Annotated in this window: 45 protein-coding genes (1 of these 45 running past the window's edge); 21 read left to right on the top strand and 24 right to left on the bottom strand. The window is 62.3% G+C overall.

Annotation, left to right across the window (positions count from 1 at the left end; genetic code table 11):
• Window positions 1–248: 248 nt before the first annotated feature.
• Window positions 249–989, bottom strand: coding sequence for an acetoacetyl-CoA reductase (gene phbB, locus ACNOHI_RS03420; protein WP_420473225.1), 741 nt, complete (start codon window positions 987–989; stop codon window positions 249–251).
• Window positions 990–1,437: 448 nt separating this feature from the next.
• Here phbB and ACNOHI_RS03415 point away from each other — a divergent pair, with 448 nt between their 5' ends.
• The gene (locus tag ACNOHI_RS03415) at window positions 1,438–1,671 is read left to right on the top strand and encodes a hypothetical protein (RefSeq protein ID WP_420473224.1); all 234 of its coding nucleotides are present in this window, start codon (window positions 1,438–1,440) and stop codon (window positions 1,669–1,671) included.
• A gap of 674 nt (window positions 1,672–2,345) precedes the next feature.
• On the opposite strand, the gene ACNOHI_RS03410 is transcribed toward ACNOHI_RS03415, so the two are convergent.
• The 3 genes from ACNOHI_RS03410 to ACNOHI_RS03400 are packed head-to-tail and all read right to left on the bottom strand — an operon-like array spanning window position 2,346 to window position 4,602.
• Window positions 2,346–2,834 (bottom strand): hypothetical protein, encoded by a 489-nt coding sequence (locus tag ACNOHI_RS03410; protein WP_420473223.1) that lies wholly within the window; start codon window positions 2,832–2,834, stop codon window positions 2,346–2,348.
• Between the two features lie 32 nt (window positions 2,835–2,866).
• Window positions 2,867–3,331: a DUF2269 family protein gene (locus ACNOHI_RS03405; RefSeq protein WP_420473222.1), complete on the bottom strand. Its 465-nt coding sequence runs from the start codon at window positions 3,329–3,331 to the stop codon at window positions 2,867–2,869.
• Window positions 3,331–4,602 (bottom strand): NAD(P)H-binding protein, encoded by a 1,272-nt coding sequence (locus ACNOHI_RS03400; protein WP_420473221.1) that lies wholly within the window; start codon window positions 4,600–4,602, stop codon window positions 3,331–3,333. Before ACNOHI_RS03400 ends, ACNOHI_RS03405 begins: the two co-directional genes overlap by 1 nt.
• Window positions 4,603–4,716: 114 nt before the next feature.
• On the opposite strand from ACNOHI_RS03400, the gene ACNOHI_RS03395 reads away from it, so the two are divergent.
• Complete coding sequence (locus ACNOHI_RS03395) at window positions 4,717–5,187, top strand: hypothetical protein (protein ID WP_420473220.1); 471 nt, start codon at window positions 4,717–4,719, stop codon at window positions 5,185–5,187.
• 1 nt (window position 5,188) lies between these two features.
• Here ACNOHI_RS03395 and ACNOHI_RS03390 read toward each other — a convergent pair whose 3' ends face one another.
• Window positions 5,189–8,029, bottom strand: coding sequence for a bifunctional diguanylate cyclase/phosphodiesterase (locus ACNOHI_RS03390; RefSeq protein WP_420473219.1), 2,841 nt, complete (start codon window positions 8,027–8,029; stop codon window positions 5,189–5,191).
• A 206-nt stretch (window positions 8,030–8,235) separates the two neighbouring features.
• Here ACNOHI_RS03390 and ACNOHI_RS03385 point away from each other — a divergent pair, with 206 nt between their 5' ends.
• Together ACNOHI_RS03385 and ACNOHI_RS03380 are read left to right on the top strand one after the other, a co-directional pair.
• Window positions 8,236–8,952, top strand: coding sequence for an intradiol ring-cleavage dioxygenase (locus ACNOHI_RS03385; RefSeq protein WP_420473218.1), 717 nt, complete (start codon window positions 8,236–8,238; stop codon window positions 8,950–8,952).
• Between the two features lie 8 nt (window positions 8,953–8,960).
• Complete coding sequence (locus ACNOHI_RS03380) at window positions 8,961–9,521, top strand: sugar O-acetyltransferase (protein ID WP_420473217.1); 561 nt, start codon at window positions 8,961–8,963, stop codon at window positions 9,519–9,521.
• Between the two features lie 48 nt (window positions 9,522–9,569).
• Here the strand turns inward: ACNOHI_RS03380 and ACNOHI_RS03375 are convergent, their stop codons facing one another.
• Both ACNOHI_RS03375 and ACNOHI_RS03370 read right to left on the bottom strand, forming a co-directional pair.
• Window positions 9,570–11,198 (bottom strand): HAL/PAL/TAL family ammonia-lyase, encoded by a 1,629-nt coding sequence (locus ACNOHI_RS03375; RefSeq protein ID WP_420473216.1) that lies wholly within the window; start codon window positions 11,196–11,198, stop codon window positions 9,570–9,572.
• A gap of 193 nt (window positions 11,199–11,391) precedes the next feature.
• Entirely contained in the window at window positions 11,392–12,600 is a 1,209-nt protein-coding gene (locus ACNOHI_RS03370; protein WP_420473215.1) for a urate hydroxylase PuuD, read from the bottom strand.
• Between the two features lie 247 nt (window positions 12,601–12,847).
• Between ACNOHI_RS03370 and ACNOHI_RS03365 the strand changes: the two genes are divergently transcribed.
• From ACNOHI_RS03365 to ACNOHI_RS03350, 4 genes are all read left to right on the top strand, one after another.
• Entirely contained in the window at window positions 12,848–13,786 is a 939-nt protein-coding gene (locus ACNOHI_RS03365) for a LysR substrate-binding domain-containing protein (protein ID WP_420473214.1), read from the top strand.
• A gap of 221 nt (window positions 13,787–14,007) precedes the next feature.
• Window positions 14,008–14,964 carry an allantoinase PuuE gene (gene puuE / locus ACNOHI_RS03360; RefSeq protein ID WP_420473213.1) on the top strand — a complete coding sequence of 319 codons (957 nt, stop codon included), beginning with the start codon at window positions 14,008–14,010 and terminating at the stop codon, window positions 14,962–14,964.
• Entirely contained in the window at window positions 14,961–16,721 is a 1,761-nt protein-coding gene (locus tag ACNOHI_RS03355) for an allantoate amidohydrolase (RefSeq protein ID WP_420473212.1), read from the top strand. The genes puuE and ACNOHI_RS03355 overlap by 4 nt, the downstream gene beginning before the upstream one ends.
• Window positions 16,722–16,725: 4 nt before the next feature.
• Window positions 16,726–18,081, top strand: coding sequence for an 8-oxoguanine deaminase (locus tag ACNOHI_RS03350; RefSeq protein ID WP_420473211.1), 1,356 nt, complete (start codon window positions 16,726–16,728; stop codon window positions 18,079–18,081).
• Window positions 18,082–18,089: 8 nt separating this feature from the next.
• Here ACNOHI_RS03350 and ACNOHI_RS03345 read toward each other — a convergent pair whose 3' ends face one another.
• From ACNOHI_RS03345 to gcl, 4 genes are all read right to left on the bottom strand, one after another.
• On the bottom strand, window positions 18,090–19,355 hold the full coding sequence (locus ACNOHI_RS03345) for a glycerate kinase type-2 family protein (RefSeq protein WP_420473210.1): 1,266 nt from the start codon (window positions 19,353–19,355) through the stop codon (window positions 18,090–18,092).
• Window positions 19,356–19,385: 30 nt separating this feature from the next.
• The gene (gene glxR, locus ACNOHI_RS03340) at window positions 19,386–20,285 is read right to left on the bottom strand and encodes a 2-hydroxy-3-oxopropionate reductase (RefSeq protein WP_420473209.1); all 900 of its coding nucleotides are present in this window, start codon (window positions 20,283–20,285) and stop codon (window positions 19,386–19,388) included.
• A 183-nt stretch (window positions 20,286–20,468) separates the two neighbouring features.
• Window positions 20,469–21,248: a hydroxypyruvate isomerase gene (gene hyi / locus ACNOHI_RS03335; protein ID WP_420473208.1), complete on the bottom strand. Its 780-nt coding sequence runs from the start codon at window positions 21,246–21,248 to the stop codon at window positions 20,469–20,471.
• Between the two features lie 10 nt (window positions 21,249–21,258).
• Window positions 21,259–23,034, bottom strand: coding sequence for a glyoxylate carboligase (gene gcl, locus ACNOHI_RS03330; protein ID WP_420473207.1), 1,776 nt, complete (start codon window positions 23,032–23,034; stop codon window positions 21,259–21,261).
• Window positions 23,035–23,149: 115 nt separating this feature from the next.
• On the opposite strand from gcl, the gene ACNOHI_RS03325 reads away from it, so the two are divergent.
• Window positions 23,150–24,067 (top strand): LysR family transcriptional regulator, encoded by a 918-nt coding sequence (locus tag ACNOHI_RS03325; protein ID WP_420473206.1) that lies wholly within the window; start codon window positions 23,150–23,152, stop codon window positions 24,065–24,067.
• 57 nt (window positions 24,068–24,124) lie between these two features.
• Here ACNOHI_RS03325 and ACNOHI_RS03320 read toward each other — a convergent pair whose 3' ends face one another.
• Window positions 24,125–24,778 carry a glycine-rich domain-containing protein gene (locus ACNOHI_RS03320; RefSeq protein WP_420473205.1) on the bottom strand — a complete coding sequence of 218 codons (654 nt, stop codon included), beginning with the start codon at window positions 24,776–24,778 and terminating at the stop codon, window positions 24,125–24,127.
• A gap of 339 nt (window positions 24,779–25,117) precedes the next feature.
• Between ACNOHI_RS03320 and ACNOHI_RS03315 the strand changes: the two genes are divergently transcribed.
• Entirely contained in the window at window positions 25,118–27,295 is a 2,178-nt protein-coding gene (locus ACNOHI_RS03315; RefSeq protein ID WP_420473204.1) for a CHASE domain-containing protein, read from the top strand.
• A 4-nt stretch (window positions 27,296–27,299) separates the two neighbouring features.
• Here ACNOHI_RS03315 and ACNOHI_RS03310 read toward each other — a convergent pair whose 3' ends face one another.
• From ACNOHI_RS03310 to ACNOHI_RS03290, 5 genes are all read right to left on the bottom strand, one after another.
• Window positions 27,300–28,490, bottom strand: coding sequence for an iron-containing alcohol dehydrogenase (locus ACNOHI_RS03310; RefSeq protein WP_420473203.1), 1,191 nt, complete (start codon window positions 28,488–28,490; stop codon window positions 27,300–27,302).
• Between the two features lie 91 nt (window positions 28,491–28,581).
• Window positions 28,582–29,106 carry a hypothetical protein gene (locus ACNOHI_RS03305; RefSeq protein WP_420473202.1) on the bottom strand — a complete coding sequence of 175 codons (525 nt, stop codon included), beginning with the start codon at window positions 29,104–29,106 and terminating at the stop codon, window positions 28,582–28,584.
• Window positions 29,107–29,199: 93 nt separating this feature from the next.
• The gene (locus ACNOHI_RS03300; protein ID WP_420473201.1) at window positions 29,200–30,423 is read right to left on the bottom strand and encodes an osmoprotectant NAGGN system M42 family peptidase; all 1,224 of its coding nucleotides are present in this window, start codon (window positions 30,421–30,423) and stop codon (window positions 29,200–29,202) included.
• Window positions 30,423–32,174 carry an N-acetylglutaminylglutamine synthetase gene (ngg, locus tag ACNOHI_RS03295; RefSeq protein ID WP_420473200.1) on the bottom strand — a complete coding sequence of 584 codons (1,752 nt, stop codon included), beginning with the start codon at window positions 32,172–32,174 and terminating at the stop codon, window positions 30,423–30,425. Before ngg ends, ACNOHI_RS03300 begins: the two co-directional genes overlap by 1 nt.
• Window positions 32,175–32,230: 56 nt before the next feature.
• Window positions 32,231–34,012, bottom strand: coding sequence for an N-acetylglutaminylglutamine amidotransferase (locus tag ACNOHI_RS03290; protein WP_420473199.1), 1,782 nt, complete (start codon window positions 34,010–34,012; stop codon window positions 32,231–32,233).
• Between the two features lie 189 nt (window positions 34,013–34,201).
• Here ACNOHI_RS03290 and ACNOHI_RS03285 point away from each other — a divergent pair, with 189 nt between their 5' ends.
• Window positions 34,202–35,257 (top strand): zinc-binding metallopeptidase family protein, encoded by a 1,056-nt coding sequence (locus ACNOHI_RS03285; RefSeq protein ID WP_420473198.1) that lies wholly within the window; start codon window positions 34,202–34,204, stop codon window positions 35,255–35,257.
• A 62-nt stretch (window positions 35,258–35,319) separates the two neighbouring features.
• Window positions 35,320–35,709 carry a hypothetical protein gene (locus tag ACNOHI_RS03280; protein WP_420473197.1) on the top strand — a complete coding sequence of 130 codons (390 nt, stop codon included), beginning with the start codon at window positions 35,320–35,322 and terminating at the stop codon, window positions 35,707–35,709.
• A gap of 151 nt (window positions 35,710–35,860) precedes the next feature.
• Here ACNOHI_RS03280 and ACNOHI_RS03275 read toward each other — a convergent pair whose 3' ends face one another.
• A complete protein-coding gene (locus ACNOHI_RS03275; RefSeq protein ID WP_420473196.1) occupies window positions 35,861–36,388 on the bottom strand; it encodes a hypothetical protein in 528 nt (175 codons plus the stop codon).
• A gap of 266 nt (window positions 36,389–36,654) precedes the next feature.
• Between ACNOHI_RS03275 and ACNOHI_RS03270 the strand changes: the two genes are divergently transcribed.
• On the top strand, window positions 36,655–36,897 hold the full coding sequence (locus ACNOHI_RS03270) for a hypothetical protein (protein WP_420473195.1): 243 nt from the start codon (window positions 36,655–36,657) through the stop codon (window positions 36,895–36,897).
• A gap of 276 nt (window positions 36,898–37,173) precedes the next feature.
• Here the strand turns inward: ACNOHI_RS03270 and ACNOHI_RS03265 are convergent, their stop codons facing one another.
• Window positions 37,174–39,168 carry a helicase-related protein gene (locus ACNOHI_RS03265; RefSeq protein ID WP_420473194.1) on the bottom strand — a complete coding sequence of 665 codons (1,995 nt, stop codon included), beginning with the start codon at window positions 39,166–39,168 and terminating at the stop codon, window positions 37,174–37,176.
• A gap of 85 nt (window positions 39,169–39,253) precedes the next feature.
• Complete coding sequence (locus ACNOHI_RS03260) at window positions 39,254–40,480, bottom strand: MFS transporter (protein ID WP_420473193.1); 1,227 nt, start codon at window positions 40,478–40,480, stop codon at window positions 39,254–39,256.
• Between the two features lie 133 nt (window positions 40,481–40,613).
• Here ACNOHI_RS03260 and ACNOHI_RS03255 point away from each other — a divergent pair, with 133 nt between their 5' ends.
• The 4 genes from ACNOHI_RS03255 to ACNOHI_RS03240 all read left to right on the top strand — a co-directional run bounded on the left by ACNOHI_RS03255 (window position 40,614) and on the right by ACNOHI_RS03240 (window position 44,469).
• Window positions 40,614–41,138 carry a PaaI family thioesterase gene (locus tag ACNOHI_RS03255; RefSeq protein WP_420473192.1) on the top strand — a complete coding sequence of 175 codons (525 nt, stop codon included), beginning with the start codon at window positions 40,614–40,616 and terminating at the stop codon, window positions 41,136–41,138.
• Window positions 41,139–41,331: 193 nt separating this feature from the next.
• Window positions 41,332–41,637 carry a DUF485 domain-containing protein gene (locus tag ACNOHI_RS03250; RefSeq protein WP_420473191.1) on the top strand — a complete coding sequence of 102 codons (306 nt, stop codon included), beginning with the start codon at window positions 41,332–41,334 and terminating at the stop codon, window positions 41,635–41,637.
• A complete protein-coding gene (locus ACNOHI_RS03245) occupies window positions 41,637–43,301 on the top strand; it encodes a cation acetate symporter (protein WP_420473190.1) in 1,665 nt (554 codons plus the stop codon). Before ACNOHI_RS03250 ends, ACNOHI_RS03245 begins: the two co-directional genes overlap by 1 nt.
• 82 nt (window positions 43,302–43,383) lie before the next feature.
• Window positions 43,384–44,469, top strand: coding sequence for a DUF294 nucleotidyltransferase-like domain-containing protein (locus ACNOHI_RS03240; RefSeq protein ID WP_420473189.1), 1,086 nt, complete (start codon window positions 43,384–43,386; stop codon window positions 44,467–44,469).
• Window positions 44,470–44,523: 54 nt separating this feature from the next.
• On the opposite strand, the gene infA is transcribed toward ACNOHI_RS03240, so the two are convergent.
• Window positions 44,524–44,784 (bottom strand): translation initiation factor IF-1, encoded by a 261-nt coding sequence (gene infA, locus ACNOHI_RS03235; protein ID WP_420473188.1) that lies wholly within the window; start codon window positions 44,782–44,784, stop codon window positions 44,524–44,526.
• Between the two features lie 375 nt (window positions 44,785–45,159).
• Complete coding sequence (locus ACNOHI_RS03230) at window positions 45,160–45,435, bottom strand: hypothetical protein (protein ID WP_420473187.1); 276 nt, start codon at window positions 45,433–45,435, stop codon at window positions 45,160–45,162.
• 138 nt (window positions 45,436–45,573) lie between these two features.
• Here ACNOHI_RS03230 and ACNOHI_RS03225 point away from each other — a divergent pair, with 138 nt between their 5' ends.
• The 3 genes from ACNOHI_RS03225 (at window position 45,574) to ACNOHI_RS03215 (ending at window position 46,874) form a co-directional block, all read left to right on the top strand.
• Entirely contained in the window at window positions 45,574–45,846 is a 273-nt protein-coding gene (locus ACNOHI_RS03225) for a hypothetical protein (protein ID WP_420473186.1), read from the top strand.
• A 249-nt stretch (window positions 45,847–46,095) separates the two neighbouring features.
• Window positions 46,096–46,311 carry a cold-shock protein gene (locus ACNOHI_RS03220; RefSeq protein WP_420473185.1) on the top strand — a complete coding sequence of 72 codons (216 nt, stop codon included), beginning with the start codon at window positions 46,096–46,098 and terminating at the stop codon, window positions 46,309–46,311.
• A 287-nt stretch (window positions 46,312–46,598) separates the two neighbouring features.
• Window positions 46,599–46,874, top strand: coding sequence for a hypothetical protein (locus ACNOHI_RS03215; RefSeq protein WP_420473184.1), 276 nt, complete (start codon window positions 46,599–46,601; stop codon window positions 46,872–46,874).
• An 80-nt stretch (window positions 46,875–46,954) separates the two neighbouring features.
• On the opposite strand, the gene ACNOHI_RS03210 is transcribed toward ACNOHI_RS03215, so the two are convergent.
• Window positions 46,955–47,503 (bottom strand): SRPBCC family protein, encoded by a 549-nt coding sequence (locus tag ACNOHI_RS03210; protein ID WP_420473183.1) that lies wholly within the window; start codon window positions 47,501–47,503, stop codon window positions 46,955–46,957.
• Between the two features lie 96 nt (window positions 47,504–47,599).
• Window positions 47,600–47,947, bottom strand: coding sequence for a hypothetical protein (locus ACNOHI_RS03205; protein ID WP_420473182.1), 348 nt, complete (start codon window positions 47,945–47,947; stop codon window positions 47,600–47,602).
• 262 nt (window positions 47,948–48,209) lie between these two features.
• Between ACNOHI_RS03205 and ACNOHI_RS03200 the strand changes: the two genes are divergently transcribed.
• Window positions 48,210–48,395, top strand: partial view of a cytochrome ubiquinol oxidase subunit I gene (locus ACNOHI_RS03200; RefSeq protein WP_420473181.1) — the 5' end (the start) only. It continues 1,236 nt past the right edge of the window; 186 of the gene's 1,422 nt are visible here — the first part of the coding sequence; its start codon is at window positions 48,210–48,212; its stop codon lies off the right edge, out of view.

Raw genomic sequence — 48,395 nt, 5'->3', positions numbered from 1 at the left:
GTGTATTTCGGCCCAATTGCATTGGGCCGATTTGATGAGCGCAAGGGCGGCGAGCGTGGTTACTTGAACCTGAAGGTGTAACCCATGTGATTGAACTTTTTTGTTACCTATGTGGTTGACTCCTACAAGGATCGCCTTTTTGGCCTACCTTTTTGGCGAAGCAAAAAGGTAGGTGGCCCGCCGGGGCCAGTCCCGGCTAGCATCCATGGAGTGACTACCGATCAGGGTCACCGAAGAACTGGACCGCACTAGGACATATGCTGCCCACCATTAATGGCGATATTAGCTCCAGTCAGGAAAGCAGCTTCATCCGAAGCCAGATAAGCAACTAGCCCCGCTACTTCTTCCGGCTTGCCCAACCGCCCCATCGGAATCTGCGGAATGATCTTCGACTCCAGCACTTCGCTCGGGATCGCCATGACCATCTTGGTGCCGATATAGCCCGGGGAGATGGTGTTGACGGTCACGCCCTTGCGCGCGACTTCCAGCGCCAGCGCCTTGGTGAAGCCGTGCATGCCGGCCTTCGCTGCCGAGTAGTTGGTCTGGCCGAACGCGCCCTTCTGGCCATTCACGGAAGAGATGTTGATGATGCGGCCCCAGCCGCGGTCGCTCATGCCGTCGCACACCGGCTTGGTCATGTTGAAGACGGAGTCCAGGTTGGTCCTCATCACCGCATCCCAATCGGTCTTGTCCATCTTCTTGAAGGTCATGTCGCGGGTGATGCCGGCGTTATTGACCAGCACGTCCACCGGGCCCAGGTCCTTCTGGATGGCGCTGACGCATTCGCGCGCCGCGTCGTAATCGCTGACGTCGCAGGGATAGGCGCGGAAGTTGTAACCCTGCTCCTCCATCGAAGCCAACCATGTCTGCGCCTTCAGATTGCCCGGTGAATAGGTCGTCACGACCTTGTATCCCAGCGCCGCCATCTTCATGCAGATGGCTTCTCCCAGTCCGCCCATTCCGCCGGTGATCAGTGCGAGTCTCGTCATTTTTTTTCTTCCTTTCAGTTGTGTGGGATTGAATTGCGCCAGCGCAAGGCCGGCATTCCGGGGCACTCATCATCGGTGAAAGAATGCGGTTTTCATATCAGCGCTCGCTGATTGTGCCGCTAGGGAAAACCGACGTTTTCTAGGACTGTTCTTAAGGTGACAATCTTGGGATGGCACCACGCATCCGCAAATCGCCGGGGCGACCTGCGGCCGGCGCGTCGGTGTTTCTCTTATCCCGGCATGCCATGTCTGTCTTTGTGTCCTGCGCGCTTCGCGGCAGCGAATACCACCGGAAGCAGAGCGTGCTGCCGTCACGATCTCCGGCATGACTGTCAGTATCTGTCTGTAGGGCAATGCCGACGTTACGCGGGGATGTTCGCCGATTGGCGATTCTGCGATGCAGGACTATATTTCACGTCTTGCCATTTCTTCCATGGGATTGCTCAGTATGACTACTCAGACCAGCGTCACGATGAGCGGCAGCGCCGCCGGCTTTTCGAGGTATTGCTTCATCGTCCGGTCCTGCCTCGAACAGGACTTCCAAGAGCCGGCCGACCTGGTTGCCGGGTTCATGGAGCAGAATCGGGACCGCCTCTTCGAGATGTACGCGACGGGCGTTCCTGCGGCGGCGGCCGTCCTTGCATTCGCGATGGAATTCGAGTCGAGCTACTATGCATGGTAAGACGCCAGACAGACACGCCCGCCGGGCTTGCTGTCAAAACGCCGAGGCGCTTGGACGACGGCAGGCGAGCAAGGCCGACTATGCGGCGCGCCGCATGGCGGCCGCCATCAAACGCATGGGCGATACATCGCTCTCTTCACAGGAATGGGAGTCGGCGCTCCGATGGGCAACCGTCTGGGGCATGGCAACGCGCCTTTGCGCTCGTTGCCGACGCAACGAGGTGTGCGCCGACCCCACGCAGCCATGGGGACAGGGCAAGAAAAATGCGCCATTTTCCGGCACATGAACAGACTTTTCCGACATCGCTGTCAGACCATGTCTGTCACTGGCCGTTACCTGCCGTTACGCTGAATTGATCGACCGCAGAGACTGGTTTCTTCGTGCATCACAGTAACTGTCCGTAGTGCAATACTCCGGCTGTCCATTCACGTCATGTTTGAGGAAACCATGCACAACGCATCGACTGAAAGCCATGCGAACACCCGGCACCGCCAGCTCCAGACGCGCACCAACGGAAAAGCGATCTCCGTTTCCGATCATGTGTCCTGCCCGTCGCGATCGGCGCGCAACACCACCTGCACAGCACCTTTTCTCGCCTGCAGCAACAGCATCATGCAAGGCGAGGACGGTGTCGCGCGCTGCAACAGTCCGTTCCTGTATTGCGATCGATACGTCTACCCGGGCGACGCACTCGATGCCGGTTCATCCTCGGCCACGAAGAATCTGAGGGAGTCGATGATCGGAACGAAGTAATCGCGCGACAGCGGGTAATCGGTGCAGGCGTAGTCGTGGAACGATGCCTTCACCACGATGGGCGGGGCGGAGAGGATCTTGCCGATGGAGCGATAGCACTTTTCCGCCGCCAGGCAATCAGTAATCGCGACGCAGGCTGGGCCGTTGGCGCGGTTCACCTGGTTCACGATCTGCCACGCATAACCGTCCATCGCATCCAGCGCCCGCAGGTCGGCTGCCTTGAACGAGCCGGCAACCTCTTCCGCCGTGCGCCGGTCATCGCTCGCCAGGCTCCAGGTGGCGATGTACAGCCCCTTGGTGCCGTCCTTGCATTCGAAATACAGGGACTTGCCGTCGGCCGTCTTGCGCTCTTCCCAGTCGCCCGGCAAGTTCATCTGCCAGATGTCGGTGCGTATCGTGTAGAAGTTCATTGAGCCATTCTAGGTTGCCTTCCTGCAAGAGTCTAGGCTGGTTTCGCGACCATCAGGTAGAACACCATCACGAAGGCAAAGAAGGCCGGCACGCCCAACGCGACCCAGGTCCAGAAGTAGCGCCAGTAGGAAAACGCCAGCGGTTCATTCCTCTCGACGGCTTCGCGCGCGACAGCGCGCAGCCGGATCTGGATCCAGACTACGGGGAGCCAGCAGGCCAGCGCCAGCACGTACAGGATGATCGACCAGCGGATCCAGGTGGCGTGCACCGGAAAGCCGGCAAGCCGGATCAGGTAAAAGCCTGTGAGCGGCTGCAGGATGGCGGTGGTGGTGGTGAACAGCCAGTCGGCCAGCACCACCGTGCGGGTCACGACGGCAATCGCCCGCACGTCGCGGCTGATGGTGGCGAACAGCAGGTAGAAGGCGGAGCCGATGCCGGTGCCGAACAGGAATGTCGACGACAGGATGTGCAGCCACTTCACGGTGACGTAGTCCATCAACGCTCCTCCATTTCCAGCAGCAGCCAGATGGCTGCGAGCATCGGCAGGTTCTTCAGCAGCGGCCCGTAGGGATGCAGCCAGAACTCCGGCAGGCGCCAGCTGATGATCGCGGTGTAGAACACGATCACGGCGATCTGGGCAAGCCACAGAAGGCGGCGCCGTTTCAACAGCAGCGTGGCGATGCCGAACACGAAATCCATCATTGCCGCGCCGTACAGCATCACCGGTGCAAGCCAGCCCGTGATGCCGACCCGCGCGAGCAGCGCGTAGCTTTCTTCGACAGGATACAGGCCGAAGGACACGATGCCGGTGACGATCCAGACCAGTGCGATGGAAACGCGCAGCATGGGCAGCAGCCAGTTGAGCTGGGCCGACTGGCGCATGCAGCGCCGGTCTCCGGATGGAATGAATTGCCCGACGTCGCGCGGCGCGTGGCCGAGGAGGCGTGTTATCGCGCTTGCGTCCGCGGTATTGCCGCGTTCCAGCATATCGAGCGTTTCCCCGTCGAGGATGCTGCCCGGCAGGCGCTGCACAACGGAAGCGGTGACACGCATCAGCGCCATGGGTACCGGGAAGTAGCGGCCCTTCCCCATGCCCATCGCGCGACGCAGTGTCGACAGGAAGGCGCGGAAGTCCATCGCCTCCGGCCCGACCAGTGCCATGCGGCTGCCGCTCGCCGGCGGGCTGTCGAGGATGGCCGTGATGGCGGCAACGACGTCGTCGACGTGCACCGGCTGGATGCGCTGCCGCCCGCCGCCAGGCAATCCCGTCAGCGGCAAGCTGGCCAGCGTCGTGAACAGGCGCGCACTGGTGCCGCCTGGCCCGAATACCAGGGACGGCTGGACGATGACCGAATGCACCGGAAGCTGCGCGAGGAAATCGTCCGCGCGCTTCTTGCTCAGGTGGTAGCGGCTGCTGGCGTCGTCATCCGCCCCCAGCGCGGAGACTTGCACCACCCGCTTCACGCCGGCTTGCGCACAGGCGGCGAACAGTGCGCACGGCGCGCGTTCATGGATCAGCTCGAAAGTCTGCTCGCCCTGCTCGCGGATGATGCCGACCGCGTTGATCACGACGTCCACGCCGGCCAGTCTCGGCTGCCACACGGCAGGCTCGATATCCTTGGTGAAATCGCCGGATACATGGCGCAGTTTCGCGTTGCCACCCTTGGGCCTGCGTGACACGGCGACGACCTCGTGCCCCGCCGCCAGCAAGGCATCGGCCAGATGACTTCCGATGAATCCGCTTGCACCCGTCAGCAATACGACCACGCCGTCTCCTTGTATTGGGGAACCCCAAGCCCGATTCGACATCACAAATTGACAACGTTACGACCCGTTATCGAGACGGCGAGTTCATTCCCCGACTATTTGCATGGAGGAAGCATGAAGACCTGGCCACAAGCCATTCGCGACGGCGCCGTTTCCGGAAGCGTCGCCAGTATTCTGTCCACCGCGGTGCTTGGCAAGCGAGGACAGGAGGAAGCCGGCTCGCCGTTCGCGCCGACCAATGCCGTCAGCCACTGGTTCTGGGGCGACCGTGCCGCCCGGCAGAACGAACCCAGCACGCGCTATACCGCCGTAGGCTATGCGATCCACCACATGTCGGCCACGCTGTGGGCCGTGCTGTACGAGAAATGGTTCGGCGAACGCGCCGAGCGCGGCGAGATCCTGCCCGCTGTTGCCGGCGGCGCGGCGGTCGCGGGACTGGCGTGCTTTGTCGATTACAAGATGACGCCCGAGCGCCTGCAACCGGGATTTGAGAAGCGGCTGTCGACGCCGTCGCTGTTCCTGGTCTATGCCTCGTTCGGCGCGGCATTGGTGGTGCGCGGACTGGCAGCGTCGCGACGTCGCTAGCCTATCCCCGCGGCGCCCAGATCCGCCGGACCCGCTCCCAGCCGGCGTCATCCGGGTGCGGCCCGAGCTTTTCGCGGCACCAGTCAGCGAACTCCGCCGGCGGCAACGGCCGGCTGAACCAGTAGCCCTGCGCCTGGTTGCAGCCGTGCTCTTCCAGGTAATGCAAGGTATCTTCCGACTCGATGCCTTCTCCATGCACGTCCAGCCGCAGGCTGCGCCCGAGCCCGATGATGGCCTCCGTCACCGTGCGGCTCGCCTGGTCGCGCTCGATACGGCGCACAAAGGATTGGTCCACCTTGAGCTTGTCGAGCGGCAGGCTGGTGAGGCTGCTGAGGCTGGAATAGCCGGTGCCGAAGTCGTCGAGCGCTACCTTGACGCCCAGCGACTTGATGCGCGTGAGAATCTCCACCGCGTCGTCGATGTTGTCCATCACCGCGCTCTCCGTCACTTCGATCTCGAGGCAGGCGGGATCCATTCCCGTGTCGGCGATGATGTCGCCGAGTTTCTCGGCGAACGCCCGCTGCCGGAACTGCAGCGGTGAAACATTGATGGCGATGACGACCTTCAAGCCCTGGCTGCACCACGCAGCGTGCTGGCGGCAGGCTTCGGCCGCTACCCACTCGCCGAGTTCCGCGATCAATCCCGCCGACTCGGCGATGGGAATGAACCTGTCCGGACCGACTTCCTCACCGGCATTGTCGGCCAGCCGGACCAGTGCTTCGGCACCCGTAAGCCGCCCGTTGCGCAGGTCGATCACGGGCTGGTAAACCAGTCGCAGGCCATTCTGCCGGATCGCCTTCCTGAGCCGGAGCTCCAGTTGCAATGCCTCGTCGGCCCGCTGGTCGAGCTCCCGGGTATAGAACTGATAATTGGCGCGTCCCAGCTGCTTCGCCTGGTACATCGCGAGATCGGCGTTGTGCATCAAGGTGCTGACATCGGCCGCATGCTCCGGGAAATAGCTGATGCCGATGGACGGCGAAATCGACAGTTCGAGCGTATCGACCAGGAAGGGCCTGCTGATGGTCTCGACCACGTGCCGCGCAACCGCCCCGGCGCGATACCGGCTGGCGTCCAGGTGCGCGAGGACAATCACGAACTCGTCGCCGCCCAGGCGCCCGACCAGGTCTTCGTTTCGCGTGCATTGGGCGAGCCGGCGGCCGACTTCCTGCAGCACGCGGTCGCCGGTCTCGTGCCCGTACAGGTCGTTGATGGGCTTGAAGCGGTCGAGGTCGATGAACAGCAGCGCTCCCTGACCATGTCCCCGCTGCGCAGCGGCGAGCATGCGTTCGCAGAAATCCATCACCAGCGCACGGTTGGGCAGACCGGTCAGCGCGTCGTGCAGGGCAGCGTCGCGCAATCGCTCTTCGGACTCGCGCAACAGGTCGTCGGCCCGCTTGCGCTCGGTGATGTCCTGCACCATGCCGCGCAATGCAACCACATCACCGAGTTCATTGAATACGGCCTCGCCTTTGGCGTTGACCCAGATAAGCTCGCCGCTGGCGTGGATGACCTGTATTTCCAGGTCGTACCCCTTGCCATGGGCCTTGGCATCCTGCAGAGCCGTATCGAGGCGCTCCCAGGATTCCTGGGGCAGCACGGTCCCGCGCATCCCCGCGAAATCGGGTACGTCGCGCCCGTAGACCTCGCGCAAGGAATCCGAAATGCTGACCTCTCCTGTCACCAGGTCCCAGTGCCAGGTACCGAACCGTGCCAGCCGATGGGCTTCCGCCAATTCGTCGGCACGGTCCTGCAGCAGGCGCGCTGCGCGGCCGATGGCGTTGGCCACTTCCGCGGCTTCCTTGAGATGCACATCGGGCACCGGCATCGCCACGCCTGATCCCAGCGCCGTCGCTGGCGCGGTCAGCGCCTGGACCGAGCGCGCGATGCGTCCACCCATGATGCGTGCCATGACAAGGCCGATGCCGAACAACACGGCCACCCCCAGCGCGAACATGGACAAGGTGCCCATCAGGTCCGCCTGGATCTGTGCGCGCGGAATGCCGATCGACACCCTCCAGTTGGTCACCGGCGAGCGGCTGAAAAATGATCTCAGCTTGATGTTCTCCTGCGTGGTGACCTCGACCGATCCTTCTGAATGTTCCGTCATGGCTTGCAGCAGGCGCGGGTTGGCCTTTCGCCCAACGTATTTTTCCGATGCCTGGGTGCGCCCGGCAATCGTTCCCGAGCTGTCGAAAATCCCCGCCACCCAGTCGGGCGGCAAGTTCTGCGCTTTCAGCAAGGCATCGAAGTGGGACGGCAGAATGCCGATCCCCAGCGCATAGACGACCTTGTCGTTGAGTACGACCGGCACATCGACGCTGATGACAGGACGCTTGAGGATGGGGCCGATAAACACCCCGGAAATGGTTGGCCTGCCGAACATGAAGACATCACGCACTTGCTCCGGTGCCATGCCGGCCGGAACCGGCAGGCCGAAATCGACTGCCGTGTTGATGAGTTGCCTGCCAAGTTCGTCACGCAGCACCACGTTGGTGCTCAGGCCGGACAAGGAGAGGGTTTCGCGCGCCACCTGGTGGAAGCGGGAAAAATCCCCGGCGAGCAATGCATCCGAACGGGAAAGCGCCTGGGCGATGGCCTGCACGCGGAGGAGATGGTTGTCCACGGCCTGCACGAGGGCGCGGGCCGTCTGGATCGTGTCCTTTTGCTGCTGGTCGCGGCCGGCCCGGTATTCGTAGAAAAAGAGCGCCACGGCACCGATGACACCGGGCAACAGACAAGCCAGGACAAGCCAGCTCAGGAACGTCCGCACCGACCGGCGGGATGCGGAAGGAGCAGGCGTGGTAATCGACCTGGCGCCGATTGCATCAAGAGGAGATTTCAAGGGTGCCTGCCTTCAAGCTTTCCACTTCGACCCGATCGCACTGCAAAAGATTCCTGCACGGGGACAATATAAAAGCGTCCTCGGCAGGTCCTTCCACAGGCGTTTCCGGATTCCTTGCAGCAAGGTCAAACCATCGGCACGCCGGTTGCTCGAACGGGAGTACACTGGATACAGCACTTCTGTGACTACTGGTCGAGGACATTGCGATGGGTGAACATGCACCACAACCGGATTGCGGCCTGAGCCGCCGGGATGCCTTGCTGATGCTCGGCGCCGCGCTGCTTGCCGGGCCCGCCGCCGCACAGTCGCCTGCGGCAATGCCATCTTGCGTCGTTACGCCGGAACAGACCGAAGGCCCCTATTTTTCTGATTTCATGCTGAACCGCAGCGACATCCGCAGCGACCCGACGGACGGCTCCGTGAAGGCAGGCATTCCGCTCGCGCTGACGCTGCGTGTCCTTGCCGTCGAAGGCAGCCGCTGCGCTCCGCTGCCTGGCGCCATCGTCGACGTCTGGCATTGCGATGCGAGCGGCGCCTACTCCGATTCGATAGACGCCAACTTCGACACGCGCGGCAAGAAGTTCCTGCGAGGCTACCAGGTCAGCGATGCCGACGGTGTGGCGCGCTTTACCAGCATCTTTCCCGGCTCCTATCCGGGACGGGCCGTGCATGTGCACTTCAAGGTGAGAATGAAGGCACGCTCGGGCCGCGACGCCGAGTTCACGTCCCAGCTGTATTTTCCCGACAGGGTCAACGACCGCGTGCTTGCATCCGGCCCATATGCAAGGCCGGGCCGGAACGTATTGAGAAACGAAAACGACGGCCTTTTCCGCCGCGGCGGGCGATCCTTGATGGCCGAGATTGCCGACGCACCGGGCGGCGGATTCCATGCCCGGTTCGACGTCGGCGTTGCCCTCGTTTGAATCCTGCCGTGGCGACGACCGAAAAGGAAAAGATGCTGGCGGGCGAGCTCTACGACCCGCGCGACGCCCACCTCTCCGCCGAGCGGCGCCGGGCGCGATTGCTGCTGAAAGACCTGAACGACACGCGTGACGACGAGGTGGAAGCGCGAACGCAGCTCCTGCACGAGCTGATCCCTTCGCAGGGCGCGGACACCTGGATCGAGCCGCCCTTCTACTGCGATTACGGCACCAACATTGTCCTGGGCGACAAGGTCTTCTTCAATTTCAACTGCGTGGTCCTGGACGTCGCTGCCGTGCGCATCGGCTCGCGCGTCCTGTTCGGTCCTGCGGTGCAGGTCTATGCGGCGACGCATCCGCTCAATGCGGAGGAGCGCCGCACCGGCCTCGAGCTCGGCAAGCCGGTCGAGATCGGGGACGACGTCTGGATCGGCGGCGGAGCCATTGTCTGCCCCGGCGTGAAGATCGGCGATGGCAGCGTCATCGGGGCCGGCAGCGTGGTGACGCAGGATATCCCGGCGGGCGTGTTCGCTGCCGGGAATCCGTGTCGCGTGGTTCGCCCGGTTGCATGAAAAAAAGGCAGGTTGCCCTGCCCCAATCACACTCCTCAAAAAACGTGCTCAGGTGAACTGGCCGATTTTCTTCTCCACCGCCGACCGCACCGACCCGCTGGTAACGAAGGACTGCGCCACCTGGATATCGTTGTGGAACCAGCGGTCACCCTCGAGACAGGCAGGAATCTGCCGGCGCACTTCGTCGTACGCCGCCTGCGTGCCCTGCCCGAGCACGAAGCCCGGAAGAAGCGACTCGGTCATGGTCAGCGCCTGCGCCGCGAGCAGCATCTCCACGCCGACGATGTACTGCGTATTGGCGACGACGGTCGCCGCCTTGCGCGCGCACCAGGTCGAGTTCGAGACGTGGTCTTCGCTGTTGCCCTTGGCGGGGATGCTGTCGACGCTTCCCGGCATGCACAGGGTGCGGTTTTCCATCACCAGCGAACTCATCGAGCATTGCACGACCGGGTAGCCGGTGTTCACGCCGCGAATTCCGGTCATCAGGTTGCGCGGCAAGCCCCAGGACAGCGTCGGATCGATCAGGCGGTTGATGCGGCGTTCGCAGATGCTGCCGAGGTCGGTCACGGCCATCGTCAGCAGGTCCATGGCCTGCGCGAGGTACTGTCCGTGGAAATTGCCGCCCGAGATGATTTCGAAGCCGCCGCCATCCTTGCCGAAGATCAGCGGATTGTCGGTGGCGGAGTTGATTTCGCGGGTGACGATGGTGTCGATGTAGTCCAGCGCATCGAATACCGGACCGTACACCTGCGGCGCGCAACGCAGCGAATACACATCCTGGATGCGAGGCGTGTACGGGATGTCGGTGCGGCGCAGTTCTTCAGGAAACTGGACGGCACGCGCCTCGTGCGTCGTGCGCGTCGATCCCTTCAGCAGGTTGCGCACGATGGCCGCCGTCTTGATCTGTCCGGCATGCGGGCGCGCCTGGTGGATGCGGTCGTCGAAGGCGGACATTTCGGCGCGCATCGCTTCCAACGTCAGCCCGAGCGACAGGCAGGCGTCGGAGAGCAGGTTGCGCGCATCATGCGTGGCGAGAACCGCCACCGCGAGGGACACCGTGCAGCCATTGATGAGCGCGGATGCATCCTTCGCCTTGAGGTCGAACTTCACCGGGCCGACGCCGGATTTCAGGATCGCCTCCGGCGCGCTCATGCGCTTGCCCTGGTACATCACTTCCGCCTCGTCGAAGCCGGCGATGGCGGCGGCGAGATAAGACAGCGGCGCCAGGTCGCCCGATGCGCCGACCGATCCCTTCTGCGGCATGACCGGATGGATGCCGGCATTGATGAAGGCGAGCAGCCGGTCGACCACTTCCACGCGCGGCGCGGAGTAGTTGCTGGCGAAGGCATTCGCGCGCAGCAGCATGGTGGCGCGGCTCACTTCCTCTGAGAACGGCTCGCCCATCCCGGCAGCGTGGGCGCGGATCATCTGTGTCTGGAACAGCTCGACGTGCTCGACCTTGATGCGCGTGTCCTTGAGCAGGCCGACGCCGGTGTTGAAGCTGTACATCATCGGCGCTTCGTCGTGCATCCAGGTGGACTCGATGTAGTCGCGGCTCTGCTTGAGGGCATCGCGCGAGGATTGGGCGAGGCCGACCTTGACCTGCGGATCGCGGGCGATGGCGATGACTTGTTCGGCCGTGAGGGTGAAGCCGTCGATGTGGATGGTGGTTGTCATGTTGCGTCTCTTTCGATTTTTGACACTCGCCGGTAAGGGCGGGTTTGAATATGTATTGTCAATTGCAAGGTGCATCCGTATGCGGGCCGGTGCGGTTGATCTTCCACACCACTTTTCCCGTCATTCCCGCGAAGGCGGGAATGACGGGGGCGAAACAGCGTGAATTCAACCGTCGCCACACGCACGCGTGTATTTACTTCGCCCCCGCCTCATACCACTGCGCAACCAGCGCGCGCTCGTCATCCGTCATGTTGGTCAGGTTCCCGATCGGCATAGCCTTCAGCTGCACCGTCTGCTGATACACGCGCGCCGCATTCTGGCGCAGCAGTTCCGGGGTATGCAGCATGACGCCGGCCGGTGCGGTGGCAAAGCCATTATGGGTCGGCCTGTCCGAATGACAGACCGCGCAGCGCTGCTGGATCACCGGCATGATCTTCGCCATATCGACGGCAGCCATGCCGGCAGCAGGCTTTGCAGCCGGTTTCGGTGCAATCGAGAAGGCGACTACGGCCAGCAAAGCCACGCCTGCCGCCGGATATCCCCACGCAACCTGCCCCTTGTGCTTCAGGTTGAAGAAGTGGCGGATCAGCACGCCCGCAGCCATGATGCCGGCCAGGACCAGCCAGTTGTATGCATGGCTGTACGTCATCGCGTAGTGATTGCTGATCATGATGAACAGCACCGGCAGCGTGAAGTAGTTGTTGTGCACCGAACGCTGCTTGGCGCGCTTGCCGTAGATGGGGTCGGGCGACTTGCCCACCTTCATCGCATCGACCAGCTTGCGCTGGCCGGGAATGATCTGCATGAGCACGTTGCCGACCATAATCGTGCCGATCATCGCGCCGACATGGATGTAGGCGGCACGGCCGCCGAGGAATTTCGACAGCATGTACGCAGCGGCGACGATGAGCGCATACATCACGATGCCGAGCAGCCCGTCACGCTGCCCGAGCGGCGACTTGCACAGCAGGTCGTACACGACCCAGCCCGCCACCAGGGTACCGAGGCCGATCAGCACGGCCTGGGTGCCGGTGATGTCGGCGATCGACTTGTCGACCATCATGGCCGAGGCGTTGAAGTAATAGACGATGAACAGCAGCGCGAAGCCCGACAGCCAGGTGCTGTAGGCTTCCCATTTGAACCAGTGCAGTTCTTCCGGAAGCTGCTTGGGCGCGACGAGGTATTTCTGCGGATTGTAGAAGCCACCGCCGTGCACGGCCCACAGCTCGCCCGCAACGCCGGCTTTCTCCAGGTCGGAGCCTGCCTTGGGCGGCCGGATCGAATTGTCGAGCCAGACGAAGTAAAACGAGGCGCCGATCCACGCGATGCCGGTGATCAGGTGGAGCCAGCGGACCAGCAGGTTGAGCCATTCCACGCCGTAATTGAGCAACAAAGCTTCCATGTATTCCTCATAGACAGAAGCTCGTCTGCCTCCGCGGGCGCTTCAGACGAGGGGGAAAATCCCAAGGTGGTCGCGAACCTTTTAGAGCTCCGCTGCGACCGTGTTGAACTTGCCAATGCGAATTCCGATATACCCGGCATTCGTATTGGGCAATGTGACGCACTGCGTAACAAGATAGACTTTTTTCTACCCCGAAACATCGGGTGTCCAGTATATTTTACATACCTAGATCAATATAGAGGGGACAATGTCGGGCCTGCCGGATCACCTGGATATCCATCTTATACGGATCCTCTATCTGTTGCTGTCCGAGAAGAATGTCTCGCGGGTGGCGCTCAAGCTCAACCAGCCCCAGCCGTCGATCTCGGCCTCGCTGCGCAAGCTGCGCGAACTGACCGGCGACCCGCTGCTGGTGCGCGGCGCGCGCGGCATGGTCCCGACCCAGCACGGCGAGAGCCTGCTCAAGCCGGCCAAGCAGATCCTCGACGAGACCGAGAAGCTGTTCGCCCAGAAGACCGCCTTTGCCCCGCAGCAGGAGGCACGCACCTTCCACATCGCCGCCCCGGACTACCTCGACAGCCAGTTCCTGCCCAACATCGTCGCCAGCGTGCGCCGCGAGTCGCCGAAGAGCCGCGTGGTCATCCACAATATGGGCGCCGACAGCGACTACCTGAAGCTGCTGTCCGACGGCGAACTGGACGTGGTGATCGCCAACTGGGAAGAGCCGCCGGAACACCTGCACATGTCCAAGCTGTTCGAGGACGAGATCGCCTGCATCATGCGCGCCGACTGCGCGTATGCGCTGCGCACCGGGCCCGACGAGATGACGGTGGAAGACTACCTCGCGCTGCCCCACGTGGCGCCGTCGCAGATGATGCCGGGGTACTCGGGCGTCATCGAGTCCTTCCTCGCCAGGCAGAACCTGAACCGCAATGTGGTCGTTGAATCCGCCTATTTCGGACTCATTCCTTACATGCTCACGCGCAGCGACCTGGTGCTGACGACCGGGCGGCAGTTCATGCGCTTCTACGAGAAAAATTTGCCACTGAAGATCTTCACGGTGCCGGTGAAGTTTCCTGCGATGCGGTTCTACCAGCTGTGGCACGAGCGGGTGCACCATGCGCCGGAGCACAAGTGGCTGCGGGAGCTGATTGCGGGGACGGCGAAGGCACTGTTATCAAAATGATCTTAAGCAGTGCTCGAATGCGGGCGCCTGCTCCGTTTTCCACCCTTCCCCCACGCCGTCATTCCCCACGGCACATTTGATGCTTTCCCACTTCCACGCCCATAATCGGTGCAATCGTATATCACCGCGCTGAAGCCGCTTATCAGCCGCGCCATATACTGCCGCCGCACCGGCGATTTACTATCGAGCATCATCAACCCCGACCTCACACAGGGTGAAGCGTGACTGATACCTACAAAAACTACCCCCGCGACCTCGTCGGCTACGGCCGGAACCCGCCCCATGCAAAGTGGCCCGGCGGCGCCCGCATCGCCGTCCAGTTCGTCCTCAACTACGAGGAAGGCGGCGAAAACTGCGTCCTGCATGGCGACAAGGCATCCGAGACCTTCCTCTCCGAGATCATTGGCGCGCAAGCCTTTGAGATGCGCCACATGAGCATGGAATCGATCTACGAGTACGGCTCTCGCGCCGGACTCTGGCGCCTGCTGCGCCTGTTCGAGGAGCGCCGACTGCCGCTGACCATCTTCGGCGTTTCCATGGCACTGAAGCGCCATCCCGAAGCCGTCGCCGCCTTCCGCGAACTCGGCCACGAGATCGCCTGCCACGGGCTGCGCTGGATCAGCTACCAGCACATCGATGAGGCAACCGAGCGCGCGTATCTGCAGGAAGCGGTGCAGATCATCAAGGAGATGACCGGCGAGGTGCCCCTCGGCTGGTACACCGGACGCGATTCTCCCAACACCCGCAGGTTGGTGGTCGAACACGGCGGCTTCGCCTATGACGCGGACTACTACGGCGACGACCTGCCCTTCTGGGAACAGGTTCCCGTCGCCGGTGGCGGCAGCAAGCCGCACCTCGTCGTTCCTTACACGCTGGACGCCAACGACATGCGCTTCGCCGCGATGCAGGGCTTCAACTCCGGCACGCAGTTCTTCGACTACCTGAAGGATGCCTTCGACGTGCTGTACAAGGAAGGCGACCCGAACGGCCTCGACCGCCCGAAGATGATGTCGATCGGCCTGCACTGCCGCCTCGTCGGCCGCCCCGGCCGTGCTGCGGCGCTGGCTCGCTTCCTCGACTACATCCAGTCGCACGAGAAGGTGTGGATCACGCGTCGTATCGACATCGCGAACCACTGGCACGCGACGCACCCCTTTACCGAAACGAAAAGCACATGACTACGACCCTGCAGCAACTGAACGACTGCGCCCCTGCCGAATTCGTCCGCATCCTGTCCGGCATCTACGAGCATTCCCCGTGGATTCCCGAGCGCGCGGCGGCGCAACGGCCCTTCACCAACCTCACCGCGCTCAAGCAGGCCTTGCAGGCAGTCGTCGACAGTGCGCATGAGGAAGAACAGCTCGGCCTGATCCGCGCCCACCCCGAACTCGCGGGCAAGGCAGCCATCGCCGGCGAGCTCACGAAGGAATCGACCGGTGAGCAGGCCAAGGCAGGGCTCAACAATTGCAGCCCGGAAGAATTCGCGACGCTGCAAAAGCTGAATGCGGATTACAACGCGAAGTTCGGCTTTCCGTTCATCCTCGCGGTGAAAGGACCAGACGGCAAAGGCTTCAACCGGCAGCAGATCATCGCCACCTTCACCCGCCGGCTGAAAAACTGCCGGGCAGATGAAATGGCGGAGGACCTGCGCCAGATCCATCGCATCGCCGAACTGCGCCTGAACGACCTGTTCGGCCATGTGCCTGCAATCGGCAACACCGTCATGGAATGGGCCGAAGCCATCGGCGCCTGGAGCGACGACGACGAAGGCCTGACCTGCGCCTACATGACGGTCGCACACCGCAAGACGGCGGTGCAGCTCGCGGACTGGATGCGCGAGGCAGGCATGGAAGTCCATATCGACGCCGTCGGCAACGTGGTCGGCCGTTACCTGTCCGACAAGCCGGATGCACGGACATTGATGACCGGTTCCCACTACGACACCGTCCGCAACGGCGGCAAGTACGACGGGCGCGAAGGCATCCTGCTGCCGATCGCGGTGGTCAGGCACCTGCATGAGCGCGGCGAACGTTTGCCCTTCCATCTCGAGATCGTCGGTTTCTCGGAGGAGGAAGGCGTGCGCTACAAAAGCACTTTCCTCGGCAGCAATGCGATTGCCGGCCGCTTCGACATGACGCTGCTGGACAAGCTGGATGCGGACGGCATTTCCATGCGCTCCGCGCTGCTCGACGCCGGCCACAATCCCGACGAGATCCCGCACATCGCCCGCAAGCGCGAAGACCTGCTCGGCTTCGTCGAAGTGCACATCGAACAGGGTCCGGTACTGCTCGAGCGGGGCCTGCCCGCCGGCGTTGTCACCTCCATCGCCGGCAGCTGCCGCTACCTGGTGGAACTGACCGGCGTCGCGAGCCATGCCGGCACGACGCCCATGCATATGCGCAAGGATGCCGCCGCGGCAGCAGCGGAGATCATCCTGTATGTCGAGAAGCGGTGCGCCCAGGCGCCTTCGCTGGTCGGTACGGTCGGCCAGCTCAATGTGCCGCATGGTTCGGTCAACGTCGTTCCAGGCGCATGCAAGCTCTCGCTCGACATCCGTGCCGCCGACGACGCGACGCGCGACGCTGCCGTTGCCGATATCCTGCGCGAGCTGGAGAGCATCTGCGCACGTCGCAATATCGAGTCGAAAATCGATCTCCTGGTCAGCGCCCCCGCCGTTCCCTGTGCGCCGTGGCTGATGGACCAGCTCGTCGCATCGACTGCGCGCGCTGGCATCGCTCCCTTCAAACTGACCTCCGGAGCCGGCCACGACGCAATGGCGATTGCGGCAGTGACCGATGTCGCGATGCTGTTCACCCGCTGCGGCAACGGCGGCATCAGCCACAATCCGCTGGAAACCATGACAGCGGACGACGCCGAACTATCGGCGCAAATCTTCCTCGACTTCCTGCGGAACTTCACGCCAGCCGGAAAGTGATGCCATGACGAAGACCCTGCTCATCCGCAACGCGCACGTCCTCGTCACCATGGACCACGCGCGGCGCGAAATCGCCGACGGCGCGGTGTTCGTGCGCGGCAATGTCATCGAACAGGTTGGCCGCACCGCGGATTTGCCGCAGGATGCGGATGAAGTCATCGATGCCCGGCACCATGTCGTGCTGCCCGGGCTGGTCAACACGCACCACCACATGTTCCAGAGCCTGACGCGTGCCGTCCCTGCGGCACAGGACGGCGAGCTGTTCAACTGGTTGCAGAATCTTTACCCGATCTGGACGCGCCTGACGCCGGACATGCTGCGCGCGGCCACACTGACGGCGATGACGGAACTGGTGCTCTCCGGTTGCACGACCACGAGCGATCATCTCTACCTGTATCCGAACGGATGCCGTTTGGAAGACAGCATTGAAGCGGCGCAGCAGATCGGCATGCGCTTCCATGCCGCGCGCGGGTCGATGAGCGTGGGTGAATCGAAAGGTGGCCTGCCACCGGACATCCTGGTCGAAGACGAAGATGCAATCCTGAAGGATACGCAGCGACTGATCGAAACCTGGCATGACCCGGACCGCCATGCGATGCTGTGCGTCGTCGTTGCTCCCTGCTCGCCATTCTCTGTCTCTCGCGACCTGATGCGCGAGTCGGCGTCGATGGCGCGCCACTACGGCGTGTCGCTGCACACCCATCTGGCGGAAAGCAAGACCGACATCGACTACAGCCGCGAACAGTTCAACATGACGCCTGCGCAGTATGCGGAAGATTGCGACTGGATCGGGCACGACGTCTGGCATGCGCACTGCGTGCAGCTCGACGAGCACGGCATCCAGCTCTTCGCGCGCACACGGACCGGCGTCGCGCATTGCCCCTGTTCCAACATGCGGCTGGCGTCCGGCATCGCGCCGGTGCGGCGCATGCTCGATGCCGGCGTGCCGGTCGGCCTTGGCGTCGACGGTTCCGCGTCCAATGATTCGGGGCATATGCTGGGAGAAGCGCGGCAAGCGATGCTGCTGCAGCGCGTCGGCCACGGGCCTGCGGCAATGACCGCCAGACAGGCGTTGGAGCTGGCGACACTGGGCGGGGCGAAGGTGCTCAATCGCGACGACATTGGGGCACTTGCGCCGGGCATGTCGGCGGACATCGTCATGTTCGACATCCGGCAAATCGGATTCGCCGGCGCCCTGCACGATCCGGTTGCCGCGCTGGTGTTCTGCATGCCCTCCGGCGTGGCCTGCAGCATCATCAACGGCCGCGTCATCGTCCGCGACGGCCACTGCACGACCGTCGAGACGGCACGCGTCATCGAACAGCAACAACTGCATGCATCGCGAATCATGGGCGGCTGACGCCGCCGTCAGACGATCAGGATCGCCCGGAAATCATTGACGTTGGTCCGGGTCGGCCCCGTCACCACCAGGTCCCCCAGCGCGCTGAAAAATCCGTATCCGTCATTGTTATCGAGCATCGCACGCGCGCGGAGACCGAGCTTTTCCGCGCGCGTGATGGAATCAGGCTGATAGATGGCACCCGCATTGTCTTCCGACCCATCGATCCCGTCCGTGTCGCCGGCAATCGCATGCACGCCCGGCAGCCCTTTCAGGCTCGCAGCAAAGCTGAGCAGGAATTCCGCGTTGCGCCCGCCTCGCCCGTTACCGCGCACCGTGACGGTGGTTTCACCGCCGGAAATCAGCACGCAGGGACGCTGGAAAGGCTGGCCGCGCAATGCCACCTGGCGGGCCAGCGCCGCATGCACCATGCCGACGTCGCGTGCTTCGCCTTCCATGTCGTCGGACAGGATGTACGGGGTCACGCCCGCCTGCCGGGCCGCGTCGGCGGCTGCCTCCAGCGCCTGCTGGGCGGTCGCGATGATGTGATGTGAATTGCGTGCAAAGCGCGCATCGTCGGGCTTCGGCGTTTCTCCGGCGTTGGAAGACAAGTGCCTTTCCATGTTCGCCGGAATGTCGATGCCGTACTTGCGCAGGATTGCCAGTGCATCGCTGCAGGTGGTCGGATCGGGCAGCGTCGGGCCGCTGGCGATCACGCCGGGATCATCACCGGGCACATCGGAAATCAGCAGCGTCACGATGCGTGCCGGCGCGCAGGCGAGCGCAAGCCGCCCACCTTTGATGGCGGAGAAATGCTTGCGCACGCAATTCATCTCGGAAATCGTGGCGCCGCTCTTGAGCAAGGCTTTGTTGACGGCCTGTTTCTGTTCCAGCGTGATGCCATCCGCCGGCAAGGCGAGCAGCGCCGATCCGCCGCCGGAAATGAGGCAGAGCACGAGGTCGTCTTCCGTCAGTCCCTTCACCATGTCCATGATGCGCCCGGCGGCGCGCCGTCCGGCCTCGTCGGGCACCGGATGCGCCGCCTCGACCACTTCGATCCTGCGGCAGTCTGCGCCGTGCCCGTAGCGCGTAACCACGAGCCCGCCGAGATCGCCCTGCCAGTGGTCCTCCACCGCCTTGGCCATCGCCGCAGCGCCCTTCCCCGCACCGATCACCAGGGTACGCCCCATGGGAGGCGCAGGGAGGAAGGCGGGCAGGCATTTGTCGGCGCTTACTGCGGAGGTGGCGCGGGAAAACAGTTCGAGCAGCAACTCTCGGGCTTTGATCGGATGCATGGCGCGTGTCCTTGTGGTGTCCCGGCTATTCTACGCGCTGGCGATTTCATGGTTGGACAGCAGTTCGATCGCGCGGCACAGGGCCGAGTGGTCGAGGCCGCTCATGCCGTTGGCTGCACAGGCATTCATCAGTTCCTGCGCGGTGGCGGTATTCGGCAGGGACACTCCGAGCGCCTTCGCGCCCTGCAGCGCGAGGTTCAGGTCCTTCTGGTGCAGTTCGATGCGGAAGCCGGGATTGAAGGTGCGCTTGACCATGCGCTCGCCGTGGACCTCGAGGATGCGCGACGAAGCGAACCCGCCCATCAGCGCCTGGCGCACGCGTGCCGGATCCGCGCCGGCCTTGGATGCAAACAGCAGCGCTTCGGCCACCGCCTGGATGTTGAGCGCGACGATGATCTGGTTGGCGACCTTGGTCGTCTGGCCGTCGCCGTTGCCGCCCACCAGCGTGACGTTCTTGCCCATCAGCTCGAACAGCGGCCTGACGTCGTTGAACGCGCTCTCGGAGCCGCCGACCATGATCGTGAGCGACGCCGCCTTGGCGCCGACTTCGCCGCCGGACACCGGTGCGTCCAGGTACTCGCAACCGAGCGCATTGATACGCTTCGCAAAGTCCTTCGTCGCGATCGGCGAGATAGAACTCATGTCCACCACGACCTTGCCCTTGTCCAGGCCCTTGGCGACGCCGCGCTCGCCGAACAGCACCGACTCCACGTGCGGCGTGTCCGGCACCATGATGATGACGATGTCCGCGCGCCTGGCGACTTCCTCGCCCGAGGTGCAGACGGTCGCGCCACCTTCGATCAGTTCGAAGGGAGGGTTCTTGTGGTCGTGCAGGTAGAGCTTGTGTCCACCCTTCTGCAGGTGCCCCGCCATGGGTGCGCCCATGATGCCTAATCCGATGAAGCCGATTTTTGCCATTGTGTTCTCCATGTAAATGTTCGCCATTAAGCTGGCGGCTTTCTGCGTTTGATACCGCGTCTATCCTCTCCCCGTCATTCCCGCGAAGGCGGGAATCCATAGGCAGGTAGCTCGAGCAGATTCACTATGGGTTCCCGCCTTCGCGGGAACGACGGGGAAAGGTAAGCGGGCATTCAACTGTCGTCGCCCGCCAACTCAAACCCCGTGCTCTGCCCGCCACCCCAACCCTTCCACCGTCCCCGCGCGCGGCTTGTACTCGCACCCGATCCACCCGTCGTACCCCGCCTCATCCAGCATCCTGAAGAGGTACCGGTAATTGATCTCCCCCGTCCCCGGCTCGAAGCGCCCCGGATTGTCCGCGAGCTGGATGTGCTTAATGATGTCCAGGTTGGCCTTGATCGTATTGGCCAGTTCGCCTTCCATGCGCTGCATGTGATAGATGTCGTACTGCACGTAGATGTTGCCCGAACCGGTTGCCTTGATGAGGTCGATCGCCTGCTGCGTATGCGTCAGGTAAAACCCCGGAATGTCGAAGCCGTTGATCGGCTCGATCAGCAGCCGGATCTTGTGTTCCTGCAGCATATCCGCCGCGTATTTCAGGTTGTTCACCGTGGTCCTATAGACGGTATCGGCATCCCCCTCTTGCGGCGCCTTGCCGATCAGGCAGTTGAGCTGCTTCACCCCGAGCACCTTTGCATAGCGGATCGCCTCGTCCACGCCCTCGCGGAACTCGCTGACGCGATCCGGATGGCAGGCAATACCACGTTCGCCCGCTTCCCAGTTCCCGGCGGGCAGGTTGTGCAGCACCAGGTCGAGCTGGTAGGTGTTGAGCTTGTCGGCAATCTGGTCCGCGTGGAAGGCATACGGGAACAGGAATTCCACGCCGCGGAAGCCCGCGCGGGCCGCCGCTTCGAAGCGGTCCATGAAGGAATGTTCGTTGAAGAGCATCGTCAGGTTGGCTGCGAGTTTGGTCATTTCCCTCTCCTTAATCCAGCAGGGCAATCGCGGTCGGCGCATGGTCCGGCGAGGTTGCCAGTTCTTCGAATTCATTGATGGCGTTGATCTCGGTGCCCATCGCGATATTGGTCACGCGCTCGAGGATGATCTCGACTACGACCGGCACCTTGTATTGACGCATCCATGCGCGTGCCTGGCCGAAGGCGTCCTGGATGTCCTCGGGGCGCCGCACGCGGATCGCCTTGCAGCCCAGCCCTTCGGCGACCGCAACATGGTCTACGCCATAACCTTCGAGTTCCGGCGCATTGATGTTCTCGAACGCCAGCTGCACGCAATAGTCCATGTCGAAACCGCGCTGCGACTGGCGGATCAGCCCGAGGTAGGAGTTGTTCACCACCACGTGCAGGTAAGGCAGCTTGAACTGCGCGCCGACGGCGAGCTCCTCGATCATGAACTGGAAGTCGTAGTCGCCGGAGATGGCGACCACCTGGCGATCCGGATCGGCGGCGCACACGCCGAGCGCAGCCGGCACCGTCCAGCCGAGCGGGCCTGCCTGTCCGCAGTTGATCCAGTGGCGCGCCTTGTACACGTGGAGGAATTGCGCGGCGGCGATCTGCGACAGGCCGATCGTGGTGACGTAGCAGGTATCGCGGCCGAATACGCGGTTCATCTCCTCATACACGCGCTGCGGCTTGATCGGCGCCGCGTCGAAATGCGTCCGGCGCAGCATCGTCCGCTTGCGCTCCTGGCATTGCGAGACCCAGGCCTTGCGGCACTTGAGCTTGCCGGCATCCTTCCACTCCTTCGCCACTGCGACGAACAGCTTCAGCGCGGCACAGGCATCGGACACAATCCCCAGATCCGGCCCGAACACCCGGCCGATCTGCGTCGGCTCGATATCCACGTGCACGAACTTGCGGCCCTTGGTAAAGACATCCACCGAGCCGGTATGACGGTTTGCCCAGCGGTTGCCGATGCCGAGCACGAAATCGGATTCGAGCATGGTCGCATTGCCGTAGCGGTGGCTCGTCTGCAAGCCGACCATGCCCGCCATCAGCGAATGATCGTCCGGAATGGCGCCCCAACCCATCAGGGTCGGGATAACGGGTACGTTGACGATTTCCGCGAATTCCACGAGCAATGCCGACGCATCCGCATTGATGATGCCGCCACCTGCCGTGATCAGCGGCTGTTCCGCCTCGTTGAGCATGGCGAGCGCCTTCTCCACCTGTGCGCGCGTGGCCGCCGGCTTGTACACCGGCAAGGGTTCATACGTTTCCGGATCGAACTCGATCTCCGCCATCTGTACGTCGAACGGCAGATCGATCAGCACCGGCCCCGGGCGTCCGGAGCGCATGAGGTGAAAAGCCTGCTGGAACGCGCGCGGCACCAATGCAGGCTCGCGCACGGTGACCGCCCACTTGGTCACCGGCTTCGCAATCGATTCGATATCGACCGCCTGGAAGTCTTCCTTGTAGAGCCGGGCGCGCGGCGCCTGTCCGGTCACGCACAGGATGGGAATCGAATCAGCCTGCGCCGAATACAACCCCGTGATCATGTCGGTACCGGCGGGCCCGGAGGTCCCGATGCACAAGCCGATATTGCCCGCCTTCGCCCGGGTATAACCCTCCGCCATGTGCGAAGCGCCCTCGACATGGCGCGCGAGGATGTGTTTGACGCTTCCGCGCTTTTTCAATGCGGCATAGAACGGATTGATTGCCGCGCCCGGCACGCCGAACGCCTGGACGATGCCTTCCTTCTCCAACACATGCACTGCGGCTTCCGCCGCGGTCATCCTTGCCATAGGTCCTCCGTAGAGCAGTTGAATCCCGATGGAAGGATGCTAATGGCAGACGAATAGTTTGATAAGAAGACAAATGATCGCTTTATTCGATACTCTGGGTATGGAATAATCAGCCATGGACAAATTCAAGCAAATCGAAGCCTTCGTCGAAGTCGTGGAGAAAGGCAGCCTGGCCAAGGCCGCCCTTGAACAGAACATCACGCCCGTCATGCTCGGCCGCCGCATCGATGCGCTGGAGCGGCGCCTGGGCGTCAAGCTCATGCACCGCACCACCCGCCACCTGACGCTGACGGAAGAAGGCACGGTCTTCCTCGAGCACTGCCGCAAACTCCTCGACGAGCTCGACGCGGCCGAAAAGATCGTCTCGGAAGGACGGCACAAGGCCACCGGCCACCTCATCGTCTCCGCGCCCGCCGCTTACGGCCGAAAGCACGTCGCTCCCCTCGCCCCCGCCTTCCTCGCCGCCAATCCGGAAGTCCGCATTTCCTTCAACCTCACCGACCGCGTGGTCGACCTGGTGCGCGAAGGCTACGACGTCGGCATCCGCATTGGCGGCGCGATCGACCCCAACTTTGTCGCGGTCAAACTCGCCAGCAACCGGCGCGTCGTTTGCGGCTCGCCCGCCTACTTTGCAAAGCACGGCATGCCGACGACGCTGGCCGATCTCGAACGCCACAACTGCCTCGCCTTCAACCTGCAGGGCGGCCAGCAGCGCGGCTGGTACTTCCAGCAGCACGGCAAGCCCGTGACGGTCCGCGTGAATGGCAACCTCGACTGCAACGACGGCGAACTGTTGCATCGCTGGGCGTGCGAAGGACTGGGCCTGGCGTGGCGCTCGACGTGGGAAATCCAGCCCGAACTCGCCGCCGGCCAGCTGATCACGGTGCTCGATGACTACGCGCTCGACAACTACGACATCATGGCGGTCTATCCGCAGCAGCGTCACCTTCCCGCCAAGATCCGCTTCTTCATCGACATGCTCAAATCGGTTTATGCGCAGCCGGGGTACTGGAATCGCCCGCAGAACTGGTAAAAAAAAGCCCGCGGGATCCTCGCGGGCTTTCGTGATGCCTGGAACAGGATGGCGTATTTACGCGGCGGCCTTGTCCAGCGCTGGACGCCCCTTGGCGGTCACCACACCGCAATAGGCCGGTTTGGCTGCACCACAGTAGGCCGATGCCGCTTTGCCCGCTGCCACGCCGCAATATGCCGCCTTGCCGGCTGCGACACCGCAGTACGCCGCCGACGCCTTCTCGGACGCCACGCCGCAATAGGCTGCACTCGCCGTTTCAGCCGCCGCTCCGCAGTAGGCGGCAGCGGCCACCCCGCAGTAAGCCGCGCCCTGTTGAGCCGCCGGACCGAATTCCTGGCGATACAGCGACCGCGTCCTTTCGTTGGCGTTGGCGAGATTGACGGCATCTTCCTCGTCGCGCATGCCGAAGTACGGGAAGTGGTGGAGGAAGTAGCCGAACACATGCTGGCAATCCTCCGCATATTTCATCGTGTCCAGGATATGCGCGTGCCAGAACTTGTCGACCTCCTTGTCCGGCACGATCGCCTCGTCCGGATACTTCGCCACCAGGGCGAGGAAACGCTTGTATTCCAGTTCGCGACGGTCGGCCTCCTCCCGCGTCCAGCCATAGCCCTCGCTTGCGTCCATCAGCTTGAACTTGATCGGGCCAAGGTCAAGCGAAAAAACGGCTTCAACCATCTGTTCCGGTGTCTTTTGAGCCTGATGTTCCATTGTTCTCCCACCTTTCGATCTTGTTGAATTGGATTTACCCGTTCCGGAAAGGCGATATCCTGACGTTATTGCTGTCCGGAAGTTTTCCGGAAGGCCAATGTAGCATGTGACTCTGTTTGCATTTTTGTAACATAATTGACGAAGATCAAATTTGCAGCGAGGCCAGACGAAAAGCCGTCCTGCCGCTGAAACAATACGCGTACCGGAATAACGGGCCTTCCTCGACGACTACCGACCGCGAAATTTTCCATTTGGAAATCGATATACACTGCAACTTTCCAACCGCACCTGGAACAAGGTGCTGAAGAACCGCCAACCACTCGATCCGTTACAGCCACAATGCTCCTTTCCCGCCGATTTCTCCGGTCGCTTTTCGCCTCTACCGCCTGGTGGATGGGCGTTGCGGGATCGCTCGTGCTCTGCCTGCTCGTCGAGCAAACGATCACGAACCGGAGCAGGGCGGAATTCGACTACCACGTCGACAATGCGCAGATCTCCATTCAGAACCGCGTGCGTTCCTATGTCGACGTGCTGCGCAGCTCCGCAGCCCTGTTCTACACCGCCGATCGCATCAGCCGCGAGCAATTCCACAACTACGTCACCGAGCTCGACCTGCAGCAGACATTCCCCGGCATTACCAACCTCAATTTCGCCCAGCTTGTCACGCCGGAAGAAAAGGCCGCATTTGAAGCGTCGGTGCGCAGCGACCGCAGCCTCGACAGCCGCGGTTATCCGAATTTCACGGTCAGACCCGCCGGCGAACGTCGCGAATACCACGTCCTCACGTTCGTCGAACCGCTGGAGACCAACCGCGTGTCGTTCGGCTGGGACATTGCCTCCAATGCCGCCGTCAGCAATTCGCTGGAGGTGTCGCGGGACGGTGGGCACCTGTCTTCTTCGGGACGGCTGATCCACATTACCGGTCCGCACAAGCATGTCGGGCTGGCAATGCGGATGCCGCTGTACCGACGGGGCATGCCGACCGGTACGGTGGAAGAGCGCAGGAGGGCCTATTACGGATCGGTCGGCGCCGGTTTCGATATCAACAAGCTGATGGTCGGCGCCGTCAATCCGACCATTCTCAAGCAGATGCGGGTACGCCTGTATGACGTGGGCCGGGGCGACGGCTCGGCCACGCCGGACAGCCTCCTGTTCGACAGCAGCGCGCGGCCCGACGGCGCCACGACCGACGGGTCGTATGCCCCGCCCTCCGAATTGTTCGTAAAGCGCGTCTCGATGAGTGTCGGGCCGCGTGTCTGGTCAGCGGAATTCTCCGCGCACAAGTCGGCGCTGATGGACGGCTTCGAAGCCTACCTGCCGTGGGTGGTACTGGCGATCGGCCTGCTGGCGTCGCTGTTGCTGTACGGCGTGTATTACTCCCTCGCGACAGCGCGTCGCCGTGCGGTGGAGCTGGCCAGGGACATGACCAAGGACCTGCGTGCAAGCGAGGCCAGCCTGGCGGAGGCGCAGCACATGGCGCGGGTGGGAAGCTGGGTGCTCGATCCGCTCACCGGCAGCATGTCGTGGACGGCGGAGACCTATCGCATCTTCGGCATGGACCGGTTCAACGAAACGCCGCGGCAGCTCGATTTCTTCAACCGCATCCATGAAAGCGACCGCACCCGCATCGAGGATGGCCTGAACAAGTGCCTCGCCACCGGCCTTGAATTCGATACGGAACACCGCATCACCCAGTTTGACGGATCGGAGCGATGGGTGCATACGATCTGCCGCCTCGGCACCAGCAACAGCAAGCGCTTCCTGCGCGGCACCATCATGGATGTCACCGAACGCAAGCAGACCATGGAAGCCTTGAAGCGCTCGCAGGAATTGCTGCGCGAGCTGACGGCGCACCAGGATCGCGTGAAGGAAGACGAGCGCAAGCGCATTGCCCGGGAGATCCACGACGAACTCGGCCAGACCCTGCTGGCGCTGCGCATCGACGTGTCCATGCTCGACGCCCGCACGGGACGCTCGCATCCGCGCCTGAATGAAAAGGTGCGCGGCGCGCTGCATCACCTCGATGCGACGGTGAAGACCATTCGCACCATCATCAACAACCTGCGCCCCGCGGTGCTCGACCTCGGCCTGAACGCGGCGATCGAATGGCAGGTGGCGGAATTCCGCCGGCGCTCCGGCATCGCCTGCGACCTGCATATGTCCGAGCAGGAATTCGCGGTGGACGATGTGCGTGCAACCTCGCTGTTCCGCATCCTGCAGGAATCGCTGACCAATGTGATCCGCCATGCGCAGGCAACCCGTGTCGATATCGAGCTGTACCAGGAGGACAAGCGTCTCGTCATGAAGATCATGGACAACGGGATCGGCATTTATCCCGAGTCACGCAAGTCGTCGAATTCGTTCGGACTGGTGGGCGTGGAAGAGCGCATCCATGCGCTCAATGGTGAATTCCTCATTACCAGCGCCCCCGGCAAGGGCACGACACTGACAATCTATATCCCGCTCCAGAACGGCGGCCAGGACCTGTACGACTTCAAGCTGGTGGACAGCAGGTAAGTCGTCAGAGTTGCGCGCGCAGCAGGCCCGCGAGTTCGGCATCTTCAAGTACCAGCGGATTGGTGCGCATACTGCCGCCGCGGCTGCCCTGCACAATCCTGTCGATATCCGCGGCCGTCACGCCGAACGCCTGAAGACGCGGAAGACGCAAGCGCTCGGTCCATGCATGGAGGCGTTCAACCAGCGCATCGCATGCTGCATCGTCTGCAGCGTCGGACGCGCCAAGGAGGCGGCCGACGTCGGCATATTTTTTCAGCGCTACCGCTTGAGGAACGCGTTCCCGCAGCGCGTGGATATTGACTGCCGTCGCCTCGGCGACGAGCGTCCCACAGACGACGCCATGTGGAATCGGAAAGAAAGCACCCAGCGGCGACGCCAGCCCATGCACCGAACCGAGACCGGCCTGCGCAAGCGTGATGCCGGACATCAGCGACGCATAGGCTACGCCGGCGTAGCCGTGCTGCTGGCGCGGATGCCCCTCCTCCCAGGCCTCCCAGAAGCCGTCGCGAAATGCCTTCAGGCCTGCCAGCGCGAGCGCATCGGTGAAGGGATTTGCATTGGTCGACACATACGACTCCAGCAACTGGGTGAATGCATCCATGCCGTTGGCCGCGATGAGGTCCTTCGGGCAGCTCGCCAGCAGTTCCGGATCGACGATCGCCACGCGCGCCACCAGCGCGTCGTGCCGAAAGGATTTCTTGAAGCCGTCGCTGCCCTGGACACTGAGCACGGCATTTTTCGTTGCCTCGCTGCCGGTGCCGGCGGTGGTCGGCACGGAGATGAAGGGCAAGGCCGGTCCGGCATATGGAACGCCGCGTCCCACGCCTTCCAGATGGTCCATGACCGAATTGCCGGGCACGAGCAGACCGGCAATCGCCTTGGCCGCATCGAGCACGCTCCCGCCGCCGATTCCGGCAACGACCTCGATGCCCGCTGAACGAAATCGCGCCACCGCGGCATCGACCAGTTCCGGCGACGGTTCCTGCGTGACCTGCATCGTTTCCCATTCCATGCCGGCCGCCGACAGCGCCTCCTGCAATGCCGCCCATTGTGGCGTCGACACGAAGGAGCGCCCGCCCGTCACGATCAGCGCCTTGCGGCCGAACTGCGCGAGCACTTCCGCGGTTTCCCTGATCCTCCCGGCGCCGAACCGGATTTCGGGCAGGCGTGCAACGGAAAATGCGGCAATGCTCATCGTGGCGTCCCTTGTCATGGAAGTAGACCGCACTATAAAAGAAAACGCCCCGTGCCGCTTCGACACGGGGCGTCTTCAGGACAAGCAGGATTTAGCGCGCTTCGGCAATCTTGCCGAGCGCGACACTGAGGGCGACGCCACCCAGTGTCTTGCCTGCATGCGGATCGACCGCGAAGAACTCGCTCATGCGATCGATGACCGAAGGATCTTCGATCGCCGCCTCACGCGCGAGGCGGCGCACCACCCCCGCATCAAGTCCCTCCACCAGCGTGGCATCCACGGGCACGGCGGGATGCCCGCTGCCGTTGGCGAGGCGGGGCAGCAAGCCATCGTCGATCAGCGGCTTGACCGCGGCCGGACTCGCGCCGTCGATCAGCTGCTTCAGCATGGCCGCACGCAGTTCGCTGGAACCGCGCTCGAAGGAATCGCCCACCATGTCTTCAAAAGGAGGCGTCTGCTCCGAGTGCATCGCTTCGACCAGACCGGTGGTCACGTGCTCCGCCGGAACACGCTGTGCGACGGCCACAAAATCCTGCTCGACCTTCTGCACGGAATGCACGCCGGTTTCGGCTGCATACTGTTGCAGCACTGCACTCACATCGTTTTCTCGACTCATCGTTTCTCCTTGGTAAAAACACGACGCGGGCAAACGCCCGCGCCAACGTATAAGGTCAGGAAACGTGAAGTTAGTTCATGGCCAACAAAAATTTCATGGGGGTGACATATCGGACGCATTTTTCGATTCGCCCAGGCGCACCAGGTCGCTTACGTCCTGCCGTGGCACTTCCACCTGCTGCAGCTGTCCGGCATCGAGCTGATGCGAAAAATTCTCCACCGAATCGAGGCGCTCCTGGCGGTCCTCCGGCAGCGTCGGGCCGCTCTGGATGTACAGGGTCAGCAGCTCGGCAAGGTTCACCAGCACCGAGAGATGCGTACGCTCGTAACCATGCGACGCATCCGCGCCGAAGCACAGCAGTGCCGTGCGCACGTCATGCCCGGCACTGACGGCGGAACCGGCGTCCGAATGATAGAAACGGAACACATCGCGGTTGCAGGGAATGCCGTGGTCGCCACACAGCTTCAGCAGGCGGCGCGTAAGGTGGTAATCGTGCGGGCCGGCGGAGTCCATCAGCGGAATGGTGACGCCATGCTCGCGCGCGCCCTGTCCGGCCGCTACCGGCCCGATGTCGACGCCGATCACTTCGCTGACATCGCTCTGGATGACCGCACGTGCGCCGGAGCCCACTTCTTCGGTCAGGGTGAAGACCGCGTGGCAATCCATGGGCACGCGCGCACCGGAGTCGACTACGGCCTTCAATGCGGCGAGCACCGCGGCGACGCCGGCCTTGTCGTCGAGATGCCGCGACACGATGTAATCATTCGGCAGCCACTCGGGATTGGCATCGAAGGCGACGAAATCACCGATCTGGATGCCGAGCGCCTGTACGTCGGCCGCCGACGCAATCGGCGCATCGATGCGCAGCTCCAGCTGGTCCCAGTTGACCGGCTGGGTATCGATGGCCTCGTTGTACACGTGGCCGGACGCGAGCAGCGGCAGCACCGATCCGCGGAAACGCCCTGTCTCGGTGAACAGGGTGACGCGGCCGCCTTCCGCCCACCGGCTTGACCAGGTGCCGACAGGCATCAGCGACAGCCTGCCGTGCGGCTGGATCTCCCGCACCATCGCCCCCAGCGTGTCGAGGTGTGACACGATGGCGCACGCCGGATTCGTCTTGCGGCGCTCGGGCATGGTCCGTGGCAGCACGGCGCGGATGGTGCCGCGGCGCGTCAGCTCATAGGGCACGCCCATCGCATCCAGGCGGCTTCCGGTGTAGTGCACGATCTCGTCCGTCAGGCCGGTCGGGCTGGGAATGGCGAGCAGCTCGAGCAGCGTCGTCTTCAGGTAGTCGGCATCGATGCGCAGCTTTTCCATTACGTCTGCGTCGCGGTAAACGGGAACAGGAGGTCGATGAAGCGCTGCGCCGTCGGTTGCGGGTCATGATTGGCCAGCCCCGGCCGCTCGTTGGCCTCGATGATCACGTACTGGTCCGAATCGGGCGACGGCACCAGGAAATCAAGGCCGACGACAGGAATGCGCAGCGCCCGTGCTGCCGATTCCGCCACCTCGCGCAGCAGCGGATGCAACTCCGCGGTCACGTCGTGGATCGTGCCGCCCGTGTGCAGGTTGGCCGTCTTGCGCACCTTCACTGCGCGGCCGGATTCCAGCACCGTGTCGACATCCAGTCCCTGCCCGGCAAGGCAACGCTCCGTCTCGGCATCCACGGGAATCTTGCTTTCGCCGCCGGTCGCCGCTGCCCTTCGCGCACTCTGCCGTTCGATCAGTTGCGCCACGGTCGACGCGCCATCGCCGACGATCTCGGCCGGCTTGCGGATCGCCGCCGCCACCACCTTGTAGCCAATCACGACAATGCGCAGGTCCTGGCCCGCGCAGAATTCCTCGATCACGACATGCCCGCCTTCCTTCGCGGCACGTTCGACTGCCTCGGCAAGATGCTCCTCGGTCCGCACGTCGACGCTGATGCCCTTGCCCTGTTCGCCGAGCGCGGGCTTGACGACGACCGCTCCGCATTCCTGCAGGAAGTCCGCGTTCGCGGCACCGTCGCCGGCGACAATCTGCTTCGGCACGCGCAGTCCGATGGAGGCAAGACGGCGCGAGGTCAGCACCTTGTCCTGGCACCAGGTCATCGCCACGCCGCCGGTGAGTTCGGTCAGCGACTCGCGGCACAGCATTTCATGCCCGGCATTGCGCAGCTTGAAGATGCCCGCCGCCGCATCGATCACCTCTACGCTGATGCCGCGCCGCCGCGCCTCGTTGATGATGATCATCGCGTAGGGATTGAGCCCGGCGAAGTCGGTGCTCTGCACGAACAGCTTTTCATTGATCGCATTCTTGTTCTTGACCACGAATCCCGGCGCCTGCTCGAAGCCGAGCTTGCGGTAGAGGCTGATGGCCGGCTCGTTGTCATGCAGCACGGACAGGTCCAGGAAGGTCCTTCCGCGTGCGGTGAAGTGGGCAATCAGGTAATTCACCAATGCCCGGCCTGCGCCGCTCAGTCCCGTCTGCGGATCGACGGCCAGGCACCACAGGCTGCATCCGCCCTCGGCATCGCCAAAGGCTTCTGCGTGGTCGACCCCCAGGGCCGTGCCGACGATCTCGCCGGTACGGTCGTCTTCCGCGATTACATAGTGCACCGCGCTGGAATTCCGCTGCCGCCACACCGTCTGCTGGTCGACGGGCACCATGCCGCGCATGCTGTAAAGACGATTGATTGCCGCGATGTCGGCACGCGTCGTCAGAGGACGCACGACGATGCCGGACGGTTGTTCCTCCTCGACCGGTTCACCGAGCGGGCGGCGGAAGATCAGCGAGGGATCGAGGAACAGGTGAGAAGGCGCCTCGGCAAGGACGAGCTGCGGCGACTCGACATGCAGGGCGATGTCGCGCTTTCCCGGCTCCTCCTCCTGCAGTGCCCTGGCCAGCACCTGCGGCGATTCGTACGACGGTCCGTACAGCAGGCGGCCCCAGCCGCACTCGATGAAGGCGTTGGCCCTGCAGGACGCCGTCTCTTCTCCCGGCAAAGGGATGCCGTCGTCGGCATGCCGGAACAGCGCGTGATGCGTGTGGCTTCCATTGATGGAAGGGTCATGTGGTGAGACGCTCATGTCGCTAACCTCTGATAAATGAATGAATTCGTGCCGTGCGCCTCGGCGCCGCGCGGTCAGATGCCGTTGGTCTGCAGCCACGCTTCGAGCAATGCGATCTGCCAAACCTTCGAACCGCGCAGCGGCGTCAGGTGGCTGTCGGGCGATTCGAGCATGCGATCGACGACATCGCGCCGGAACAGTCCGCGTTCGCGGGCCGCGCGTGCATCCAGCGTATCGCGCACGAATTGCAGGAAATCGCCGCGCAGATATTTCAGAGCCGGCACCGGGAAGTAGCCCTTCGGCCGGTCGATGACCTCGGCAGGGATGACCGCGCGCGACGCTTCCTTGAGCACATGCTTGCCGCCTTCGGCGACCTTGTGCCGGGCGGGAATGCGTGCGGCGAGTTCGACCAGTTCGTGGTCGAGGAAAGGCACCCGCGCCTCCAGGCCGAATGCCATCGTCATGTTGTCCACCCGCTTGACCGGATCGTCGACCAGCATGACCGTCGTATCCAGGCGCAGCGCGCGATCAATTGCGCTGTCCGCGCCGGGACGTGCGAAGTGGGCAGCGACGAAGGCGCTGCTGGCGTCGCCGATACGTAGCGAAGGATCGAGCAGCGCGCACAATTCCTCGTGGCTGCGATCGAAAAAGACCCGCTTGTAGATGTCGATGCCGGTTTCCGCGTCCGCAGCATCGGTGAGCGGCGGATACCAGTGATAGCCGGCAAATACCTCATCCGCCCCCTGGCCGCTCTGCACCACCTTGGTATGCCGCGACACTGCCTGCGACAGGAGGTAGAACGCGACGCAGTCATGGCTTACCATCGGCTCGGCCATGGCCGCGATCGTTTCCGGCAGGCTCGCCAGCAGGTTGTCGGCGGGGATGTGCAGCTTTTCATGCACCGTGCCGTAATGGCTGGCGATAAGGTCGGAGTAGCGGTACTCGTTGCCCTCCTCGCTGCCGACGGATTCGAAACCGATCGAGTAGGTCCGCAACCCGACGGTGCCGGCTTCGGCCAGCAAGCCGGTAATCAGGCTCGAGTCCAGTCCGCCGGACAGCAGGACACCGACCGGCACGTCGGACACGAGACGGCGCTTCACCGAGGTGCGCAGGCTGGCAAGCACTTCGTGCTTCCAGTCCTCGAAGCTGCGCTTCTCGTCATCATCGCTGCGCTTGAAATCGAGGCGCCACCATTGCTTGACGCTGCAATCGCCGTCCGGCGTCACTTTCATCCAGCTTCCCGGCGGCAGCTTGCGCACGCCCTTGACGATGGTATGCGGCGCCGGCACGACGGCGTGGAATGTCATGTAGTAATGCAGCGCTTCCAGGTCGAGCGAGGTGTCGACACCGCCGCCTTTGAGCAGGGCAGGCAGCGCGGATGCAAAGCGCATCCTGTCCTTGTCCTGCGTGTAATAGAGGGGCTTGATGCCCAGGCGGTCACGCGCGAACCAGGTGACACCCGTGTCGCGCTCCCACAGCGCGAAGGCGAACATGCCGTAGAACCGCTCGAGCGCCTTCGGCCCCCAGGCATGCCACGCCTTGATGATGACCTCGGTGTCGCCAGTCGATGCGAACTCGTAGCCCTTTGCGCGCAGCTCGGCGCGAAGCTCGTGATGGTTGTAGATAGCGCCGTTGAAGACGATTCCCATGCCGAGCAGGTTGTCCACGAAGGGCTGGTGCGCGCGGCTGCTGAGGTCCATGATGGAAAGGCGGCGGTGCCCGAAGCAGCGGCTGCCCAGGCTGAATACCCCTTCCCCGTCGGGCCCGCGGCGCGACATGCTCTCCGTCATGTCGGCGACGGCCCGGATATCTGCGAATTGCTGGTCGAAACGCAATTCCCCGGCAATTCCACACATGAAAAATGCACTCCGGAAAAAAATAGACAAAAGAAGGCATGCGAACGATGCCGTTCCCTGTAGAGGCCATTGCAAAGGTTTTGTTCCTGACAACTTGCTTTCGGAGCAAGTTGTGTCAAGAGGCGGAACGTTTTGCAAGGGAGTCAATCAACACCGTTTTGGTCGTCATCAACGCTTGGCAACTTCCGGATGAGAACTTTTCACTGCGACAAATGCGGCCAGCTCGTCTTCTTTGAAAACGTGCGTTGCGAAAACTGCGGCAGCGTTCTTGGTTACGTGCCGGAGAAAATGGCGATCTATGCCTTCGAGGAGGATGGCGAAGGCTTGCTGCGCAGCCCGAATCCGCACCTCGCCGGACGCACGTACAAGAAGTGCGTGAACTATGCACGCGAAGACGTGTGCAACTGGATGCTTGAATCCGGCACGCCGAGCGAACTGTGCGCTTCCTGCCAGCTCACGCGCATCATCCCGACGCTTAACTCGGACAAGAACCGCCTGTACTGGAAGCGCCTGGAAGCCGCCAAGCGCCGCCTGTTGTATACCTTGTGGGCGCTGCAGCTTCAGCCCGAACACAAGCTGGACGATCCCGATGCCGGCCTCGCCTTCGAATTCAAGGAAGACACGCTCGAAGAGCACGTGACGACCGGCCATGCGAATGGCGTCATCACCATCAACATTGCCGAAGCCGATCCATCGTTCCGTGAAAAGACTCGCGAGGAAATGGGCGAGCCGTACCGCACCCTGCTCGGGCATTTCCGGCATGAGAGCGGTCATTTCTATTTCGACCGCCTGCTTGCCGAGGACGAGCGTCTCGGCCGGTTCCGCGCGCTGTTCGGCGATGAGCGCCAGGACTATGGCGCATGCCTCAAGACGCACTACGACAATGGCCCGCCGCCCGACTGGAACCACCGCTTCGTCAGCGCCTACGCCAGCATGCATCCGCTGGAGGACTGGGCGGAGACCTGGGCGCATTACCTGCACATGGTGGACACGCTGGACACGGCACACGCATGCGGCGTCACGCTCAAGCCGAAGCTCCCTGGCGAACCGGAACTGGAGCTCGATACGCAGCCGGCACGCAGCGACGATTTCGACGACATCCTCACTGCGTGGTTTTCACTGTCCTATGTGCTCAACAGCCTGAACCGCAGCGTCGGCATGCCCGATCCCTATCCCTTCACGCTGTCGACACCGGTCATCGACAAGCTGCGCTTCGTCCACGAGATGGTCCGTTTCCGGAAATAAGGAATTTATCGGACCGGCTGTTGTCACTTGTTACACCGATTGACCGAGATTGCCGAAACACGATGATGGAACATCACACAGCGGACCTGTTTGACCCGAACCGACTGTTCGATACGCTGCAACAGATGCTTGACCTGGAAAACGACGAGGCGCTGTCGCATGTGCTGCACGTTGAACCCTATTTGATCAAACGCGTGCGGGAGCGGCAGCATCCGCTCGATCCGTCGCTGTTGATTCGCATCAATGAAGCGACCGGGATAAACATGCGCGACCTGCGCAAGATGATGGGTGACCGGCGTACCGAGTACCGCCTGGATACCACACCGCCGCCCGTTCCCTCGCCTGTCAAGGAGGTTGTGGAAAAGCACGAAGAAGGAGATGAGAGGGGAAAGTTGCGGCGCTCTTTTGAACGGGACGACACCGGGCTGCCCAATTTTGTGCAGTGGTCGTAGTGTCACTTGCGCTTGAAGGCGGGCAACCACGCTCCGTTTATCGCCACATTTCCCCCCGGTCATTCCCGCGCAGGCGGGAATGACCGGGGGAAAGGAATGTAAAACATCATGCAAATGCGCCCGCCAGCGAGCGCATTGCACCTGGATAACCCTACACCGGCTCCGCCTTCTCAAACACCGGCGCCGCAGCAATCGCGTCCCGCACATCCGCATACCGCGTCTGGTACTGGCTCACCTGCGCATCGTATTCTTCCCGACCGATATGGTTACCCAGCTGATAGGCAATCGCTTCGGTCAATTCCTTGCTGAATGCCGGCGAAAGATTGAGATAACGCACCACACGCACTTCGCCTGAACCGCGATCGACCAGCGCCAGTTGCATCCGGTATCGCCCATCACGCGTCAGGATCTCAGCGGTCGGACGTGTTTCCGGCGGGTACAGGAAAACGTGGAATTGCGCGTCGCCGCTCATGCGGTCGCCGATCTGCCACGGAACGACGGCAATGTCGCCAGAGCGCAGCAGTCCAAGCCGGACTTCTGACTCCGAAACATGACGCGCCACGTCGTCACTAATTCCGGAAAAGAACAGCCGCAGCTCCGGCCCCTCCTTGGAAAACTCAAATACGGCCGCATCTTCAACGGGCAAGGTGCCCGGATATTGTTTTCCTGCTTCCAGCATGTCTGGTGTCATGAACGCTCCCGGAGATGTTGTCCGTTTGATGTCGCGACAGGATAAAAAATCCGGACGAAAGAATGCTGCAAGTCAATAGCAACGACGCGCGATGCTGGCATCCTTATTGCTCATATTCCTGTACTTGTACTGAATTTCGGATTTGCAAGCGGCGGCTTCAACCATGCTAGTCGAACCAGCCGGGCTTCCAACCAGGAAGGCGACCGGCGAGCGATCTGAAGCCTTGAATCACCCCATTTCAAGAAACGTAAAAAATGCAAACAATGACCTACTACATGGATAATCTGAAGGCCACAGCAGAGATCCAGGAAACCGATGTAGGCGGTGGCCGCATCCTCGCAGTCGTATCCATCCAGGAGGGCAAGGACGACCCTGCCCACCGTTCGCATCACACCATCGTGTTCGAGCCGGGCACCGGCAAGAGCATCATCGAAGCCACCAAGACCCTCGTGCACAACCTGATGCACAAGCATCACCTTCGAAAGCCGGCAGCTTGAATTGACCCAGAGGGTGTTATGAACCAGGGAAGGGGGCGCGCAGCCCCGAGAACCGGCCGAATGCTAGGCGCGGCGACGCGTCGTAGCGGTGCTACGGCAAGGAGCCGCAACAACGCAAGCGGCAGGTTCTCGGGGCTGCCCTCCGGGTTCGGTCGAGAAGGGACGCATTGCGGTGTTGCGACGCTTGCTCAGACGCCCAGTCTGAGCGGCGCGCCGCGCCTAGCATTGCATCCCTTCTCGACCGAACGCGCCCCCTTCCCTGGTTCATAACACCCTCTAAGCGCGGGTGCCTCGCACCTGCGCCATCTTCTTCCCCGACCGTTGCCGCATCGCGCGGTTCTGCGACTGAAGAATGCCGTCGATCCGTTCCGATGCCTCGCGCGCCAGGTGCTGCGCCTCCTCCCCGTAAGGGAAGAATTCCGGACAGCGATAACCGAGCCAGGCATACGCTGAATAGAGCTTGCAGGTGTCTTCGACATCCTGCAGCGATTCACCGGGCACATGTTCCCCGATCCAGTCCAGCTTGCTCGCCTGTCCTCGCGCCAGCGCCCGTGCCCATTTTTGCCATGCCGCGTGCAAGGAAGGGATGCGCGATGAAATCGGCACCAGCGACAGGGTGAATTTGTCCGCGAGTGTCAACGGCAAGGTATCCAACCACAGCGCGCGCTCGGCCTGCTCCTCGGTGATACGCGGCGTGAAGAATCCGTCCGGCACATCGATGTCCGTCTCGAAGCGCTTGAGCAGTTTCGCCAGCGACTGTTCGCCGGTGACGGAGGTGATGCGGTTCAGGTGCTCCAGCGTCGGCGCGACCGAGAATCCGAGCGAGGACACCGGTGGCACCTTCTCCTTCAGCAGCGCGCGGATGACGTAATGCGTATCGTCGTCATAACCGGCGACGAAGCCTTCCTCGTGCACGCCGAAGCGGCCCGCGCGTCCGGCGATCTGCTTGGCGAGCGCGGCGCTCAGCTCCTCTTCCTCAACACCGTTGTACTTGACCGCGGTCGTCATCACCACGCGCTGGATGGGCAGGTTGAGCCCCATGGCAATTGCGTCGGTGCCGACGACGATATCGGCGGAGCCGTCGCGGAAGCGCGCCGCCTGCGCGCGGCGTACTTCCGGCGAAAGATTGCCGTACACCGTCGCCACGGAGAAGCCGATCTCGGTGATCATGTCGCGCCACATCAGGACCTCCCGGCGCGAGAAGGCGATCACGGCATCGCCGCGCCGCAGGTTGCGCAGCTTGCGCACCGGTTGTCCTTCCATCGAGAGCGGCGCCTTGCGGCTCAGTACCCGCACTTCGAGCGGACAGTCCAGGCGCTTTGCCAGCGCCTCGACCGCGCGGCGCGCTTCCGGTGCACCGACGAGGTAGACAACGCTCGCTGGAGCGCCGCACACCGCCGCCGTCCATGCCGCGCCGCGGTCACGATCGCCCAGCATCTGGATCTCGTCGATCACGGCGATGTCCACGCGCGTCTGCGAGTCGAGCATTTCCACCGTGCTGGCCACATGCGTCGCACCTTCCACCACGCGGCGCTCTTCGCCGGTGACGAGGCTGACCTTGAGCCGCTCGCCGTTGCGCTCGACTTCGGCCAGCCGTTCATAGTTTTCCAAGGCGAGCAGGCGCAGCGGGGCAAGATAGACGCCGCTCTTCGCCTTGGCCAGCGCTTCCATGGCTTCATGCGTCTTGCCGGAATTGGTCGGCCCGAGCAGCGCGATGAACTTGCGCGGCATGCGGCGCGCGACCTCGAAGGAGGCCGGATACTCGGCGAGGTTAATGCTTTCTCGCGTGCGCGCCGCGTTTGCCGCTTCCTGCTGGCGCTCGATCGCGTTCAGCAGGCGCTGCTCGATGCGGTCCAGGACGTGGTCGACCGGAGAAGAAGATTCCTTGAGCGCAAGGACGTGGAGGAATTCTTCCGCATCCAGCCCATACTCCTCCGCGCGCGCCGTCAGCGCTTCGACGAATTCGCTGACCTTGCGGTGCAGGACCTGGCGTGCCTTCGCTTGCACGCGTTCATGCACGAGGGCGAGCTTCTTCTCGGGCGAAAGATTGCGCCACTTGCTCGCATTGGCAAGGACGCCCTCGGGTGGCACAAGGTCATAAGGAACGCGCAGCGGTCCGGCGTCGACTTCGCCGGAAAAACGGATCATGACGCGGCCTTCCAGCTTGGCCAGTTCCGCGCCATGTGTGCGGAGGTGCTGCTCCAGTGCCTCGGTCAGCGTCGCTTCGTTGTCCGGATACTGAGGGGATTCTTCCTGCTCGATCTTGTTCATGCAATTAGGATGTCTTGCCGCGGTGGGGGTTCCGCGCAGTAAACCGCAATTCTGTCCTTGCGGCAAGACATCCGGGAACGCCGTATCAGGCCGCCACGGCGCGGGGCGCCAAAGCCGATTCGCGGATCGGCAGGTTGGCGATCGCCGCAGCCAGGGCAAGAGCTATGTCGGCGTACCACATCCATTCGTAATTGCCGAAATTCGCGAAGGCCAGGCCGCCCAGCCAGGCACCGAAGAATCCGCCGATCTGGTGCGACAGCAGCGTCAGTCCGAACAGCGTCGCGAGATAGCGCATGCCGAACAGTTTGCCGACAAGGCCGGCGGTCGGCGGCACGGTGGCAAGCCAGGTGAATCCGAGCGCCGCGGCGAAGACATAGAAGGTCCATTCTGTTTTCGGCGCGAGCAGGTAGATCACGATCAGCACGGCGCGGCTTCCGTACATTCCCGCGAGGAGATACTTCATGCGCATGCGTGACGACAGCGCTCCGGCGGTAAGACTGCCGGCAATATTGAACAGTCCGATCAGCGCCAGCGCGGTAGCGGACACGCCTGCAGGCAAACTGCAGAGCGCGACTTCGCCAGGCAGGTGCGTAACGAGAAAGGCGATATGGAAGCCGCAGGTAAAGAAGCCCGCATGCAGGAGCAGGTAGCTCGGATCGCGCATGGCAATCTTCAGCTGCTGCTTCAATCCGATATGCGAGGGATCGGCTGCTGCCTGCACGGCCGGCGCCCGCTTGCGGCGCAATGGCCATGCCAGCGGGATCGTCAGCAGTGTCGTGGCGGCCATGGTCAGCATCGCCGCCACCCATCCGGCGGTATTGATGATCGCCTGCATGAGCGGTGCAAAGACAAACTGTCCGAAAGACCCGCCCGCGTTGATGAATCCTGACGCGAACGCGCGCCGCTCTGCTGGCAGGCGCTGCGCGGTGGCACCGATCAGAATGGAAAAGCTCCCCGCGCCCGCCCCTGCCGCACTCAGGATGCCCATCGCCATGATCAGCCCCCACTGCGAGTCGACGAACGGCGTCAGTGCGGTTCCCCCGGCCAACAGGATGGCGCCCGCGACGATGACCTTGCCCGGTCCATGCTTGTCGGCGATCGCGCCGAAGATCGGCTGCGATGCGCCCCACATGAACTGGCCGACGGCCATGGCGAAACTGATCGACACAATCCCGAGGCCGGTCGACGTATTGATCGGTGACACGAACAGCCCGGTGGTCAACCGTGCTCCCATGGTGATCATCAGGATCGCCGCCGCTGCGAGGGTCAGCATCCAGGCCGCACGAGGCGTCATTTGAGTGTGTTGGTCCATCCGCTTTCTCCTTGCACCGGAATTAAGTGCATATGCATGTTTATACGCGAAATCGATTATAGTGTATATACATATATTTTTCCGGCTGTGGTCTACCGGACTATCTTCTCCGACATTTTTAAAGAGGCGCGCAATGAACCTGCAAGATCCCCTGAATGAATGGCAAGCCGACGAAGCGGCCGTCCGCCCCGCGTTGATTCCTGCCGGCGTGGCGACGCGTGAACAGTTGCGCGAGCGTTCCGGCATGGACTTCCTGCTCGGCATCATGCGCGGCGAACTCCCGCCCGCGCCGATCGGCGAATTGCTCGACTTCGTTCCGGTGAAAGTGGAACCGGGCCTGATGGTCTTCCAGGGCACGCCCGGGCCGCAGCACTACAACCCGATCGGTTCCGTTCATGGCGGTTACGCGGCGACCCTGCTCGATTCCTGTGTCGGCTGCGCGATCCACAGCATGCTGCCCACCGGCAAGGGCTACACCACGCTCGAACTGAAGATCAATTTCGTCCGCGCCCTCACCGACAAGACCGGCCCCATCCGCGCCGAAGGCAAGGTGATCCACGTCGGCGGCCAGGTGGCTACGGCGGAGGGACGCATCGTCGATGCGCAAGGCAAGCTCTACGCACATGCGACCACGACGTGCCTGTTGTTTGCCATCTGATGCAAGAACGCGGGGCAGCGACATTGTCGTCGCGATGACAAAGCCGCTTGCCTCGAATGATCTACATCAAACCTTCATCGATTTTTCGCGCGTATCGCGAAGAAATCGCAATTCCACTTTGCGGGTAAGGGATCAGTAAGACATCGCACGTATCCTCGCAAGCTCTTATGAGTCACACATTGAGGACGTGAAAATGGAAGACGATATTGTCCAGAAGGTCAAATCGAATCAGAAGTACCAGAAACTGGTATCGACCCGCTCCAGCTACGGATGGACGCTCACGTGGATCATGATGGTTGCCTACTACGGCTTCATCATGCTGGTCGCCTTCAACAAGGAATTGCTGGGCCTGAAGATGGGCGCCGGCGTGACGACCTGGGGCATCCCCATCGGCCTGTTCGTGATCGTGTTCACGGTCATCATCACCGGCGTCTACGTGCGCCGCGCCAACGGCGAGTTCGACGAACTCACCGCGCAGATCCGCAAGGAGGTGATGTAATGCATAGCCTCAAGCGCATTGTCCCTGCACTCGCCCTGTTTGCCGCTGCAGGCGCTGCCTTCGCAGCCGGCGGCGACCTCGGCCAGGCAGTAAAGCAGCCAACCAACTGGACCGCCATCTCGATGTTCGGCGTGTTCGTCATCCTGACGCTCTTCATCACCAAGTGGGCCGCGGCCAAGACCAAGTCCGCCGCTGACTTCTATACGGCGGGTGGCGGCATCACCGGCTTCCAGAACGGCCTCGCCATCGCGGGCGACTACATGTCGGCTGCGTCCTTCCTCGGCATTTCCGCCGCGGTGTTCCTGAACGGCTACGACGGCCTGATCTACTCGATCGGCTTCCTCGTCGGCTGGCCGGTGATCACCTTCCTCATGGCGGAACGCCTGCGCAACCTCGGCCGCTTCACCTTCGCCGACGTCGCCGCCTACCGCTTCGAGCAGAAGCCCATCCGCGCGTTCGCCGCATCCGGCACGCTGGTCGTCGTGGCGTTCTACCTGATCGCGCAGATGGTCGGCGCAGGCCAGCTCATCAAGCTGCTGTTCGGCCTCGAATACTGGATCGCGGTGGTGCTCGTCGGTTCGCTGATGATGGTGTACGTGCTCTTCGGCGGCATGACCGCGACGACCTGGGTGCAGATCATCAAGGCGATCCTGTTGCTGTCCGGCGCCTCCTTCATGGCCTTCGTCGTCATGTCGCAGTTCAACTTCAGCCCCGAAGCGCTGTTCGCCAAGTCGGTTGAAATCCATGACAAGAAGGACGCCATCATGGCGCCCGGCACCTTCATCAAGGATCCGGTTTCCGCCGTCTCCTTCGGCATGGCGCTGATGTTCGGCACCGCCGGCCTGCCGCACATCCTGATGCGCTTCTTCACCGTGCCGAGCGCGAAGGAAGCACGCAAGTCGGTATTCTGGGCCACCACCTGGATCGCTTACTTCTACATCCTGACCTTCATCATCGGCTTTGGCGCGATCGTCCTGGTCAGCACCAACCCGGCGTTCAAGGATGCAGCAGGCAAGCTCCTCGGCGGCAATAACATGGCGGCGATCCACCTCGCCACCGCTGTCGGCGGCAACGTGTTCCTCGGCTTCATCTCGGCAGTGGCCTTCGCCACGATTCTCGCCGTGGTTGCCGGCCTCACGCTGTCCGGCGCATCGGCCGTGTCGCACGACCTTTACGCCACCGTCATCAAGCAGGGCAAGGCCACCAGCGAAAACGAACTGCGCGTCTCGCGTGTGACCACCATCGTGCTCGGCATCATCGCGGTCGTCCTCGGCATCGTGTTCGAGAAGCAGAACATCGCATTCATGGTGTCGCTGGCATTCGCGATCGCCGCATCGGCCAACTTCCCGGTCCTGTTCATGTCGGTGCTGTGGAAGGGTTGCACGACCCGCGGCGCAACGATTGGCGGCTTCCTCGGCCTGGTCACGGCCGTGGTGCTGACGGTGCTGTCGAAGTCGGTGTGGGTGGACGTGTTCGGTTACAAGAGTGAAATCTTCCCGTATACTTCCCCGGCCCTGTTCTCGATGACTGCCGGCTTCCTCGGCATCTGGCTGTTCTCCATCCTCGACAGCAGCGAGCGTTCCCGCAAGGACCGCGTCGGCTACGAAGCGCAGAAGATCCGCTCCGAAACCGGCATCGGCGCGGCAGCTGCGTCTGCCCACTAAACAGGCAGGCTCATTGCAACCCCGGGGAGCGATCTCCGGGGTTTTTTATTTTCGCCGCAGGCCGTTGCGATAAACAACCGACATGCTCGACACGAACCATGATCCTCTGACGATGCCGCCGCACGAACCGTCGCCGGCGCTGCAGCAGGCGCATGCGATTCTTGCCGCCGCCGGTGACGTGGCCAGCGTGAAGCAGGCTGCTTCAAGGATTCGCGCATTGACGCACGCGCTTGCCGACGAGACAGACAATGGCGAACCGGCGACCCGCATCATCTCGTCGGTCAACGACATGCTGACGCACCGCGTCATCGAGGCAGTGCTCGCCGATGCCGCGCCCGACAGCTTTCCCTGGTGCTGGATTTCGCTCGGCAGCGAAGGCCGCCAGGAGCAGACGCTCTCGAGCGACCAGGACAACGGCATCATTTTCGACGGCCCGGGAGAAAGCGGCCGCGCGCGTCTCCTCGGTATGGCCAGGCGGATCAACGACATCCTCGACGCCTGCGGCTTTCCGCTTTGCATGGGCAATGTCATGGCCAGCAACCCCGAATGCTGCCTCAGCCTGTCCGAGTGGAAGGCGCGCTTCCGGGAATGGATTTTCGAAGGCGACCCGCAGGCACTGCTCAACGCCACCATCTTCTTCGACCTGCGTCCGCTGTATGGCGCGCATGCGCTTGCCGAGGAATTGGGCAACTGGCTGGCGCAGGAAGCATCCGAAAACCCGCGCTTCCTGTATCAGATGGCCGCCAACGCCCTGCAGCGTGAAGTGCCGCTCGGGCTGATCCGGCGCTTTGCGGTAGAGAGGAAAGGAAAATTCCGTGGCACCATCGACCTCAAGCTGAAGGCGGCCGCCCTCTTCGTCGACGGCGGCCGCATCTACGGCCTGGCGAGCGGCACGCATGCGGTGAACACCGCGGAACGGTTCCGGCTGGCGGTGAAGGCAAACCGCCTCCATCCGAGCGAGGCGGAACGATGGATCAATGGATTCCATTTCGTCCAGTCGCTCAGATTGAAGAACCAGCAGGCCTGTTTCCGGCGCGGAGAGGAGATGCACAACCATGTCGCGCCGTCCATGCTGGAGGCGGGCGACCGGGCAAGGCTGCTGGACGCATTGCGCCAGGCCCGCCACCTGCATCACCGGCTAGTGCTGGACTATCCGGGGATCGGGTGATAGTACGGAGTAAAAGGATTGGGTTGCACGGCAGGAATGCCACGCAGGGAAGTGTCAGCGGCGGCGCTGGTAACCAGTGGAAACCGGTCCGCGCTTTTCGAGGTGGCGGAACGTGATACGACCTTTGCTCAGGTCATAGGGCGACATTTCAATCGACACCTTGTCGCCTGCGAGGATGCGGATATGGTGCTGGCGCATCTTACCGGAGGTGTAAGCGATCAGCTGGTGGCCATTTTCCAGGTCAACACGGAATCGTGAATCCGGGAGCACCTCGGTCACGAGGCCATTCATTTCAAGCAATTCTTCTTTAGCCATGCTACGGTCCAATACTAAAAGTGCGTCAACGACTGCCGGCGCAAAATGCCCCGCCAGAACAGGAAGGCCCCGTTCCGTTATTGCTGGGACTGCGCGAACGCCTGGCGCAGGGGATCAAAAGGCGCCTTGCCTCAAACGAGTAGGCCTGGCGAGGAATTAACGGCGCCGGGGATCGGCGGAACGATGAAGTGGTCGGAGAAGCAGGTTTCAAGCCTGCGCGACCTATAAGGACTGGAAGAGGCGGAATGCGACACCGGCTCCGTCCAAGCGGTTAATCCGCCATCGGACCCCGCACTATACCACATACAGCCCTTCCCCGCCCGGTACGTTCCCGGGCGACGAACAAGCCGTCCGCCCATCTCTGGTCGGAAAAAATTACCGGGTGCGAGGGGAATTAAACGTTTCCGGACGCATGACAAGCGGCGTGCCTTCCACGCCGGCTGCGACCAGCCTGCGGGCGACACCGCTGATGTTCGACTCGAAGCTGTGGAAGATTTCCATCATGTCGACGTCCTCGTCATCGCCCTTGAAGGAAGACAGTTTGTGCAGCGCCTGTGACGTGATCAGGCATTCGCGCTTGACGGAATCGACGACGACGGTGAAGGTAATGCCCTCTTCCGAGAGCGAGGGTTGGTTGATTGCGTGGATCATGATTTTCCTTTTGGGGGCATCGCGGCGATGGCGCTGATGCACTGTGGACTTCGCGCGGTGCAAGCGGTTGCATGAGGGGGATCATGCGATGGATGCGGTATGTCTTATGCTTGGCATCCCTCTTTGGGAATACCTATCATGACCAAGTTTGAAATCATGGCGCTGATCATGCGCAAGGAAAGCCAGTTCGAGGGAGACGCATTTACCATTGCCGCCAAGCTCGCGACTTGTCTGGAACAATTATCGGAGCGCCTGCGGGACGACGAATTGGCCGAACTCATCCAGATCGGCGGCGCAATCTATCGCATTGGCCTCGAACAGAGCAGGCAGACCGTCCCGCTCGAAGACCTCTTCCCTGCATGTGAAAACTGGCCGAGCCCCCATCCCGACCGAGGCGGCTTCAGGCATTGACTTGCTCCTGACAGTCTCCGTGTTGGCGCCGGGCAAGGGAAAAATAAATATCGATACCTTTAGGTGCATTGAACGATTGCGTGTATAGTGGCCCTTCGCACTCGTATCAAGTCGTCGTCTTTGCTGGTCTCGTTCCCGTCTTGCTCTTTCCCCTGAGCCATTCCTGTCTGATTCCCTTCGGTCGTATCTCTTGGTCCAGAGCGTATTTTCTGGCGCAAGCCTTTTCATCCTAATCCGACAGGAATTCTCATGAGCACACAATCACAAACCGGCACCGTCAAATGGTTCAACGACGCCAAGGGCTTCGGCTTCATCAAACCCGATCAAGGCGGCGACGACCTGTTCGCCCACTTCCAGGACATCCAGTCCAGCGGCTTCAAGAGCCTCGCTGAAAACCAGCGCGTCTCTTTCGACGTCGGCACTGGCCCGAAGGGTGCCAAGGCAACGAACATCCGTCCGATCTAAATTTCTACGCTCTGCCAGGCGCGCAAGCGCCGGCGGCAGCTGCCAGGGGATGTTGAGGCGCGCGCACCACGCAGATAGCATGGGCTGCAAACCAAAGATCCCCGGGACACCTTGCAGATAGCCTGGGTCCCAAATGCCAGAGTGGAAAACGAAAGCCCGTCAATGACGGGCTTTCTTCTTTTCCGGGGCCGAAATCCAATGAAGGTGATAACGATGGAACCTTCGATGTATGCGACGGCCATACTGAAATCAACATACGAGCCGCCACTCCGGACAAGGGACACATCATGGACCAAGACGAAATCCTGGCCTTCATCACGCAAGTCGAGACGGAGGACATCGATCCTGTCTGCGTCGCCAAAGTTTATGCCGCCGCTGTCGACGACATGCAGACCCGCATTTCGGCGCAGGACCTGCGAAGGTTGCTTCTCATCGGTGCCGCGATGTATCGCAACAGCATCAAGGGACAGCACGTGGAACTACAGTTGCCCGTGTCAGAGAGCAGTGCGCTGGAAGGGACGTCGATGCTGGAAAACGAGCAATTCAAGGGCGTGCTGCACTAGCGGACGCCCGTTCCCAGAGAAAAAAGCCCGGCCTCATGACCGGGCTTTTTCCCTTTGGCACCCAGGAAAAAGAAATTGCCTTACTGGCGCGGAATCGTGCCGCGCCATGCGCCGGTTTCAACGCCGCGGCTTTCCACCAGCTGCTTGAAGCGCGACAGGTTGGACTTGGTTTGCATCTTCACGAAGCCGAGCGCGTCGCCGATCTTCTCGTCGACCGACTGCGGATCGTAATCCATCTGCAGCATCACGCGCGTCTTGCTGTCAGACACCTTGTGGAAGGTCACCACGCCGGCATTGTGCACGCCGCCGAGGCTGCGCCAGGCAATGCGCTCGTCCGGAATCTGTTCCGTGATCTCGGCATCCCATTCCTTGTCCTTGCCGGCAATACTGGCTTTCCAGTGCAGGCGCTTGTCATCCAGCTGGCGGACTTCCTGCACGCTGTCCATGAACTTCGGCAAGTCCTCGAACTGCGTCCACTGGTTATACGCCGTACTCACGGGCACATTCACTTCGATGGATTCCTCGACCGTGGATTCCATGTCGGACCCACGCGACTTCTTCAATTGCTTCGACAACAGGTAACCGCCTACGGCGAGCGCAGCGGCGGTGGCAATACGACGACCAAGCATACGATTTCCTTTCTTTTTTATGCTGTCCGGACATGACCGGACTAACCATTCTTTCACCCCAGTCCGATCGTAATTGATGGTCAAAGTTCTAATCCCCTATGGATTCGCGTGCCGGCGTTCCAGCTTGTGCTGCCTTCCGGCTACATCCATGTCGTCTTCATCCGCAAGGTAGCCTTCATCGGCCACAAGCTGCACATCGGGAGAAAGTGCTTCATGTCCGGCAGCGCGCTCGAGCAGAACAGCCGCCGTGCTCAACTTGCGTTCGACCGTCTCCAACAAGTTGGAAACGGTCAGGATGGACGGCAGCATCAGCTCGCAAGCCGACGCTTCCTTGACGAGTGGATCGTCCTTGTCCAGCTCGCGGTTTGCCGATGTACGCGCACGGAGCGCCTCCTTCAAGTGTTCCAGACGGCCAATCAAGTGTCGGATTTCGCTTGCCTGCATGATGCCTCCTTGTGTCGATGACCAATGCGCGCTTGTCCTCATGCGATGCGATCGCGCACCGCAAAGTTCTCCGGCGGGACGCTGGTCATGACCCGTGTCATCACCGACGTACGAAAAAAGTTGTGGTCGGACATGCAATGAACCATGCGTGGCAAGGCCGGGTCATATTGTTTGGATTGCAATCCGCATCCTCCGGCGGAAACGCGCCACGCGCTTTCCACGGACGTGTTTGAATCGTCATCGAAAAACGAAGAGGCGCTCCGTGGACGCATTGCTGCTCTCGAGGATACAGTTCGCCTGGGTCATCGCCTTTCATATCCTGCTGCCGGCATTCACGGTCGGCCTCGCCTGCTACATTGCCACGCTGGAAGTCCGTTGGTGGATCACCAAGGACGACACGGTCCGGCGGCTCTCCGCCTACTGGATCAAGATCTTCGCGATTTCCTTT

The organism is Noviherbaspirillum sp. ST9 (genome assembly GCF_048799745.1).
Taxonomy (GTDB): domain Bacteria; phylum Pseudomonadota; class Gammaproteobacteria; order Burkholderiales; family Burkholderiaceae_D; genus Noviherbaspirillum.
Note: the sequence above shows the minus strand (reverse complement) of the source record. Positions and strands in the feature narration are given on the sequence as shown.

Coding starts and splice junctions, on each gene's coding strand:
- phbB (WP_420473225.1), bottom strand. CDS start 989: ATGACGAGACTCGCACTGATCACCGGCGGAATGGGCGGACTGGGAGAA.
- ACNOHI_RS03415 (WP_420473224.1), top strand. CDS start 1,438: ATGACTACTCAGACCAGCGTCACGATGAGCGGCAGCGCCGCCGGCTTT.
- ACNOHI_RS03410 (WP_420473223.1), bottom strand. CDS start 2,834: ATGAACTTCTACACGATACGCACCGACATCTGGCAGATGAACTTGCCG.
- ACNOHI_RS03405 (WP_420473222.1), bottom strand. CDS start 3,331: ATGGACTACGTCACCGTGAAGTGGCTGCACATCCTGTCGTCGACATTC.
- ACNOHI_RS03395 (WP_420473220.1), top strand. CDS start 4,717: ATGAAGACCTGGCCACAAGCCATTCGCGACGGCGCCGTTTCCGGAAGC.
- ACNOHI_RS03385 (WP_420473218.1), top strand. CDS start 8,236: ATGGGTGAACATGCACCACAACCGGATTGCGGCCTGAGCCGCCGGGAT.
- ACNOHI_RS03375 (WP_420473216.1), bottom strand. CDS start 11,198: ATGACAACCACCATCCACATCGACGGCTTCACCCTCACGGCCGAACAA.
- ACNOHI_RS03370 (WP_420473215.1), bottom strand. CDS start 12,600: ATGGAAGCTTTGTTGCTCAATTACGGCGTGGAATGGCTCAACCTGCTG.
- ACNOHI_RS03365 (WP_420473214.1), top strand. CDS start 12,848: ATGTCGGGCCTGCCGGATCACCTGGATATCCATCTTATACGGATCCTC.
- ACNOHI_RS03355 (WP_420473212.1), top strand. CDS start 14,961: ATGACTACGACCCTGCAGCAACTGAACGACTGCGCCCCTGCCGAATTC.
- ACNOHI_RS03350 (WP_420473211.1), top strand. CDS start 16,726: ATGACGAAGACCCTGCTCATCCGCAACGCGCACGTCCTCGTCACCATG.
- ACNOHI_RS03345 (WP_420473210.1), bottom strand. CDS start 19,355: ATGCATCCGATCAAAGCCCGAGAGTTGCTGCTCGAACTGTTTTCCCGC.
- glxR (WP_420473209.1), bottom strand. CDS start 20,285: ATGGAGAACACAATGGCAAAAATCGGCTTCATCGGATTAGGCATCATG.
- hyi (WP_420473208.1), bottom strand. CDS start 21,248: ATGACCAAACTCGCAGCCAACCTGACGATGCTCTTCAACGAACATTCC.
- gcl (WP_420473207.1), bottom strand. CDS start 23,034: ATGGCAAGGATGACCGCGGCGGAAGCCGCAGTGCATGTGTTGGAGAAG.
- ACNOHI_RS03325 (WP_420473206.1), top strand. CDS start 23,150: ATGGACAAATTCAAGCAAATCGAAGCCTTCGTCGAAGTCGTGGAGAAA.
- ACNOHI_RS03320 (WP_420473205.1), bottom strand. CDS start 24,778: ATGGAACATCAGGCTCAAAAGACACCGGAACAGATGGTTGAAGCCGTT.
- ACNOHI_RS03315 (WP_420473204.1), top strand. CDS start 25,118: ATGCTCCTTTCCCGCCGATTTCTCCGGTCGCTTTTCGCCTCTACCGCC.
- ACNOHI_RS03310 (WP_420473203.1), bottom strand. CDS start 28,490: ATGAGCATTGCCGCATTTTCCGTTGCACGCCTGCCCGAAATCCGGTTC.
- ACNOHI_RS03305 (WP_420473202.1), bottom strand. CDS start 29,106: ATGAGTCGAGAAAACGATGTGAGTGCAGTGCTGCAACAGTATGCAGCC.
- ACNOHI_RS03300 (WP_420473201.1), bottom strand. CDS start 30,423: ATGGAAAAGCTGCGCATCGATGCCGACTACCTGAAGACGACGCTGCTC.
- ngg (WP_420473200.1), bottom strand. CDS start 32,174: ATGAGCGTCTCACCACATGACCCTTCCATCAATGGAAGCCACACGCAT.
- ACNOHI_RS03290 (WP_420473199.1), bottom strand. CDS start 34,012: ATGTGTGGAATTGCCGGGGAATTGCGTTTCGACCAGCAATTCGCAGAT.
- ACNOHI_RS03285 (WP_420473198.1), top strand. CDS start 34,202: ATGAGAACTTTTCACTGCGACAAATGCGGCCAGCTCGTCTTCTTTGAA.
- ACNOHI_RS03280 (WP_420473197.1), top strand. CDS start 35,320: ATGATGGAACATCACACAGCGGACCTGTTTGACCCGAACCGACTGTTC.
- ACNOHI_RS03275 (WP_420473196.1), bottom strand. CDS start 36,388: ATGCTGGAAGCAGGAAAACAATATCCGGGCACCTTGCCCGTTGAAGAT.
- ACNOHI_RS03270 (WP_420473195.1), top strand. CDS start 36,655: ATGCAAACAATGACCTACTACATGGATAATCTGAAGGCCACAGCAGAG.
- ACNOHI_RS03265 (WP_420473194.1), bottom strand. CDS start 39,168: ATGAACAAGATCGAGCAGGAAGAATCCCCTCAGTATCCGGACAACGAA.
- ACNOHI_RS03260 (WP_420473193.1), bottom strand. CDS start 40,480: ATGGACCAACACACTCAAATGACGCCTCGTGCGGCCTGGATGCTGACC.
- ACNOHI_RS03255 (WP_420473192.1), top strand. CDS start 40,614: ATGAACCTGCAAGATCCCCTGAATGAATGGCAAGCCGACGAAGCGGCC.
- ACNOHI_RS03250 (WP_420473191.1), top strand. CDS start 41,332: ATGGAAGACGATATTGTCCAGAAGGTCAAATCGAATCAGAAGTACCAG.
- ACNOHI_RS03245 (WP_420473190.1), top strand. CDS start 41,637: ATGCATAGCCTCAAGCGCATTGTCCCTGCACTCGCCCTGTTTGCCGCT.
- ACNOHI_RS03240 (WP_420473189.1), top strand. CDS start 43,384: ATGCTCGACACGAACCATGATCCTCTGACGATGCCGCCGCACGAACCG.
- infA (WP_420473188.1), bottom strand. CDS start 44,784: ATGGCTAAAGAAGAATTGCTTGAAATGAATGGCCTCGTGACCGAGGTG.
- ACNOHI_RS03230 (WP_420473187.1), bottom strand. CDS start 45,435: ATGATCCACGCAATCAACCAACCCTCGCTCTCGGAAGAGGGCATTACC.
- ACNOHI_RS03225 (WP_420473186.1), top strand. CDS start 45,574: ATGACCAAGTTTGAAATCATGGCGCTGATCATGCGCAAGGAAAGCCAG.
- ACNOHI_RS03220 (WP_420473185.1), top strand. CDS start 46,096: ATGAGCACACAATCACAAACCGGCACCGTCAAATGGTTCAACGACGCC.
- ACNOHI_RS03215 (WP_420473184.1), top strand. CDS start 46,599: ATGGACCAAGACGAAATCCTGGCCTTCATCACGCAAGTCGAGACGGAG.
- ACNOHI_RS03210 (WP_420473183.1), bottom strand. CDS start 47,503: ATGCTTGGTCGTCGTATTGCCACCGCCGCTGCGCTCGCCGTAGGCGGT.
- ACNOHI_RS03205 (WP_420473182.1), bottom strand. CDS start 47,947: ATGCAGGCAAGCGAAATCCGACACTTGATTGGCCGTCTGGAACACTTG.